The sequence below is a fragment of the Nonomuraea sp. NPDC050783 genome, assembly GCF_040802095.1.
In the GTDB taxonomy this organism is placed as follows: domain Bacteria; phylum Actinomycetota; class Actinomycetes; order Streptosporangiales; family Streptosporangiaceae; genus Nonomuraea.
The window spans coordinates 277,254-332,032 of the sequence record NZ_JBFAHK010000008.1 but is presented as its reverse complement, the minus strand read 5'-3'; the positions used below and the strand labels follow the sequence as shown (position 1 = coordinate 332,032).

54 protein-coding genes, 3 tRNA genes and 1 pseudogene (2 of these 58 cut by a window edge) are annotated in these 54,779 nt (G+C 72.7%); 39 read left to right on the top strand and 19 right to left on the bottom strand.

Features of this window, described 5'->3' with window-relative positions; all coding sequences use genetic code 11:
* A protein-coding gene (cimA, locus tag AB0H75_RS24205) for a citramalate synthase (protein ID WP_367799629.1) crosses the window boundary here: on the top strand, positions 1–675 show its final stretch. 900 nt of this gene lie to the left of the window's left edge; 675 of the gene's 1,575 nt are visible here — the last part of the coding sequence; the start codon falls outside the window, past its left edge; the stop codon is at positions 673–675.
* A 21-nt stretch (positions 676–696) separates the two neighbouring features.
* On the opposite strand, the gene AB0H75_RS24200 is transcribed toward cimA, so the two are convergent.
* The 3 genes from AB0H75_RS24200 to AB0H75_RS24190 form a co-directional block, all read right to left on the bottom strand.
* On the bottom strand, positions 697–972 hold the full coding sequence (locus AB0H75_RS24200; protein ID WP_367799627.1) for a hypothetical protein: 276 nt from the start codon (positions 970–972) through the stop codon (positions 697–699).
* Between the two features lie 67 nt (positions 973–1,039).
* Entirely contained in the window at positions 1,040–2,671 is a 1,632-nt protein-coding gene (locus AB0H75_RS24195; RefSeq protein ID WP_367799625.1) for a heparinase II/III family protein, read from the bottom strand.
* A 102-nt stretch (positions 2,672–2,773) separates the two neighbouring features.
* Positions 2,774–3,127 carry an antibiotic biosynthesis monooxygenase gene (locus AB0H75_RS24190; RefSeq protein WP_367799623.1) on the bottom strand — a complete coding sequence of 118 codons (354 nt, stop codon included), beginning with the start codon at positions 3,125–3,127 and terminating at the stop codon, positions 2,774–2,776.
* A 127-nt stretch (positions 3,128–3,254) separates the two neighbouring features.
* Between AB0H75_RS24190 and AB0H75_RS24185 the strand changes: the two genes are divergently transcribed.
* Positions 3,255–4,031 carry a fumarylacetoacetate hydrolase family protein gene (locus AB0H75_RS24185; protein WP_367799621.1) on the top strand — a complete coding sequence of 259 codons (777 nt, stop codon included), beginning with the start codon at positions 3,255–3,257 and terminating at the stop codon, positions 4,029–4,031.
* A complete protein-coding gene (gltX, locus tag AB0H75_RS24180; protein ID WP_367799619.1) occupies positions 4,024–5,397 on the top strand; it encodes a glutamate--tRNA ligase in 1,374 nt (457 codons plus the stop codon). The genes AB0H75_RS24185 and gltX overlap by 8 nt, the downstream gene beginning before the upstream one ends.
* A gap of 75 nt (positions 5,398–5,472) precedes the next feature.
* On the opposite strand, the gene AB0H75_RS24175 is transcribed toward gltX, so the two are convergent.
* Entirely contained in the window at positions 5,473–7,443 is a 1,971-nt protein-coding gene (locus AB0H75_RS24175; RefSeq protein ID WP_367799617.1) for a M3 family metallopeptidase, read from the bottom strand.
* 166 nt (positions 7,444–7,609) lie between these two features.
* Here AB0H75_RS24175 and AB0H75_RS24170 point away from each other — a divergent pair.
* Positions 7,610–7,681: transfer RNA gene (locus AB0H75_RS24170), tRNA-Gln, on the top strand.
* A gap of 50 nt (positions 7,682–7,731) precedes the next feature.
* Here AB0H75_RS24170 and AB0H75_RS24165 read toward each other — a convergent pair.
* Together AB0H75_RS24165 and AB0H75_RS24160 are read right to left on the bottom strand one after the other, a co-directional pair.
* On the bottom strand, positions 7,732–7,860 hold the full coding sequence (locus AB0H75_RS24165) for a hypothetical protein (protein ID WP_367799615.1): 129 nt from the start codon (positions 7,858–7,860) through the stop codon (positions 7,732–7,734).
* A gap of 23 nt (positions 7,861–7,883) precedes the next feature.
* Complete coding sequence (locus tag AB0H75_RS24160; RefSeq protein ID WP_367799613.1) at positions 7,884–8,036, bottom strand: hypothetical protein; 153 nt, start codon at positions 8,034–8,036, stop codon at positions 7,884–7,886.
* On the opposite strand from AB0H75_RS24160, the gene AB0H75_RS24155 reads away from it, so the two are divergent.
* From AB0H75_RS24155 to AB0H75_RS24140, 4 genes and pseudogenes are all read left to right on the top strand, one after another.
* Positions 8,035–8,874, top strand: a complete 840-nt coding sequence (locus tag AB0H75_RS24155; RefSeq protein WP_367799611.1) for a sensor histidine kinase — start codon at positions 8,035–8,037, stop codon at positions 8,872–8,874. The genes AB0H75_RS24160 and AB0H75_RS24155 overlap by 2 nt on opposite strands.
* Before the next feature lie 109 nt (positions 8,875–8,983).
* Positions 8,984–9,193, top strand: a pseudogene (locus AB0H75_RS24150) (LuxR C-terminal-related transcriptional regulator); the annotation flags it as partial.
* Between the two features lie 48 nt (positions 9,194–9,241).
* Positions 9,242–9,317: transfer RNA gene (locus AB0H75_RS24145), tRNA-Glu, on the top strand.
* Between the two features lie 18 nt (positions 9,318–9,335).
* A tRNA-Glu gene (locus tag AB0H75_RS24140) sits at positions 9,336–9,408 on the top strand.
* Between the two features lie 158 nt (positions 9,409–9,566).
* Here the strand turns inward: AB0H75_RS24140 and AB0H75_RS24135 are convergent.
* Both AB0H75_RS24135 and AB0H75_RS24130 read right to left on the bottom strand, forming a co-directional pair.
* Positions 9,567–11,282, bottom strand: coding sequence for a hypothetical protein (locus tag AB0H75_RS24135; protein ID WP_367799609.1), 1,716 nt, complete (start codon positions 11,280–11,282; stop codon positions 9,567–9,569).
* A 58-nt stretch (positions 11,283–11,340) separates the two neighbouring features.
* Entirely contained in the window at positions 11,341–12,057 is a 717-nt protein-coding gene (locus tag AB0H75_RS24130; protein ID WP_055505144.1) for an IclR family transcriptional regulator, read from the bottom strand.
* A 143-nt stretch (positions 12,058–12,200) separates the two neighbouring features.
* Here AB0H75_RS24130 and leuC point away from each other — a divergent pair, with 143 nt between their 5' ends.
* The 4 genes from leuC (at position 12,201) to AB0H75_RS24110 (ending at position 14,803) form a co-directional block, all read left to right on the top strand.
* Complete coding sequence (gene leuC / locus AB0H75_RS24125) at positions 12,201–13,586, top strand: 3-isopropylmalate dehydratase large subunit (protein ID WP_367799607.1); 1,386 nt, start codon at positions 12,201–12,203, stop codon at positions 13,584–13,586.
* Positions 13,587–13,599: 13 nt separating this feature from the next.
* Positions 13,600–14,187, top strand: a complete 588-nt coding sequence (leuD, locus tag AB0H75_RS24120; protein WP_367799605.1) for a 3-isopropylmalate dehydratase small subunit — start codon at positions 13,600–13,602, stop codon at positions 14,185–14,187.
* On the top strand, positions 14,166–14,408 hold the full coding sequence (locus AB0H75_RS24115; RefSeq protein ID WP_367799603.1) for a hypothetical protein: 243 nt from the start codon (positions 14,166–14,168) through the stop codon (positions 14,406–14,408). The genes leuD and AB0H75_RS24115 overlap by 22 nt, the downstream gene beginning before the upstream one ends.
* A gap of 98 nt (positions 14,409–14,506) precedes the next feature.
* Positions 14,507–14,803: an HU family DNA-binding protein gene (locus tag AB0H75_RS24110; RefSeq protein ID WP_367799601.1), complete on the top strand. Its 297-nt coding sequence runs from the start codon at positions 14,507–14,509 to the stop codon at positions 14,801–14,803.
* A gap of 101 nt (positions 14,804–14,904) precedes the next feature.
* On the opposite strand, the gene AB0H75_RS24105 is transcribed toward AB0H75_RS24110, so the two are convergent.
* Both AB0H75_RS24105 and cofC read right to left on the bottom strand, forming a co-directional pair.
* On the bottom strand, positions 14,905–15,105 hold the full coding sequence (locus AB0H75_RS24105) for a hypothetical protein (protein WP_367799599.1): 201 nt from the start codon (positions 15,103–15,105) through the stop codon (positions 14,905–14,907).
* Positions 15,106–15,123: 18 nt separating this feature from the next.
* Positions 15,124–15,771 carry a 2-phospho-L-lactate guanylyltransferase gene (cofC, locus tag AB0H75_RS24100; protein ID WP_367799597.1) on the bottom strand — a complete coding sequence of 216 codons (648 nt, stop codon included), beginning with the start codon at positions 15,769–15,771 and terminating at the stop codon, positions 15,124–15,126.
* Positions 15,772–15,845: 74 nt separating this feature from the next.
* Here cofC and AB0H75_RS24095 point away from each other — a divergent pair, with 74 nt between their 5' ends.
* The 3 genes from AB0H75_RS24095 (at position 15,846) to AB0H75_RS24085 (ending at position 18,743) form a co-directional block, all read left to right on the top strand.
* Entirely contained in the window at positions 15,846–16,556 is a 711-nt protein-coding gene (locus AB0H75_RS24095) for a lysophospholipid acyltransferase family protein (protein WP_367799595.1), read from the top strand.
* 4 nt (positions 16,557–16,560) lie between these two features.
* Positions 16,561–17,571, top strand: coding sequence for an NAD(P)H-dependent glycerol-3-phosphate dehydrogenase (locus tag AB0H75_RS24090; RefSeq protein ID WP_367799593.1), 1,011 nt, complete (start codon positions 16,561–16,563; stop codon positions 17,569–17,571).
* 74 nt (positions 17,572–17,645) lie between these two features.
* Entirely contained in the window at positions 17,646–18,743 is a 1,098-nt protein-coding gene (locus AB0H75_RS24085; RefSeq protein WP_367799591.1) for a D-alanine--D-alanine ligase family protein, read from the top strand.
* Between the two features lie 3 nt (positions 18,744–18,746).
* Here AB0H75_RS24085 and AB0H75_RS24080 read toward each other — a convergent pair whose 3' ends face one another.
* Both AB0H75_RS24080 and AB0H75_RS24075 read right to left on the bottom strand, forming a co-directional pair.
* Entirely contained in the window at positions 18,747–19,169 is a 423-nt protein-coding gene (locus AB0H75_RS24080) for a DUF3515 domain-containing protein (RefSeq protein WP_367799589.1), read from the bottom strand.
* A 43-nt stretch (positions 19,170–19,212) separates the two neighbouring features.
* Entirely contained in the window at positions 19,213–19,446 is a 234-nt protein-coding gene (locus AB0H75_RS24075; RefSeq protein ID WP_367799587.1) for an Lrp/AsnC family transcriptional regulator, read from the bottom strand.
* Positions 19,447–19,493: 47 nt separating this feature from the next.
* Here AB0H75_RS24075 and AB0H75_RS24070 point away from each other — a divergent pair, with 47 nt between their 5' ends.
* From AB0H75_RS24070 to thiD, 3 genes are all read left to right on the top strand, one after another.
* Positions 19,494–20,462: a thiamine-phosphate kinase gene (locus AB0H75_RS24070; RefSeq protein ID WP_367799585.1), complete on the top strand. Its 969-nt coding sequence runs from the start codon at positions 19,494–19,496 to the stop codon at positions 20,460–20,462.
* 269 nt (positions 20,463–20,731) lie between these two features.
* On the top strand, positions 20,732–22,438 hold the full coding sequence (locus tag AB0H75_RS24065; protein WP_367799583.1) for a hypothetical protein: 1,707 nt from the start codon (positions 20,732–20,734) through the stop codon (positions 22,436–22,438).
* Positions 22,439–22,464: 26 nt separating this feature from the next.
* Positions 22,465–23,268 carry a bifunctional hydroxymethylpyrimidine kinase/phosphomethylpyrimidine kinase gene (gene thiD / locus AB0H75_RS24060; protein WP_367799581.1) on the top strand — a complete coding sequence of 268 codons (804 nt, stop codon included), beginning with the start codon at positions 22,465–22,467 and terminating at the stop codon, positions 23,266–23,268.
* Positions 23,269–23,433: 165 nt separating this feature from the next.
* Here thiD and rpmB read toward each other — a convergent pair whose 3' ends face one another.
* Positions 23,434–23,619, bottom strand: a complete 186-nt coding sequence (gene rpmB, locus AB0H75_RS24055; RefSeq protein ID WP_043618345.1) for a 50S ribosomal protein L28 — start codon at positions 23,617–23,619, stop codon at positions 23,434–23,436.
* A gap of 210 nt (positions 23,620–23,829) precedes the next feature.
* Here rpmB and AB0H75_RS24050 point away from each other — a divergent pair, with 210 nt between their 5' ends.
* From AB0H75_RS24050 to mutM, 8 genes are all read left to right on the top strand, one after another.
* Positions 23,830–25,377 carry a DAK2 domain-containing protein gene (locus tag AB0H75_RS24050; protein ID WP_367799578.1) on the top strand — a complete coding sequence of 516 codons (1,548 nt, stop codon included), beginning with the start codon at positions 23,830–23,832 and terminating at the stop codon, positions 25,375–25,377.
* A gap of 66 nt (positions 25,378–25,443) precedes the next feature.
* Complete coding sequence (recG, locus tag AB0H75_RS24045) at positions 25,444–27,630, top strand: ATP-dependent DNA helicase RecG (RefSeq protein ID WP_367799576.1); 2,187 nt, start codon at positions 25,444–25,446, stop codon at positions 27,628–27,630.
* 289 nt (positions 27,631–27,919) lie between these two features.
* Complete coding sequence (gene rsmD / locus AB0H75_RS24040) at positions 27,920–28,489, top strand: 16S rRNA (guanine(966)-N(2))-methyltransferase RsmD (RefSeq protein ID WP_367799574.1); 570 nt, start codon at positions 27,920–27,922, stop codon at positions 28,487–28,489.
* Positions 28,490–28,503: 14 nt separating this feature from the next.
* Complete coding sequence (coaD, locus tag AB0H75_RS24035) at positions 28,504–28,980, top strand: pantetheine-phosphate adenylyltransferase (protein WP_367799572.1); 477 nt, start codon at positions 28,504–28,506, stop codon at positions 28,978–28,980.
* Positions 28,981–29,034: 54 nt separating this feature from the next.
* Positions 29,035–29,604: a DUF177 domain-containing protein gene (locus tag AB0H75_RS24030; protein WP_367799570.1), complete on the top strand. Its 570-nt coding sequence runs from the start codon at positions 29,035–29,037 to the stop codon at positions 29,602–29,604.
* A 1-nt stretch (position 29,605) separates the two neighbouring features.
* Positions 29,606–29,785: a 50S ribosomal protein L32 gene (gene rpmF, locus AB0H75_RS24025; RefSeq protein ID WP_033409409.1), complete on the top strand. Its 180-nt coding sequence runs from the start codon at positions 29,606–29,608 to the stop codon at positions 29,783–29,785.
* A 311-nt stretch (positions 29,786–30,096) separates the two neighbouring features.
* The gene (rnc, locus tag AB0H75_RS24020) at positions 30,097–30,831 is read left to right on the top strand and encodes a ribonuclease III (RefSeq protein WP_367799730.1); all 735 of its coding nucleotides are present in this window, start codon (positions 30,097–30,099) and stop codon (positions 30,829–30,831) included.
* A gap of 150 nt (positions 30,832–30,981) precedes the next feature.
* The gene (gene mutM, locus AB0H75_RS24015; RefSeq protein ID WP_367799567.1) at positions 30,982–31,842 is read left to right on the top strand and encodes a bifunctional DNA-formamidopyrimidine glycosylase/DNA-(apurinic or apyrimidinic site) lyase; all 861 of its coding nucleotides are present in this window, start codon (positions 30,982–30,984) and stop codon (positions 31,840–31,842) included.
* On the opposite strand, the gene AB0H75_RS24010 is transcribed toward mutM, so the two are convergent.
* The gene (locus AB0H75_RS24010; RefSeq protein WP_367799565.1) at positions 31,775–32,941 is read right to left on the bottom strand and encodes an MFS transporter; all 1,167 of its coding nucleotides are present in this window, start codon (positions 32,939–32,941) and stop codon (positions 31,775–31,777) included. The genes mutM and AB0H75_RS24010 overlap by 68 nt on opposite strands.
* A gap of 93 nt (positions 32,942–33,034) precedes the next feature.
* On the opposite strand from AB0H75_RS24010, the gene AB0H75_RS24005 reads away from it, so the two are divergent.
* The 8 genes from AB0H75_RS24005 to AB0H75_RS23970 all read left to right on the top strand — a co-directional run bounded on the left by AB0H75_RS24005 (position 33,035) and on the right by AB0H75_RS23970 (position 43,811).
* Entirely contained in the window at positions 33,035–33,949 is a 915-nt protein-coding gene (locus tag AB0H75_RS24005) for a LysR family transcriptional regulator (RefSeq protein ID WP_367799563.1), read from the top strand.
* A gap of 31 nt (positions 33,950–33,980) precedes the next feature.
* Entirely contained in the window at positions 33,981–34,256 is a 276-nt protein-coding gene (locus AB0H75_RS24000) for an acylphosphatase (RefSeq protein WP_367799561.1), read from the top strand.
* Positions 34,257–34,447: 191 nt separating this feature from the next.
* Positions 34,448–34,645: a hypothetical protein gene (locus AB0H75_RS23995; protein WP_367799559.1), complete on the top strand. Its 198-nt coding sequence runs from the start codon at positions 34,448–34,450 to the stop codon at positions 34,643–34,645.
* Between the two features lie 142 nt (positions 34,646–34,787).
* Positions 34,788–38,516 carry a chromosome segregation protein SMC gene (gene smc, locus AB0H75_RS23990; protein ID WP_367799557.1) on the top strand — a complete coding sequence of 1,243 codons (3,729 nt, stop codon included), beginning with the start codon at positions 34,788–34,790 and terminating at the stop codon, positions 38,514–38,516.
* A gap of 53 nt (positions 38,517–38,569) precedes the next feature.
* Positions 38,570–39,745 carry a signal recognition particle-docking protein FtsY gene (gene ftsY, locus AB0H75_RS23985; protein ID WP_367799555.1) on the top strand — a complete coding sequence of 392 codons (1,176 nt, stop codon included), beginning with the start codon at positions 38,570–38,572 and terminating at the stop codon, positions 39,743–39,745.
* Positions 39,746–40,008: 263 nt separating this feature from the next.
* Complete coding sequence (locus tag AB0H75_RS23980) at positions 40,009–41,685, top strand: tetratricopeptide repeat protein (protein ID WP_367799553.1); 1,677 nt, start codon at positions 40,009–40,011, stop codon at positions 41,683–41,685.
* A gap of 4 nt (positions 41,686–41,689) precedes the next feature.
* A complete protein-coding gene (locus AB0H75_RS23975; protein WP_367799551.1) occupies positions 41,690–42,904 on the top strand; it encodes an MFS transporter in 1,215 nt (404 codons plus the stop codon).
* A gap of 31 nt (positions 42,905–42,935) precedes the next feature.
* Positions 42,936–43,811, top strand: coding sequence for a DUF72 domain-containing protein (locus AB0H75_RS23970; protein WP_367799549.1), 876 nt, complete (start codon positions 42,936–42,938; stop codon positions 43,809–43,811).
* Between the two features lie 21 nt (positions 43,812–43,832).
* Here AB0H75_RS23970 and AB0H75_RS23965 read toward each other — a convergent pair whose 3' ends face one another.
* The gene (locus AB0H75_RS23965) at positions 43,833–44,906 is read right to left on the bottom strand and encodes a PLP-dependent cysteine synthase family protein (protein ID WP_367799547.1); all 1,074 of its coding nucleotides are present in this window, start codon (positions 44,904–44,906) and stop codon (positions 43,833–43,835) included.
* Between the two features lie 265 nt (positions 44,907–45,171).
* Between AB0H75_RS23965 and AB0H75_RS23960 the strand changes: the two genes are divergently transcribed.
* A complete protein-coding gene (locus AB0H75_RS23960; RefSeq protein ID WP_367799545.1) occupies positions 45,172–45,756 on the top strand; it encodes a sigma-70 family RNA polymerase sigma factor in 585 nt (194 codons plus the stop codon).
* A gap of 5 nt (positions 45,757–45,761) precedes the next feature.
* Here AB0H75_RS23960 and AB0H75_RS23955 read toward each other — a convergent pair whose 3' ends face one another.
* Together AB0H75_RS23955 and AB0H75_RS23950 are read right to left on the bottom strand one after the other, a co-directional pair.
* Positions 45,762–46,655, bottom strand: coding sequence for an anti-sigma factor RsbA family regulatory protein (locus AB0H75_RS23955; RefSeq protein WP_367799543.1), 894 nt, complete (start codon positions 46,653–46,655; stop codon positions 45,762–45,764).
* A gap of 79 nt (positions 46,656–46,734) precedes the next feature.
* On the bottom strand, positions 46,735–47,568 hold the full coding sequence (locus AB0H75_RS23950; RefSeq protein ID WP_367799541.1) for an EamA family transporter: 834 nt from the start codon (positions 47,566–47,568) through the stop codon (positions 46,735–46,737).
* Between the two features lie 89 nt (positions 47,569–47,657).
* Here AB0H75_RS23950 and AB0H75_RS23945 point away from each other — a divergent pair, with 89 nt between their 5' ends.
* From AB0H75_RS23945 to AB0H75_RS23930, 4 genes are all read left to right on the top strand, one after another.
* Positions 47,658–48,233, top strand: coding sequence for a helix-turn-helix domain-containing protein (locus tag AB0H75_RS23945; protein WP_367799539.1), 576 nt, complete (start codon positions 47,658–47,660; stop codon positions 48,231–48,233).
* 119 nt (positions 48,234–48,352) lie between these two features.
* Positions 48,353–48,658, top strand: coding sequence for a hypothetical protein (locus AB0H75_RS23940; protein ID WP_367799537.1), 306 nt, complete (start codon positions 48,353–48,355; stop codon positions 48,656–48,658).
* Positions 48,659–48,693: 35 nt separating this feature from the next.
* Positions 48,694–49,497, top strand: coding sequence for a polysaccharide deacetylase family protein (locus AB0H75_RS23935; protein ID WP_367799535.1), 804 nt, complete (start codon positions 48,694–48,696; stop codon positions 49,495–49,497).
* A gap of 49 nt (positions 49,498–49,546) precedes the next feature.
* Positions 49,547–50,197, top strand: a complete 651-nt coding sequence (locus tag AB0H75_RS23930) for a DUF2461 domain-containing protein (protein WP_367799533.1) — start codon at positions 49,547–49,549, stop codon at positions 50,195–50,197.
* A 22-nt stretch (positions 50,198–50,219) separates the two neighbouring features.
* Here the strand turns inward: AB0H75_RS23930 and AB0H75_RS23925 are convergent, their stop codons facing one another.
* Entirely contained in the window at positions 50,220–52,730 is a 2,511-nt protein-coding gene (locus AB0H75_RS23925) for a hypothetical protein (RefSeq protein ID WP_367799531.1), read from the bottom strand.
* 236 nt (positions 52,731–52,966) lie between these two features.
* A protein-coding gene (typA, locus tag AB0H75_RS23920) for a translational GTPase TypA (protein ID WP_367799529.1) crosses the window boundary here: on the bottom strand, positions 52,967–54,779 show its 3' portion. Its footprint extends 38 nt past the window's final position; the window shows 1,813 of its 1,851 coding nt (coding positions 39–1,851); its start codon lies off the right edge, out of view; its stop codon occupies positions 52,967–52,969.

The window sequence follows — 54,779 nt, the reverse complement described above, 5'->3', positions numbered from 1 at the left end:
GCCGGACTGCACGCCAGCGCCATCAAGGTGGACCCCAACCTCTACCAGCACATCGACCCCGCCCAGGTGGGCAACGACATGCGGATGCTGGTCTCCGACATGGCCGGCCGCGCCTCGGTCGAGCTCAAGGGCCGCGAGCTGGGCTACGACCTGACCCCCGAGCACACCAAGGCGCTGGTCGAGCGGGTCAAGGACCTGGAGTCGCGCGGCTTCACCTTCGAGGCCGCCGACGCCTCGTTCGAGCTGCTGCTGCGCGACACCGTGCACGGCACCCGCAAGCGCCACTTCGAGGTGGAGTCCTGGCGGGTCATCGTCGAGCGCACCAAGGGCGGCGAGCTGGTCAGCGAGGCCACGGTCAAGCTGCACGCCAAGGGCGAGCGCATCGTGGCCACCGGCGAGGGCAACGGCCCCGTCAACGCCCTCGACAGGGCCGTCCGGCTGGCGCTGGAGCAGCTCTACCCCGAGCTGGCCAAGCTGGAGCTGGTCGACTTCAAGGTCCGCATCCTGGAGGACACCCACGGCACCGACGCCGTCACCCGGGTGCTCGTCACCTCCAGCGACGACACGGGCGAGTGGGCCACGGTCGGCGTCGCCGAGAACATCATCGACGCCTCCTGGCAGGCGCTGGAGCAGGCGGTCACCTACGGCCTGCTGCGCGCCGGCCGCGACTGCTGACCACCCGAGCCCGGCTGCCGGTCACGCGGGCGCGCAGCCGTAGGCTCCCAGGGTGCCGTTCCAGGGGAAGACGTAGCGGCAGCGGTGGACGCCCGCGGCGGTGCCGCCGAGGACGGTGACCACGACGTCGCCGTAGCCGGTGCCGTCGCAGCCGTTCGCGGCGAAGTCGTAGCCGTCGGCGTCCTGGGCGGTCAGGTCGCCGAAGAAGCAGTGGTGGGCGCCGTCCGCGAGGGCGGGCGGCGCCGTCAGGAGCACGGCCGCCGACGCGGCCACCATGAGGAGCGCGAGACGTTTCACGCCCTCCACGTTAGGAAGGCCGCCGCGCCCCGCCCAGAGGCACCCGTCACTGCCGGAGGTGGATTCCTCACACCAGCCCGGCGGGGAAGGAGACGCCCTCGACCGTGACCCTGCCGCCCGAGCAGGACACCTTCGGGGAGTCGGTGCCCGGCACGATCACCGTGAGCAGCGACTTCGCCGCCGGCGACACCACCACGTTCGCCGGCAGCCTCGACAGGTAGGCCGGCGACACCCAGCCGAGCCTGCCGCCGCGCTCCACCTTCTGGCCGCCGACCGGCCGGCACGACGGCCCGAGCTGCACCAGCGTGACCTTGAACTTGCCGTCGCCGAGCACGACCCGGCCGCCGTCGTTCGAGACCAGCTTGAGCGACGGGTCGAAGCGCCACAGGTTCGTCACCCGCTTGCCGCCGGAGGCGGTGTCCAGCACCGCCATCAGGTCCTGGCCGTGGTTGACCAGCACCGACCTGGTGCGGGCGGTCCCGTACGCCTTGTCGGTCAGCCGGAACGCCTGCCGGTCGGCCCCGATCGACGACGTGGTGAGCCGCGAGGCCGTGCGCGGCCGGAACCTCGCCCCGGCCACCGTGGGCACGTTGTGCGCCTCGGGGGAGAGCGTCCAGTAGCGGTAGGCGCTCTTCTCGTAGGAGTGGAACCCGGCGTCCACGAGGAGGTTGCGGCCCTGCGCGTAGTAGGTGACGCCCAGGTGGTCCTCGTGGCCGTGGAACTTCATGCCCGGCCCGAACCGGAGCGAGTAGTACGCCGAGTCGGGCTTGCCCCACGCCGTGCGGCCGAAGACGTAGCCCGCCCGGTAGACCTTGACCTCCTGCTTGGGCGTGCCCGTCTCCATCTTCGGCTCGGTCTCGGCGCTGCCGTCGCCGAGCGGCGCCATGTAGCCGTCGGGCATGGTCGCGTGCGCGATGAAGTCCTTCAGCGCCTCGGCGCGCCGGGCGATCTCGCCGGGAACCTTGCGGCCGCAGGACTTCATGTTGGCGATCGCGACCTGGAGGCGGCCGTAGACGTAGACCGCGTAGCGGGGGGCCTGCTCCATCAGCGCGCCCTGGGCGTCCACGTCGAGCTTGACGGTGCCGGTCAGGCGCCTGACCGCCAGGTCGGACCAGTCCTTGCGGCCGTAGCGGCAGCCGATGCCCATGAGCGCGATGTCCTGGTCGATGCCGTGGTTGTGGCCCTTCTTGTACAGGGCCGGGTTCGACAGGAGCTTGGCGTGCACGGCCAGGCTGTCCTTCAGCCAGGCGTCCTTGACGTGCTCGCTCAGGCACAGCAGCGGCTGGGTGCGCAGCGAGACCGGATGGTCCTGCCAGACGTAGGACCTGGTGCCGGGCGCGCGGTACTTGTTGTGCGCCACCCAGTCCTTGGCGATCTCCGTGGCGCGGTCCAGGTAGCGCCGCTCGCCGGTGTTCTCGTACTCGACGACCAGCGCGCCCATCCAGCGCAGCGACTGGAAGACGAACTCCCACGAGCGGTTCTTGTATGGGCTCGCGGTCCAGTCGATCTTCTCGCCCAGCTTGTGGACCGGCAGCCCGACCAGCGAGATCTCGCCCCGCATGACGTCGTCGGCGGTGGGGGTGCCCGGCAGCCAGTCGCCCTGGCAGGCCGCGGTACGCGCCACCTTGTCCGCGTGCGCCGGGCCCGCCAGGCCGCCGAGCGCGAGCATGAGGGCAAGAGGTATCGCGAGGCGGCGCACGCCAGGTCCTTTCATGACAGAAGATGCAGGCGGGACATGCTTTCGGAACCGGATCACCTGGTCAAGCGGAATGCCCGATTCGTTAGCCGCCCGGCCCTCCGGTCACCTCTTGGGAGCGGCGGTCTCGGCCACCTCGAACGTCCACACCTCGGACCCGCTGGCAGCCGGGCCCTGCCCGTGCCCGTGCCCCTGCCCCTCGCCGCGCCCGGCGTCGGCGGCGGCCTGCGCGTGGCCGCGGGCGAACGCCTGGCTCTGCTGCCACTTCTGGAAGTCCTCCTCGCTGCGCCAGCGGGTGTAGACGAGGTAGCGCTCGGTCCCCTCCACCGGCCGCAGCAGCTCGAACCACTCGAACCCGTCCGCGGACTCGACCATCCCGGCCCGGTTGGAGAAGCGCCGTTCGAGCTCCTCCCGCATCTCGGCGGGCACGGTCAGCACGTTGATCTTCACGACGGACAACGGGAACCCCTCTCGTGTGCGCAGGTGAGGCCACCAGGCTAAGCCATGCCCCCTCCGCCCCCGGGGGCCCCCGTGACCCGCCGCGCCGGTGACCGGACCCCTCCGGGGTCGGCGCTAGCCTTGACGGGTGCGTATAGCGAGGTTCTCCACAGGCGAAGGCGTCTCGTTCGGCGTGGTCGAGGGCGGCCCCGGCGAGGAGTTCGTCTCCACGGTCGCCGGCCACCCGTTCAACCAGGTGCAGTTCACCGGCGAGCGCCACCCGCTCAGCCAGGTGAAGCTGCTGGCCCCGATGCTGCCGAGCAAGGTCGTCGCCATCGGCAGGAACTACGCCGAGCACGCCCGCGAGATGGGCAACGAGGTCCCCGACGAGCCGCTCATCTTCATCAAGCCGTCCACCTCGGTGATCGGTCACGGCGAGAACATCGCCTACCCCACGTCGCTGTCCGACCGCGTCGACTACGAGGGCGAGCTGGCCGTGGTGATCGGCCGGCTGTGCCGCGAGGTCCCGGTCGAGCGGGTCAAGGACGTCATCTTCGGCTACACCTGCGCCAACGACGTCACCGCCCGCGACCTGCAGAAGAAGGACGTGCAGTTCACCCGGGCCAAGGGGTTCGACACCTTCTGCCCGCTCGGGCCGTGGATCCAGACCGACCTCGACGCCGGTGACTTGGCCCTGACCACCACGGTCAACGGCGAGATCCGGCAGAGCGGGCGTACCAACCAGCTCATCCACGACATCCCCGCGCTGGTGGCCTACGTCAGCGCGGTCATGACGCTGATCCCCGGCGACGTCATCCTGACCGGCACCCCGGCGGGCGTCGGCCCGCTCCAGATCGGCGACGAGGTCAGCGTCGGCATCGAAGGCATCGGCACACTCACGAACAAGGTGGTCTCCCGTGACTGACGTACGGGTCAGGTTCGCCCCGTCCCCCACCGGCATGTTCCACGTCGGCGGCGCCCGCACGGCGCTGTTCAACTGGGCGCTGGCCGAGCAGTCCGGCGGCCGGTTCGTGCTGCGCATCGAGGACACCGACGCCTCGCGCAACCGTCCCGAGTGGACCGAGGGCATCATCTCCGCGCTCGACTGGATCGGCGTCAACGGCACCCACCCGGCCTTCGAGGGCCCCTACTTCCAGTCCGCGTACGAGCCGCAGCACCGCGAGGCCGTCGCCAAGCTGCTGGCCGACGGCCGCGCCTACTACTGCGACTGCACCCGCGAGGCGCTGGTCGCCCGCACCGGCTCCGAGCACCGCGGCTACGACGGCCACTGCCGCGAGCGCGGCCTGAGCGCGGGCGCGGTCCGCTTCCGCACCCCCGACGAGGGCGTGACCGTCGTCCCCGACCTCATCAGGGGCGACGTCGAGTTCCCCAACGAGGCCCAGGAGGACTTCGTCATCGCCCGCACCGACGGCTCGCCGCTCTACGTGCTGGCCAACGCGGTCGACGACATCACCCAGAACATCACCCACGTCGTACGCGGCGAGGAGCACCTGGGCAACGCGGCCAAGCAGATGTTGCTCTGGCCCGCCCTGGGCGCCAACCCGCCGGTCTGGGCCCACCTGCCGGTGATCGTCAACGAGCAGCGCAAGAAGCTGTCCAAGCGCCGCGACAAGGTGGCGCTGGAGGACTACCGGGCCGAGGGCTACCTCGCCGAGGCCATGGTCAACTACCTCATGCTGCTCGGCTGGGGCCCCGGCGAGGACCGCGAGATCATGCCGTGGTCGGAGATGGTGCCGCTGTTCCGCCTGGAGGACGTCAACTCCTCCAGCGCCTTCTTCGACGAGAAGAAGCTGCGGGCCTTCAACGGCGAGTACCTCCGGGCGCTGCCGCTGGAGACCTTCGAGGAGCGCTGCTCGCCCTACCTGGAGGAGTCCTGGGACCGCGAGCTGTTCAGCAAGCTCGCGCCGCTGGCCCAGACCCGCATCGGGGTGCTGTCGGAGATCCGGCAGAACGTCGACTTCCTCTTCCTGGACGAGCCGGTGTTCGACGCGGCGTCCTGGGACAAGGCGATGAAGAACTCCCCGGCGGAGATCATCTCCGGCTACCTGGAGCGGCTGGAGCTGGTGAGCTGGGACCCCGAGTCGCTCAAGCAGGCCTTGGAGGAGGTCGGCGCGGCCCACGGGCTCAAGCTGGGCAAGGCCCAGGCGCCGGTCCGGGTGGCGGTCACCGGCCGCACGGTGGGCCTGCCGCTGTTCGAGTCGATCGAGGTGCTGGGCCGCGAGCGCACCCGGCACCGCCTGCGCGCCGCCCTGGACCGCCTCGGCGCCTGACGTCGTCCCGGTGGACGCGTGCGGCTCACTCCGGCGTGGGCCGCACGCACACCGCGGGTGGTGCTCCTGTGGATGTCAGTCCAGGCCGCGCCGCTTGAGCAGCGGGTCGATGCGCGGCTCGCGCCCCCGGAAGTTGCGGAAGGCCGTCAGCGGGTCGAGGCTGCCGCCCTTCGACAGCAGCTCGCGGCGGAAGTGGTCGCCGTTGGCCCGGGTGAGCCCGCCGTTCTCCTTGAACCACTCCACGCTCTCGGCGTCCAGCACCTCGCTCCAGATGTAGGAGTAGTAGCCGGCGCTGTAGCCGCCCGAGAAGATGTGCGCGAAGTAGTTGGTGCGGTAACGCGGCCGCACCTGCGGGACGGCGATCCCGGCCGCCTCCAGGGCCGCCGCCTCGAACGCCTCGGCGTCGGCCACGCTCTCGCCGGGCTTGAGCCGGTGCCAGGCCCAGTCGAGCAGCGTGGCGGCCAGGTACTCGACGGTCTTGAAGCCCTGGTTGAACGTCTCGGCCGCGGTCAGCTTCTCCACCAGCTCGGCTGGCATCGGCTCGCCCGTCTCGTGGTGCCTGGCGTAGTTGGCCAGCACCTCGGGCCAGGTCACCCACATCTCGTTGACCTGCGACGGGTACTCGACGAAGTCGCGCGGCACGCGGGTGCCGGACACCCGCGGGAAGCGCACCCGCGAGAACAGCCCGTGCAGCGCGTGGCCGAACTCGTGGAAGGCCGTGTTGACCTCGTCGTAGGTCAGCAGCGTGGGCCCAGAGGCGGGCTTGGTGACGTTGAGGTTGTTCATGACCACCGGCCGCCGCCCGAACAGCAGCGACTGGTCGACCAGGTTGTTCATCCACGCCCCGCCGCGCTTGTTGGGCCGGGCGTACGGGTCCAGCAGGAACAGCCCGAGCGGGCTGCCGTCCTCCTCGAACACCTCGAACACCGTCATGTCGGGGTGGTAGCCGGCCAGGTCGGGCCGCTCGGTGAAGGTGATGCCGTAGAGCCTGCCGGCCGCGAAGAAGATGCCGTCGCGGTAGACGCGCTCCAGCTCGAAGTACGGCCGCATCGCGTCGGCGTCGAAGTCGTAGCGGGCCTCGCGCACCCGCTCGGAGTAGAACGGCCAGTCCCACGGCTCGATCGGGAAGCCGGCCTGCTCGGCCAGCTCCGCGGCCTCCCTGGCGGCGTTGCGCACGGCCGGGCCGACGAGCTGGCCGAGCATCTCCTCGACCGCCTCGACGGTCTTGGCCGTCTGGTCGGCCACCACGTAGGAGGCGTGGTCGGGGAAGCCGAGCAGCGCCGCCCGCTCCGCGCGCAGCGCCGCCATCCTGGCCGCGATCGCGAAGTTGCCCGGGGCGCGGCCGATGCTCAGCTCATACAGCCGGCGGCGGGTGTCGCGGTCGGTGAGCTGGGCCAGGGCGGGCTGGGCGGTGAAGTTGAGCAGCGGCAGCGCGTACGTGCCGTCGTCCCGGCGCAGCGAGGCGATCCTGGCCTCGTCGAGGCCGGCCAGCGCCGCCGGGTCCTCGACGGCCAGCGCGGACTCGGTGGCCGCCCTGAGCAGCGTCTGGGCGAAGTCGGTGGAGAGCTTCGACAGCTCCTCGTTGAGCTCGCGCAGCCGGCCCTGCTCGCCCTCCGACAGGTCGGCGCCGGCCCTGATGAAGTCCTCGCGGTACTTCTCCAGCAGCCAGGACTCCTCCGGGTCGGCGGTGGTGACCTGCTTGATGCGGGCCCAGAGCGCGCGGTTGAGCCGGATGGCGTCGCTGTGCCTGGTCAGCTCCGGCGAGATCTCCTTCTCGATCTCCATGATGCCGTCGCTGGAGTTGGAGGAGGCGATGCTGAAGAAGACCGTGGCCGTGCGGTCGAGCACGGCGCCCGACCGTTCGAGCGCGGCGATCGTGTTGTCGAAGGTCGGCGGCTCGGCGCTGCCGGCGATCGCCTCGACCTCCGCCAGCTGCTCCGCCATGCCGCGCCGGAAGGCGGGCAGGTAGTGCTCCTCGCGGATCTCGGCGAAGGGCGGCAGCTCGTACGGCAGTGCGCTGGGGGCGAAGAAGGGATTCTCTGCCAAAGCTCGGGCTCCTCCACGTGGTGTTTTGTCCCTGCACAGCTTGGCACGGCCCGGTCGCCGCCGTGCGCCGCGGTGGCTCCTCGGGCAATCGTTTTGGTCTTACCCCCGGAGCTGGGCTATTCTTTCGGACGTCGCCAAGCGCGCTCCACGGAGCTCGCGACAGCGGTGGGGTATGGTGTAATTGGCAGCACGACTGATTCTGGTTCAGTTAGTCTAGGTTCGAGTCCTGGTACCCCAGCAGATGAGCGGATGTCCTCCCCGAGGGCGTCCGTTTTTTCATGTCACCGGTCATGCCGCGAGCCGGTCGAGGATGTCGGTGATCCGCCGGTAGTCCGCCGGAGGGGGCGCGTGCGAGGTGTCCACCGTGAAGACCCCGAACCTGTTGCCCGGCGTGGCCGCGTCCGCCTCCCTGATCATGCGATCCTGCGGGGCGAGCGGTATCACCCGGTCGCGGGCGTGGCGGATGTAGCCGCGCCGGACGCGGCCCGGGCGTCCGGGTGGCCCCGGGCGTCGGCGGCCGACACCCGCAGGCTCTCGTCCGGCAGCAGGGTGTCGAGCATGGCCAGCAGCTCGCCCTCGGTGCCGCCGGCCATGAACGCCGCCCTCGCGGCCTCCAGGAACGCCGGGTCGTTCGTGCGCCAGTTGGCCGTCGCCGGCTGGTACGTCTCTGCCGAGCACGACAAGCGCGTGCCTGGCCTGGTCGAGCGCCTGCGCGCCGCGATGGACGACAACGCCGGCCTGCACGCCAGGCTCCTCGACCAGGCCAGGCACGCGGGCGTGCGCGACGAGCGGCACCGCGTCGCGGGCGAGCTGCACGACACGGTGGCGCAGGACCTCGTCGCGCTGATCCGCCGGCTCGACGCCGCCGCCCGCACCACCGGGCACGACGCCCGCCGCCACCTCGGCCAGGCCGCCGAGCTGGCCCGCCGCGGCCTCGCCGAGGCCCGCAGGTCGGTACGCGGGCTGCGTCCCGAGCCGCTGGAGCGGGCGGCCCTGCCGGAGGCGCTGCGCGGCATGGCCGACTCCTGGTCGCGGGCCCCGGGCGTGCCGCTCGCCTGCGAGGTCACCGGGCCGCCCGTCGCGTTCTCCGCCGACGTGGAGCCGCCCTGTTCCGTCCTGTTCCGTGTCGCCCAGGAGGCCCTGGCCAACGTCGCCAAGCACGCCGGCGCCCCCCGCGTGGCCCTGACCCTGTCGTACACGGACGAACTCATCCTTCTCGACATCCGAGACGACGGCGCCGGGTTCGACCCGCAGCGGCCCGCTGACGGCTTCGGCCTGGACGGGACGCGGCAGCGCGTCCGCGCGGCCGGCGGCACCCTGCGGATCGAGTCCGAGCCGGGCGCCGGCACCGCGGTCGCCGCCGCCGTCCCGCCCCTGCCCCGGACCCGGAGGGCACGGCAGATGAGCACAGCGGACGAGCACAGGGGATGAGCGCGGGGGATGAGACGATGGCCGGGAGGGAGGACGCATGACGGTGCGGGTGCTGGTCGCCGACGACCATCCGATCGTGCGCGACGGCCTGCACGCGGCCCTCGGCCCGGCCTCGGGGGCGACCAGCAAGGAGGCGGCCGCCGCGCTGTTCATCAGCGAGGCCAGCGTCAAGACGCACCTGCTGCACCTGTACGCCGAGCTCGACGTCCGCGACCGCGCCGCCGCCGTGAGCGAGGGTTACCGGCGCGGCCTGCTCACCCCGTGGGCGGGGCCGGGGGCGCCGCTGAGCGGTTTGGTTGTGGTCTGCGGGGTGCGGTAGAGTTACCTGCGTCGCCGGGGAGATCCGGCGACGAAAGCTTGTGGACAGGGTCCCGTCGTCTAGTGGCCCAGGACGCCGCCCTCTCAAGGCGGTAGCGCCGGTTCGAATCCGGTCGGGACTACCACTGTCACAAGCTCGCGAAGGTCCCGTCGTCTAGTGGCCCAGGACGCCGCCCTCTCAAGGCGGTAGCGCCGGTTCGAATCCGGTCGGGACTACGTCTGCTCGCATCATCCGCTCCGGCGCCTCCACGGCCCGGAGCGTTTTCGCGTTCCGGGCCCGTGCCGCCGGCCACCGTGACCCTCACCGTGACCCTCACCGTGACCCTCACCGTGGCCCCCGCCGCGCGAACGACGGCGGGGGCCGCGGCGGGACGTCACGCCGAGCGGGCCTTGAACAGCGCCCGCCGCGCCGCCTTGGCGACCTGCTTGTCCGGGTGGACCTGGGAGATGAGGTCGAGCAGCTCCTCCACGTGCGCGTGCGGGATGCGCCAGATCACCTCCAGCAGCTCGTTGACCATCTCGGGGCCGATGTCCTGGAGGCTGCTGACGAACTCCGAGCGGCCGAGCCCGGCCGAGATCGTCCACATGTCGAGGATCAGCCAGTGGGTGTCGTCCTGCGTCGGCTCGGGAGCGCCCTCCACGCCGAGCTGGCTCAGGTGCGTGGCCGCGTACGGGCGCAGCGACGGCTGCTTGAGCGCCGCCTGCCAGGCCGGGATCGCGGCCTCGCCCAGCGTGCCGACGACGCTGGCCGCCTGCACCCGGATGAGCGCGTCGCTCTCGTCCTCGGCCGCCGCCTCCAGCAGCTCCTCGGCGGCCCGGCCCGGCTCGCGCAGCCGCATCCAGGCGGCGAACTCGGCGTCGGCCTCCTCCTCGGGCAGCTCGGCGCTGAGCGCCAGCAGCTCGTGGGCGCTCATCGACTCGATCGCGGGGCGCGCGTCCACCTCGATGTCGGCGTCGTCCACCAGGTGGACCACGCCCTCGGTGCCGAGCGCGGTGAGCCTGAGCGTGCGGCCCTCGACCTCGGCCATGCCGTAGCCGACCAGCCAGTCGATCGCGGGCACGAGCGGGTCGCCGGCCGCCTCCCAGGCGTCGGCGCCCAGCTCCTCGTCCAGCTCGGCGGCGGCCTCGGCCAGCTCGGCCGCCAGCTCGTCGAGGTCGCGCGAGCCGCCGGCCAGCAGCAGCCGCACCAGCACGCCGCGGGTCAGGCCGGTCAGCGCCATGGTCAGGTCGTCGTCGGGCAGCTCGGGATCGCCGTAGTCGACCGAGTGCAGGCCGAGCATCCAGGCGTCGAGGACGTCCTCGTCGTCGTCGAACGGCCACTCGGCGGTGTCGTCCTGGACCGCGACCGTGTTGCCCTCGCCCGGCTCCAGGAACTCCAGGTCCACGGCGAGGTTCCAGATGTTCCACAGGTACGGCACCGACTCGGCGATCGGGCCGTCGGTGTCGGGCCTCGGCAGGCCGACCGCGGCCAGCGCCTCCTCCACCTCGGCGTCGCTGAGCAGGGTGTCCTCGCCCACGCGGCGGCCGGAGCCGACCCACAGGGCCAGGTCGCGGGCCTTGGCGATGAGCGGGGCCTGCCGGGCGGCGGCGGCCAGCTCGGAGTCGGGCCGCAGCCGGATCGTGTCGAGCTCGGCGAGCTCGTCGGCGAACGGCTCGAAGTCGCCGAGGTTGCCGGCCTCCTCCTCCTCGTCGCCCTCGCCCTCGCCGTCCTCGATGAGCTCCTCCATGAGGTCGACGAACTCGTCCTCGATGTCGTCGAGCTCGGACTGCAGATCGGCGAGGGTGTCGGAGCGCTCCGTCAGCCTGCCGGTCCGCGAGAGGAACGTGAGGTAGGCGTCCACGGCCGAGAGCATGCCGTCGGCGGCGGCGTCAGGGTCCTCGACGACCTTGGGCATGCGGTCGAGCAGCAGGTTGCGCAGGTCGGCACGCTTCCACGTGCCGAGGTCCTGCGAGAAGGCGAGACGGTGCCACAGGGCGGCGGGCCCCACGAGCTCGGGGTCGCTGTCGGGCGCGTTGGCCCGCGCCCACATGATGAACTCTTCGAGCAGGGGTCGCAGCTCAGTGGCGGCTACCTCGATGCGATCTGTCACGCACTCAGGCTAGTGCGCCCGCGAGGCTGGCGGCTCCCGAAATACATCCTTTTGCTGATCATGACGTGCGGCGCATCGCCTCGGTGATGCGCTCGGCGGCGGCCATGACGGGCACCGCGTGCAGCCGCCCGGGGGCCCGCGTCAGCCGTTCGATGGGGCCCGAGACCGACACCGCGGCGATCACCTTCCCGCCGCTGCCCCTGATGGGGGCCGAGACGCTGGCCACGCCCTGCTCGCGCTCGCCGACGCTGTGGGCCCAGCCGCGCCGCCGCACCGAGGCGAGCGTCGCCGCGGTGAACTTGGCGCCGCGCAGGCCGCGGTGCAGCCGGTCGGGCTCCTCCCACGCCAGCAGGATCTGCGCCGCCGAGCCGGCCGTCATGGGCAGCGCCGAGCCCACGGGCACGGTGTCGCGCAGACCGCTGGCCCGCTCGGCCGCGGCCACGCAGACCCGCTCGTCGCCCTGGCGGCGGTAGAGCTGCGCGCTCTCCCCGGTCAGGTCCCTGAGCTGGGTGAGCACCGGGGCGGCCACCGCCAGCAGCCGGTCCTCGCCGGCCGCCGTGGACAACTCCGACAGCCGCGGGCCCAGCACGAACCGGCCCTGCGTGTCACGGCTGACGATGCGGTGGTGCTCAAGAGCGACGGCCAGCCGGTGGGCCGTGGGCCGGGCCAGGCCGGTGGCCTGGACGAGCTGCGCCAGTGAAGCGGGTCCCGCTTCGAGGGCATTGAGTACAAGAACGGCCTTGTCGAGTACTCCGACTCCGCTAGAGTTGTCCATGTACCGATACTGCAGTCTCGACATATGAGAAAGCAAGTCGGAGGCGAACTCCCGCGAAGCAGCGCCGGCGCCCTGGGCGCCGGGCGGGGGCGGGCCCCAACCGGGCGGTGCGACGGTGCACCGCGAGGACACAGGAGGAGATCATGGGCCGCACACTGGCCGAGAAGGTCTGGGAGCAACACGTCGTCCGGCGTGCCGAGGGCGAACCTGACCTGCTCTACATCGACCTGCACCTCATCCACGAGGTGACCAGCCCGCAGGCGTTCGACGGGCTCAGGCTCGCCGGCCGCAAGGTGCGCCGCCCCGACCTCACGATCGCCACCGAGGACCACAACGTGCCGACCGTGCTCGGGCCGATCTCCGACCCCGTGTCCAGGACGCAGGTCGAGACGCTGCGCAAGAACGCCGCCGAGTTCGGCATCCGGCTGCATCCCATGGGCGACGCCGGGCAGGGCGTGGTCCACATCATCGGCCCGCAGTTCGGCCTGACCCAGCCGGGCATGACGATCGTCTGCGGCGACTCCCACACCTCGACGCACGGCGCGTTCGGCGGCATCGCGTTCGGCATCGGCACCTCCGAGGTCGAGCACGTGCTCGCCACCCAGACGCTGCCCGCCTACCGGCCGAAGACCATGGCCATCGAGGTCAGCGGCGAGCTGCCCGTCGGCGTCACCGCGAAGGACCTGATCCTGGCCATCATCGCCAAGATCGGCACCGGCGGCGGCCAGGGCCACATCATCGAGTACCGCGGCGAGGCCGTGCGCAAGCTCTCGATGGAGGGCCGCATGACCGTCTGCAACATGTCGATCGAGGCCGGCGCGCGGGCGGGCATGATCGCCCCGGACGAGACCACGTTCGCCTACCTCAAGGGCCGCCAGCACGCCCCCCAGGGCGAGGCGTGGGACCAGGCCGTCGCGTACTGGAAGTCGCTGCGCACCGACGACGACGCCGTGTTCGACAAGGTCGTGGAGATCGACGCCACGACGCTGACCCCGTACGTCACGTGGGGCACCAACCCGGGCCAGGGCCTGCCGCTGGGCGAGGCCGTCCCCGCCCCCGGCTCCTTCGCCGACCCGGTCGAGCGGGCCGCCGCCGAGCGGGCGCTGGAGTACATGGGCCTGACCGCCGGCACGCCGCTGCGCGAGATCGAGGTCGACACGGTCTTCGTCGGCTCGTGCACCAACGGCCGCATCGAGGACCTGCGCTCGGCCGCCGAGATCCTCAAGGGCCGCCAGGTCAAGACCCGCACGCTCATCGTGCCCGGCTCGATGCTGGTCAAGCTCCAGGCCGAGCAGGAGGGCCTGCACGAGGTGTTCAGGGCCGCCGGCGCCGAGTGGCGCGAGGCCGGCTGCTCGATGTGCCTCGGCATGAACCCCGACACGCTCCAGCCGGGCGAGCGCAGCGCCTCGACCTCCAACCGCAACTTCGAGGGCCGCCAGGGCAAGGGTGGCCGCACCCACCTGGTGTCGCCGCAGGTCGCCGCCGCGACCGCCGTCACCGGCCGCCTGACCGCCCCCGCCGACCTGTAAGGAGCCAGGACCGATGGAAGCCTTCACCACCCACACCGGTACGGCGGTGCCGCTGCGCCGCAGCAACGTCGACACCGACCAGATCATCCCGGCCGTATGGCTCAAGCAGGTCAGCCGCACCGGCTTCGAGAAGGGCCTGTTCGCCGCCTGGCGCGAGGACCCGACGTTCGTCCTGAACGACCCCTCCTACGAGGGCGGCTCGATCCTCGTCTCCGGCCCCGACTTCGGCACCGGCTCCTCCCGCGAGCACGCGGTCTGGGCCCTGCAGCAGTACGGGTTCCGCGTCGTGATCGCCGCCCGCTTCGGCGACATCTTCCGCAACAACTCCACCAAGATGGGCCTGCTGCCGGTCGTCCTGCCCGGCGACAAGGTCGAGGAGCTGCAGGCGGCCGTCGAGGCCGACCCCAAGCTGGAGATCACCGTCGACCTGGCCGGACGCCAGGTCCGCTGGGCGGGCGAGGCCGTGCCGTTCGAGATCGACGACTACACCCGCTGGCGGCTCATGGAGGGCCTGGACGACATCGGCCTGACCCTGCGTCACGCCGAGGACATCGCGACGTACGAGAATGGTCGGCAGCCATGGCTGCCGACGACCGTCTAGAGCACGAGCACGACGAGCTGGCGCGGCGGTTGCGCGAGGCGCACCGCCGCGTCCGCGCGCTGTCCGCCGACCCGGCGGTGGACAGGGAGCGGCTGGCCCGCCGCTACCTCGCCATCTGCGACCTCGCCAAGCACGATCCGCGACGGGCGGCGGCCCGCCTGGACGCCTTCCTGTCCGCGCTCGACACGCCACGCGACGACGAAAACACGCTCGGTGATTGAGTTCCCCCGCGATCCCGCCTACTTTCGACCGCGTAAGGGGTTTCTACGTCGGACTCGTGTGCTGGAACCCTGACCATAACTGGGGGAGCAGGACTTTCATGAACAAGCGAGAACTCGTCGAGGCCATCACGGACCGGGTGGGCGACAAGAGGACGGCCACCGAGGCCGTGAACGCGGTCATCGACACCATCCAGAAGGCCGTGGCGAGCGGCGACAAGGTCTCGATCACCGGCTTCGGCGCGTTCGAGATGGTCAACAAGCCGGCGCGCACGGCCAGGAACCCGTCGACGGGCGCGGAGATCAACGTCGCGGAGAGCTGGGCTCCCAAGTTCCGGCCCGGGTCGGAGTTCAAGGACCTGGTGAACGAGGGCGGCAAGAAGAGCGGCAAGAAGTAGCCGCAGCCGATCGAGCCGATCGCCGCGCCCGGGCTTCTCGGCCCGGGCGTCGCGCGTTTCCGGGGCCCCCTCCTGGGCGGCGGGCCCTAAGGCAGCGGGCCCTAAGGCAGTGGGAACGTCGAGAGCGTCACGTAGGTGACGCGCCCCCCGGACATCGCCAGGTTGACCCGCTGACCGGGGCGCAGCAGCCGCAGCGGGCCCGCGTCGAAGGCGGGCGCGTCGAACTCCAGCACGGTCCCGTCGTCGAGGAAGACCGTGCCCGACCTGGTGGCCTCGTCGAAGCCGCGTACCGTGCCCTGCACGCCCACCAGCGTAATCGCTCAGGCCGGGGGCTTGAAGCCCGGCCACAGCTCGGCGACGACCGCCGCCGTGTGCCGGCCCAGGCCCAGCGCGACGGCCGCGCGCAGGTCGTCGGGGGTGTCCACGTCGCGCCGCACCGAGTCGATGCCCGGCACGCACAGCTCCTTCGCCCCGCCCGCCAGGTGCCTGGCCCGCGACTCCCCGCCGAAGCGCGGCGCGAACGGGATGCCCGGCCGCACTCCGTAGAAGGTGGTGCCGACGTCCAGCGCGTCCGGCACGAACGCCTGGTCGAACTCGGCCGCCGCGCCCAGCGCCGTCGCCAGCTCGGCCGGCCGCAGCGCGGGCAGGTCGGCCTGCAACGCGCCCACCGCGTCGCCCGGCGCGACCCGTACCGCGTGGGCGGCGCCCGTGCGCAGCGCGGTGTTCAGCCCGCGGTCGGGGTCGTGCACCACCTCCGCGCCCAGCGCCGCCAGCGGCCCCGCCGCCGCGGGGTCGGACGTCACCACGATCACCCGGGCCACCGCCGGGCAGGACAGCGCCGCCGCCACGGTGTCGCTCGCCACCGCCACGGCGAACCTCGTGCGGTGCGGCCCCGTGGCGTCGGCCAGCCGGGTCTTCGCCGCGACCAGCGTCTTGACCGGAATGACCAGGGACCACCGGAAGCTCATACCCTTAAGCATCGCGCCTCGACATCCTCAAGGGGCAACCGGGAGACTTGGGGCGCATACCCGAGGAGGAGTCCATGAGCCGCCCCACGCGACCGTCGCGTTTCTGGGAGTCCCTGGCAGTCGTTGTCGTCAAACCGCTGTCCCGGCTCCTGGTCAGGCGGGACTGGCGGCACGGCGAGCGCGTCCCCCGCACCGGCGGCGTCATCATCGCGGCCAACCACCTCTCCTGGACGGACCCCGTCCTGCTGTCGCACTTCCTCTACAACCACGGGCGCTGGCCGGTCATCCTGGCCAAGTCCGGGTTGTTCCGCGTGCCTCTGCTCGGCAGGGCGGTGACCGGGCTGCTGGCCATCCCCGTCGAGCGCGGCAGCAGCGAGGCCGCCAGGTCGTTGCGGATCTCCTCCCAGCGGCTCCAGGACGGTTGCGCGATCCTGTTCTACCCCGAGGGCACCTGCACCCGTGACCCGGACCTGTGGCCGATGGTGGGCAAGACGGGCGTGGCCCGGCTGGCGCTGGAGAGCGGCGCCCCGGTCATCCCCGTGGCCCACTGGGGCGCGCAGGAGCTGCTGCCCTACGGCGAGAAGAAGCCGCGGCTGTTCCCGCGCAAGACCTTCCACGTGTCCGTGGGCCCGCCGGTCGATTTGTCCAAGTATGCGGGCAAGTCGCCGCACGCCGAGGTCCTGCGTGACGCCACCGCCGACATCATGGCGGCCGTCACCGCGCAGCTCGCCGAGCTGCGCGGCGAGAAGGCGCCCGAGACCCCCTACGACCCCGCCCGGCGGTGACGGCATGACGAAGGTGGCCGTGTTCGGAGCGGGCTCGTGGGGCACCACGTTCGCGATGCTCCTGGCCGAGGCGGGCGGCGAGGTCACGCTCTGGGGGCGCAGGCCCGAGCAGATGGAGGCGATCGAGCGCACCCACGTCAACGCCGACTACCTGCCCGGCATCCCGTTGCCCGCCTCGCTGCGCGCCACGACCGACCCCGAGCGGGCGCTGAAGGGCGCCGAGTTCGTGGTGCTGGCCGTGCCCTCGCAGCACCTGCGGCCCAACCTGGCCGCCTGGCGCGAGCACATCGCGCCGGGCGCGGTCCTGGTCAGCCTCATGAAGGGCATCGAGCTGGGCACCACCAAGCGCATGAGCGAGGTGATCCGCGAGGTCGCCGAGGTGCCGGAGGAGCGGGTGGCCGTCGTCTCCGGGCCCAACCTGGCCCAGGAGATCGCCCAGCGCCAGCCCGCCGCCACCGTCGTGGCCTGCACCGACGAGTCCGTCGCCGAGAAGCTGCAGGCCATCTGCCACCTGCCGCCGTGGTTCCGGCCCTACACCAACCCCGACGTGGTGGGCGTCGAGCTGGGCGGCGCCGTCAAGAACGTCATCGCGCTGGCCGTCGGCGTCTCGGCGGGCATGGGCATGGGCGACAACGTCAGCGCCATGCTCATCACCCGCGGGCTGGCCGAGATGCAGCGGCTCGGCGCGGCGCTCGGGGCCGACCCGCACACCTTCGCCGGGCTGGCCGGCATGGGCGACCTGGTGGCCACCTGCACCTCGCCGCTGTCGCGCAACCGCACCTTCGGCGAGAACCTCGGGCGCGGCATGACGCTGGCCGAGGTGGTCGCCGCCACCAAGCAGACGGCCGAGGGCGTCAAGTCCTGCGAGTCGGTGCTGGCCCTGGCCAGGAAGCACGACGTGGAGATGCCGATCACGGAGGTCGTGGTCGGCGTGGTCCACGACGGCATGTCGCCGGCCGAGGCGGGCATGCTGCTGATGTCGCGCTCGCCCAAGCCGGAGCGGTACGGCGTGTAGGGCATGACGGGCTGGCACGCCGTCCCGCGTGCTTGGCTCGCTGCGCGGGGGACACCCCGGTAGATTCGGACACCATGAGCAAGCCACGCGTCGCCGTCGTTTTCGGGGGTCGCAATTCCGAGCACGCCGTGTCCCTGATGGGGGCGGGCAGCGTGCTGGATGTGATCGACAGGAGCAAGTACGAGGTGATCCCGATCGGGATCGCCCAGGACGGCAGGTGGGTGCTCGCCGCGTCCGACCAGCGGTTCGCCATCGAGGAGGGCGAGCTGCCGGTGGTCGACACCTCCGGCGCCGCCCTCGCGCTGCCCTCCGGCGGCGGCTCCCTGGTCGCCTACGACCCCGGCGCCATCCCCGTCGAGCTCGGCTCGGTGGACGTGGTCTTCCCGGTGATGCACGGGCCCTTCGCCGAGGACGGCACCATCCAGGGCCTGCTGGAGATGGCCGGCGTGCGCTACGTCGGCTCCGGCGTGCTGGCCAGCGCCGTCGGCATGGACAAGGCGCACATGAAGACCGTGATGGCCGCCGCCGGGCTGCCGACCGGCAGGTTCGTGACCGTCCGCGACCGCGACTGGCGGCTCAACCGCGAGCTGGTGCTGAAGGAGGCCGAGGAGCAGCTCGGCTACCCGGTCTTCGTCAAGCCCGCCAGGGCCGGCTCCTCCCAGGGCATCTCCAAGGCGCACGACCGGGCGCGGCTGGAGGAGGCCGTGGAGTTCGCCCGGCAGCACGACCCCAAGGTGCTCATCGAGGCCGCCATCGCCGGCCGCGAGATCGAGTGCGCGGTGCTGGAGTCGCCCGGCGACGAGCCGGCCGCCGCGTCGCTGCCCGGCGAGGTCAGGGTCGAGGGCGGGCAGGAGTTCTTCGACTTCGAGGCCAAGTACTACCCCGACCAGATGTCGCTGACCGTGCCCGCCGACATCCCCGCGGAGACGGCCGGGGAGCTGCGGGCGATGGCGGTGCGCGCGTTCGAGGCGCTCGACTGCGAGGGCCTGGCGCGGGTCGACTTCTTCTACACGCCCGAGGGCAGGCTGGTCCTCAACGAGATCAACACCATGCCGGGCTTCACCTCGCTGTCGGTGGCGCCGCAGCTCTGGGCGGCCACCGGGGTGCCGTACGCGGAGCTGGTGGAACGGCTCATCCAGCTCGCGCTCAACCGGCCGGCCGGGCTGCGGTGACCGCTACCCGGCCATCCGCCCGACCGGGCCCGACAGCTCCGCGAGCACGTCGCCGGGCGTGTGCCCGCCGCCGACCGTGACCTCCACGTACGCGGCGTCGGTCACGGCGGTGAACAGCGCGGGCTTGCCGGGGTCGGGGAACCAGCCCACGCCGTTGATCTCCTGGAGCTGGTCGGTCGGCGCCATGCGGGCGGGCCGGGGCACGCCGCAGCGCAGCGCGACGGCCCCCTCGCCCCAGACGGCCACGTACGGCGACGGCGGCTCGGACGTGCCACGCTCGGCCCCGTCCAGCGAGCGGGGCAACACCGTGGCGAGCTTGTCGCAGGCGGCGACCGCCGGGCCCTGGGGCACCGGCGGCTCCACCTGGACGGTGCCACCGCACCCGGCGAGCGCGAGGAGAACGAGCAGGACGGCGGCGGCACGCATGCGACGACTACCTCTGACTATGGACGACCCAGCCGTGAACGGCTCAGATATGGACGATCGGACACGTCAGCGTACGCGTGATCCCCTCCACCGCCTGAATCTGGGCCACGACGAGCTTGCCCAGCTCGTCCACATTGTGGGCCTCCGCGCGAACGATCACGTCGTACGGCCCCGTCACGTCCTCCGCCTGCGTCACGCCGGGGATCCCGGAGATCTCACCGGCCACGGCGGCGGCCTTGCCGACCTCGGTCTGAATAAGGATGTAGGCCTGCACCATCACGTCCTCCCGGGCGATTGGATCACGCCGAAGGGCCACCGTACCCTGTGTGCGTCAGGAGGTGCGTCATCACAGTCGGAGAACTCGGCGAATTCGGCGTGGTAAATCGTATTACCGGTCGTCTGCCCCAGAGTGCGGCGGTCATGCTGGGGCCGGGTGACGACGCCGCGCTGGTCGCCGCCCCCGACGGGCGGGTCGTGGTCACCACCGACCTCCTGCTGGAGGGCAGGCACTTCCGGCGCGACTGGTCCGGCCCGTACGACGTGGGCCGCAAGGCCGCCGCCCAGAACCTCGCCGACGTGGCCGCCATGGGCGCCGCGCCCACCGCGCTCGTGATCGGCCTCGGCATCCCCGCCGACCTGCCCCTGACCTGGCTGGACGAGCTGACCGACGGCTTCCGCGAGGAGTGCGAGGCGGCCGGGGCGAGCGTGGCGGGGGGCGACGTCACCCGGTGCGACCTGGTGGTGCTGGGCGTGACCGCGCTGGGCGACCTCGGCGGGCGGGCGCCGGTCCGGCGCGACGGCGCCCGGCCGGGGCAGGTCGTGGCGGTGACCGGGCGGCTCGGGCACGCGGCGGCCGGATGGGCGCTGCTGGAGGCCGGTGTGACGGCGGGCTCGCCGGTGCTGGAGCGGGCGGTCGCGGCGCACCGGCGGCCCCGGCCGCCGTACGAGGAGGGGCCGCGCGCCGCCGAGCTGGGCGCGAGCGCCATGCTCGACGTGAGCGACGGGCTGCTGCAGGACCTCGGGCACGTCGCGGCGGCGAGCGGGGTGCGCGTCGAGCTGGATCCGCAGGCGTTCGAGGTGGGCGAGCCGGTGGCGGCGGCGGCCAAGGAGCTGGGGGCCGATCCGCTGGAGTGGGTGCTCACGGGTGGCGAGGATCACGCGCTCGCGGCGGTCTTCCCGGCCGGGACGCGGCTGCCGGAGGCGTGGCGGGTCGTCGGGCGGGTGGTCGAGGGCGAGGGCGTCCTGGTGTACGGCCGCGAGATGGGGCCCGGCGGATGGGATCACTTTCGGTAGTGACGTGTCCCAATTTTTGGGATATTTTCCCGGTTTGGGGTATGACTAGTGGGATTGCTGTGACAAGGGCGTAGCAAAGGTGTTATGAAGATTGGCGGCCACTGTACCCGGAAGAAAGGGCAGCCATGGGCCGCCACGGCACAGGTGGATCCGACGACGGGGAAGAACGGGGGAGCAGCAGCGCATTCTGGGGTCCTGACGAGCAGGCCGAGCCGCCGGGCTGGCCGTCGCTGCCGGACCGGCCCGAGGTCACGGGGCAATGGGCCCCGATGCCGCGCCGCGAGAGCGAGCCGCCACCGGGCGGGCCGCGGCCCGAGCCGTTCGAGACCACCGGAGCCTTCGCGCTGCCCACCGACTCCGCCGGAGGCCCGCCACCGGCCGGCGGCTCCGCGAGCACCTTCCCGCCGCCGCCCGCGCCCTACGGCGAGCAGGCCCGCCCGTTCGAGGTGACGGGCGCCTTCGCCCGCCCGGCCGACTGGGACGCCCCTTCCGGCGCCCCGGGTGACCGGGCCCCAGGCGACCGGGCTCCCGGTGACCGGGCTCCGGGCGACCGGGCCCCGGGCGGCTCCGGCCCGTTCAACGGGCCCGCCACCGGCGACTTCGAGGTCCCGGGCGCCCCCCAGGACATCCCCGGTCGCGGCACCGGCCCCTTCGACCGCCCGTCCGGCCCCTTCGACCAGGCCCCCGGCCGGCCCACCGGCCCGTTCGACCGGCCTGCGGACCCCTTCGGCCAGCAGGCTGGCAGGTCCACCGGGCCCTTCGACCAGCCGGGCGGGCCTTTCGGGCAGCCCGGGGGTCACCCCGGCCAGCCGGCCGGTCCCTTCGAGCGGCCCGGCCGCGGGGAGGGTTTCTTCGGCGAGCCGGACCCCTTCGACGGGCCCGCCGACCGTACGGCCAGGTTCGACGCGCCCCCCGCGGGCCCGCCGATGCCGGGCGACATCAAGGTGGCCGGCGAGCCGACGGCCGTCCAGGCCCCGGCATGGGCCGAGGCCGAGACCGGTTTCCTGGACTCCGGCTGGTCCGCCGACTCCGGCCTGGACGAGCCGGACGAGCCCAAAGGCCGCCGCGGCCGCCGCAGGGCCGGCCGGGACGGCGGGAACGGCGGCGACGGTGACGACGGCCTCCTGGCCGGCCCGCCGCCGGGCGACGGCAAGGGCGGCGGCAAGGGCAAGATGGCGCTGCTGTCCGTGGCGGCCGTGGCCGTGGTCCTCGGCGGCACGGTGGCCGGCGTCAAGCTGATGGGCTCCGGCGACCCCGCCAAGTGCGAGGGCGCGACCTGCGCGGCCGTGCAGAAGAGCCCCAACCAGCCCGGTCCCGCCGTCTCGGACCCGGCGGCCGAGGAGACGGAGCCGGACCCGGCGGAGGAGGAGCCGACCCCGGACGAGGAGAAGAGCACGGCCTCCGAGCGGCCGACGCCCACCGCCTCGTACGTCGCCCGCGCCCCGCGCCGCACCCCCTCGCCCACGCCGAAGCCCACGAAGACCAGGGTGAAGGCGTCCGCGCAGCCGACCCGGCCGCCGGCGGAGGAGCCGGAGCCCGTCGAGGAGAGCGACACGCTCACCCCCAACCCCAACGTCTCGTCGCCCGCAGGCGGCGGCGCCACGGCCACCTCCGAGCCGGTTCCCGAGGACACCGGCGGCGGCCAGGGGCCGTTCGGGCAGAGCGGCGGCAGCGCCGGCGGCTCGGTGAACGTCCGGCAGACGATCAGGCAGCGCGCCGGCGGCTACTCGGCCAGCCTCATGGTCGCCAACACCTCCGAGCGCACGCTCGACGAGCCCACGGTCTCGGTGCCGGTCGAGGGCCGCGTGCTCAGCGTCAGCGGTGCCGACTGGACGCAGGACGGCGACCTGCTGATCCTGGACGTGCGCACGTCCCTGGCGGCCGGTGGCAGGGCCAAGGTCTCCTTCACCGCCACCGGCAGGGGCGAGCAGGCCGAGACCTGCGGCATGGTCAGCGGGGAGTGCTCAGTGGCCTGAACGGGCCGTACGGCATGGATGATTGGATGGGGGACATGACGGCTTCGACCCCTCCACGCGTGCTCACCGTCGCCGGCTCCGACTCCGGGGGCGGCGCCGGCATCCAGGCCGACCTGAAGACCATGATGGCCATGGGCGTCCACGGCATGAGCGTCATCGCGGCGGTGACCGCGCAGAACTCGCTCGGCGTCCAGGGCTACTGGGAGCTGCCGCCCGAGGCCGTGCGGGCGCAGCTCGACTCGGTGCTCGGCGACATCGGCGCCCAGGCGGTCAAGACCGGGATGCTGGCCTCGCCCGCCCTGGTCGAGGTGGTCGCCGACGCCCTGGGCGGCTACGGGGCACCGGTCGTGGTCGATCCGGTCGGGGTGTCCAAGCACGGCGACCCGCTGCTCGCGCCCGAGGCCGTCGAGACGATCCGCACCCGGCTGCTGCCGGTGGCGACCGTGGCCACGCCGAACCTGTGGGAGGTGGAGCAGCTCACCTCGGTCAAGGTCGAGGACGAGGACGACCTGCGCCGCGCCGCGGACGCTGTCCTGGAGCTGGGCCCGAGATGGGCGCTGATCAAGGGCGGCCACCTGCCGGGCGCGCCGGTGGACCTGCTGACGGACGGCACGAGCGAGCACCGCTTCACCGGCGAGCGCCACGACAACCGCCACACCCACGGCACGGGCTGCACCCTGGCCTCCGCCATCGCCTCCCGCCTCGCGCTGGGCGACGAGGTGCCGGCGGCGGTGCGGGCGGCCAAGGAGTACGTGACGGGCGCCATCGCCCGCGGCTTCCCGCTGGGCGCGGGCATCGGCCCGGTGGACCACGCCTGGCGCCTGCGCTGAGCGCCCGGCGGGGCACCCGCCGAGCGCACGCCGAGCATCCGCCGAGCGCACGCCGAGCATCCGACGAGCGCACGCCGAGCATCCGCCGAGCGCCCGGCGGAGCGCATGACGAAGGCCCGCTGCTCCCCGTCAGGGGAGGCGGGCCTTCGTCGTACGCGCGGGAACCTAGCGGGTGACCTTGCCCGCCTTGATGCACGAGGTGCACACGTTCAGCTTCTTCGGCGTGCCGCCGACGACCGCGCGCACCGTCTGGATGTTGGGGTTCCAACGACGGCGGGTGCGGCGGTGGGAGTGGGACACGTTGTTACCGAAGGTCGGCCCCTTGCGGCAGACATCGCAGACGGAAGCCACGGTATCGCTCCTTAAAACAGTCGATGTAGCCCTGTCCGCTGATGCTTACCGGGCGGAGGGCATGCCGGGACAACCGGCCAGCCAGACGAGAATATCCGATCCACACCGTTGGGCGCGAACTGGAGCACTGGCCGGAGCGCTCACTCGGCCCCGGCACGGAGATATTCTCCTTCGACAACAGTAGCGCACCTGGGAGGTCTGAGAGCGCGGATGAAGATCCTCGACCCGCCCGCGGTGCGCCGCTGGGTGCGGCTGGCCGCCGACGCCCTCGGCCGCGCCAGGACGGAGATCGACGCGCTCAACGTGTTCCCGGTGGCCGACGGCGACACCGGCACCAACCTGCACCTGACCCTGCTGTCCGCGGCCGAGGCCGTCGAGTCCCTGCCCGACGAGGTGGACGTGGCCGTGGTGTGGCAGACCCTCTCGTACGGCGCCCTGGTCGGCGCGCGCGGCAACTCCGGCGTGATCGTCAGCCAGGCCCTGCGCGGCCTGGCCGAGGTGCTGAAGGACGGCCACGACCTGCGGGCCGCGCTGCACCGGGCCGCCGTGCTGGCCAGGGAGGCGGTGGCCCGGCCGGTGGACGGCACGGTGCTGAGCGTGCTGGAGTCCGCCGCGCGGGCCGTCCAGGGGCTGGAGGCCGACCCGCGCGAGGTGGCCAGGCGGGCGGCGGGCGAGGCCCGCGCGGCGCTGGGGCGCACCCCGTCCCAGCTCGACGTGCTGGCCCGCAGCGGCGTCGTGGACGCGGGCGGCGCCGGGGCGGCGATCGTGCTGGAGACCCTGGCCGCGGTGGTCACCGGCTCCTACGACGGCCACTACGAGGTGCCCGCCCCGGCCGCCCGCCTCGCGCCCATGACCGAGGCCGGGGCGGGCTACGAGGTGATGTACCTGCTGGACGCCGACGACGACGGGGCCGTGGCGCGGCTGCGCGCCGAGCTGGACGCCATGGGCGACTCGCTCGTCGTGGTCGGCGGCGACGGGCTGTGGAACGTGCACGTCCACGTGCCGGAGGCCGGTCCGGCCGTCGAGGCCGGGCTGCGGGCGGGGCGGCCGCACCGCATCAGGATCACGTACCTGGCCGAGCGCGTCCACCGCGCCGGGGCGGGCCGCGGCGTGGTGGCGGTCGCCGCGGGCGACGGGATCGCCGCGCTGTTCGAGGAGTGCGGGGCCGTCGTGGTGCGCCGCGAGCCGGGCGGCCGGCCGGCCCTGCCCGCCCTGCTGGCGGCGATCCGGCAGGCCGGCGGCGAGGTCGCGGTCCTGCCCAACGACGAGGACGCCGGCGCCGTGGCCGCCGCGGCGGCGGAGATCGCCCGCCAGGACGGGCTGGTGGTCAGCGTGCTGCCGACGCGGGCGAGCGTCCAGGGCCTGGCGGCGCTGGCCGTGCACGACCCGCTGCGCCGCTTCGACGACGACGTGGTGGCGATGGCGGACGCGGCCGGCCAGACCCGCTACGGCCACGTGACGGTGGCCGACGGGGAGGCGTTCACCAGCGCCGGGGTGTGCCGGCCCGGCGACGTGCTGGGCCTCATCGAGGGCGACGTGGCGGTGATCGGCGGTTCGCTGGAGGGGGTGGCCGCGCTGGTGGTGGACCGGATGGTGGCCGGCGGCGGCGAGCTGGTCACCCTGGTGACCGGCGCGGCGGCCCCGCCGGGGCTGGCCGGCGGCCTGGCGGCCCACCTGCGGGCCACCCGGCCGGACGTGGACCTGGTGGTCTACGAGGGCGGCCAGGACGGCCACCCGCTGCTGATCGGCGTCGAGTGACGCGCCGGGGCGCCGGCCGGGGGATCAGGGGATTCCTGTCGGCGGCAGGCGGTACAACTTAATGCCGTGAGCCGTTTCGACGAGCCTCTGACGAAGGCGCTCGACCCGAAGACCGCCAAGCTGCTGCACAGCGTGCTCGGCCTGGAGACGGTCGGCGACCTGCTGCGCCACTACCCGCGCCGCTACGCCGAGCGGGGCGAGCTGACCTCGCTCGACGCCTTGGAGGTCGACGAGCACGTCACGGTGGCGGGCGAGGTGACCCGGCTCATGCGCAAGCCGATGCGCAACCGCGGCGGCACCTGGCTGGAGGTCGAGGTCGTCGACGGCACCGGCAACAAGATCTACCTGTCGTTCTTCGGCAAGGGCTCGCATGCGGCCGAGTCGCGGCTCAAGCCGGGGCGGCGCGGCATGTTCGCCGGCAAGGTCGGGCTGTTCGGGGCGCGGGCCCGGCCGCGCTGGCAGCTCGCGCACCCGGAGTTCGAGCTGTTCGAGGAGGACGACGAGGGCGGCGCCGCGGAGTTCGCCACCGCGCCGGTGCCGATCTACCCGGCGGGCAAGGACGTCACGCCGTGGGCCATCAGGCGCGCGATCGGCGTCGTGCTCGACACGCTCGGCCCGCTCGACGACCCGCTCCCCGCCGACCTGCGGGTGCGCCACAAGTTGCAGCCGCTGGGCGAGGCGCTGGAGGCCATCCACCGGCCCAAGGACTTCGCCGAGGTGGGGCGGGCGCGGCAGCGGCTGAAGTTCGACGAGGCGTTCGTGCTCCAGTCCGTGCTGCTGCAGCGCCGCCAGGCGGCCACGGCCTGGCCCGCCCGGCCCCGGCCGCGCCGCGACGACGGCCTGCTGGCCGACTTCGACGGGCGGCTGCCGTTCGCGCTGACCGAGGGGCAGGCCGCGGTGGGCGAGGAGATCGCCGCCGACCTCGCGCGCGAGCACCCGATGCACCGCCTGCTGCAGGGCGAGGTCGGCGCGGGCAAGACCGTGGTGGCGCTGCGCGCGATGCTCCAGGTGGTCGACGCGGGGGGCCAGGCCGCGCTGCTCGCCCCGACCGAGGTGCTGGCCCAGCAGCACCACCGCTCGATCACCACCATGCTGGGCGACCTCGCGCAGGGCGGCATGTTCGGCGGCACGGCGGTCACGCTGCTGACCGGCTCGATGGGCGCCGCCGCCCGGCGCGTGGCCCTGCTCGACGCGGCCTCAGGCAACGCCGGCATCGTGGTCGGCACGCACGCGCTGCTGCAGGAGCACGTACAGTTCGCCGACCTGGGGCTGGTGGTGGTCGACGAGCAGCACCGCTTCGGCGTCGAGCAGCGCGACGCGCTGCGCGAGAAGGCCGGCGACACCCGGCCGCACGTGCTGGTGATGACCGCCACGCCGATCCCGCGCACGGTCGCCATGACGGTCTTCGGCGACCTGGAGGTCTCCACGCTGTCGCAGCTCCCGTCCGGCCGCGCGCCCATCACCACGCACGTCGTGCCGGCCGCCGAGAAGCCCCACTACCTGGACCGCACCTGGGAGCGGGTGCGGGAGGAGGTGGCGCTGGGCCGGCAGGCCTACATCGTGTGCCCGCGCATCGGCGACCTGGAGGGCGACGAGGGCGACCTGCAGGTGGTGGCGGCCACGGGCGACGACGACCGCCGCCCGCCGCTGGCCGTGCTCGACGTGGCCGAGCTGCTGACCCAGGGCCCCTTCCACGACCTGCGGGTGGGGGTCCTGCACGGCAAGCTGCCGCCGGAGGAGAAGGACGCGGTCATGCGCTCGTTCTCGCGCGGCGAGCTCGACGTGCTCATCGCCACCACGGTCATCGAGGTCGGCGTGGACGTCCCCAACAGCTCCGTCATGATCATCATGGACGCCGACCGCTTCGGCGTCTCCCAGCTCCACCAGCTCCGCGGCCGCGTGGGCCGGGGCGGCCTGCCGGGCCTGTGCCTGCTGGTCTCCGACTTCCCCGAGGGCACCCCGGCGCGGGCCCGCCTCGACGCGGTCGCCGCCACCCTCGACGGCTTCGAGCTGTCCCGGGTCGACCTGGAGCAGCGCCGCGAGGGTGACGTCCTGGGCGCGGCGCAGTCCGGCAAGCGCTCGTCGCTGAAGCTGCTGCAGCTCCTGCGCGACGAGGACGTGATCGCCGCGGCCCGCGAGGAGGCCGCCGCGCTCCTGGCCACCGATCCCGACCTGTCCGGCCACCCGTTCCTGCGTGCCGAGATCGAGCGCCTGCTGCAGGACGAGCGCGCCGAATACCTGGAGAAGACCTGAGGCCGGCGGCACGGCGGCACGGCACGCCGTGAGCGGAACATCGGAGCCCCCGCCGGGGACGGCCTCCCCCCGAATGCCGTCCCCGGCTGGGCCCACCCTCGGGTCAGGTGCCGAGGGAACCGGCGTGCGGAAGGGCTCACGATCACGCCGGTCGGCCTTCATGTGGGTCACCTTGAAGGCCGCGGATTCATCATGCGTGCCCCCGGTCGCGAAACCAATGACCCTTGCTCGAACGAGGCCGACACTTGTCCACTCTTGACCTGGGGGAACATGCGAAAGAATGGGGCACATGACTCGGATCATCGCGGGGAGCGCGGGTGGCAGGCGGCTGGCGGTGCCGCCGGGGCGCGGCACCAGGCCGACCAGTGACAGGGCCAGGGAAGGGATCTTCTTGACGCTCGACTCCCTGTACGGCCTGCGCGAGGCCCGCCTCCTCGACCTGTACGCCGGCTCGGGCGCGATCGGCCTGGAGGCGCTCTCGCGCGGCGCGGCCGAGGCGGTGCTGGTCGAGTCCGATCCGAAGGCGGTCAGGACGATCAGGGAGAACGTGCGCTCGCTGGGCCTGGCGGGGGCGCGCGTGGTCGCCGACAAGGTCGGGCGGGCGCTGGCCGGGCCGCCGGAGGGCGGGCCGTTCGACATCGTCTTCGCCGACCCGCCGTACGCGGTGCCCGACGCCGAGGTGACGGCGGTGCTGGAGCTGCTGCGCGACAACGGCTGGCTGGCCGATGAGGCTTTGGTGGCGTTCGAGCGGGAAAGCAGGGGAAAAGCACTGGTGTGGCCGGAAGGGTACGTTGAGGAGAGGGTCCGTCGCTATGGCGAAGCGTCCGTTTGGTACGGTCGCGCCGCCGGGAACCCGTAGACCTGGGAGGCGTCTTGCGCCGCGTAGTCTGCCCGGGGTCGTTCGACCCCATCACCAATGGCCACCTCGACATCATCGGCCGTTCGGCCCGCCTGTACGACGAGGTGACGGTGGCCGTGCTCATCAACGTCGAGAAAAGCAGCCTGTTCACGGTCGACGAACGCATCGACATCCTGCAGACCGTGACCAAGCAGTTCGCCAACGTCAAGGTCAGGAAGTTCCACGGCCTGCTGGTGGACTTCTGCAAGCAGAACGACATCCCCGCCATCGTCAAGGGCATCCGGGTGGTCAGCGACTTCGACTACGAGTTGCAGATGGCCCAGCTCAACTACCGCCTGTCGGGCGTCGAGACGCTGTTCATGCCGACCAACCCCGAGTACTCGTTCCTGTCCTCCAGCCGCGTGAAGGAGATCGCCCGGTATGGTGGAGATGTGTCGGGCCTCGTGCCCGATCTCGTGCACAAGCTGCTCGTCGAGCGGCTCAGGGGCTGAGCTCGACCTGCTATCCTTTCATTTCGGCCTTGTACGACGGCGATCGTTTTCGCCATGCCTAGCGAGATCAGGATGACTCAGCACCTCGACCCCCGCTCCCCGTGGGTGATCTCCACTCATGACCTGGGCAAGCGGCCGGGCACGATGCGGCAGATGACCCTGACGCTCCCGGCACCGGCTGACCTCGGCGTCGACATGATCGGAGTCCCCAAAGACTCCGAAGTCGAGCTGGACCTCCGGCTCGAAGCAGTGATGGAAGGCGTGCTCGTGTCCGGCACGGCGCGCGCCCCGCTCGCGGGGGAGTGCGCCCGCTGCCTCGACCCCGTGTCCTCGGACATCGAGGTCGACCTGCAGGAGCTCTACTTCTACTCCGACGAGGACGCCTCGGAGGAGGATTCACTGCTCGACGGCGAGCTGCTCGACCTCGAGCCGGTGTTCCGCGACGCGGTGGTGCTCGCACTGCCGCTGAGCCCCGTGTGCCGCGAGGACTGCGAGGGGCTCTGCACGGAGTGCGGGGTCAAGCTGGCCGAGGCCGGCGACGACCACCGGCACGAGAAGATCGACGCCCGCTGGGCGTCGTTGCAAGGTCTGATTACCGACAAAGATAACGATCAGGAGAAGTGACGTGGCCGTCCCGAAGCGAAAGATGTCGCGGAGCAACACCCGCGCCCGTCGCTCCCAGTGGAAGACGACTGCCGTCGCCCTGGTGAGCTGCCCGCAGTGCCGTTCGCCGAAGCAGCCGCACATCGCGTGCCCCACCTGCGGCACCTACAACCGCCGTCAGGTCATCGAGCCGTCCGCCTGATCCGCCGGCACCACTCGATCTGCCGATTGGACCGCCGCCCCCTCCGTGTGCTTGGTTGGAAGGCGTGGCGGCAGTCACATCGCAGGTCTCTCGTCAGCAGTTGACGTGATGCCGGCCGGGTGCCATTGTGCCTCGGTCGGCGTTACCGTCTTAGATGCGTGCGGCGGCGGTTCGCCCGCGGCCGTGGTGGACGCCGGGGCTAACGCGTTACCCCGACGCCCACCACGTTTTCGGGCATCTTCCGCAGTCGGCGCGCCATCGCCAATGGAAGATGTCCGAGGAGGAAACAGGTGGGCGCAGGTCCTAAGCCGGTGGCCGTCGAGGTCGCCGGGGACGAGCTGGAGCGGGTTCTGTCGGTCGGTCTCGACCTCGACATCCTGGAACGGGCGCTGACGCACCGCTCGTACGCGTACGAGAACGGCGGCCTGCCGACCAACGAGCGCCTGGAGTTCCTGGGCGACTCGGTGCTCGGCCTGGTCGTCACCGACACGCTCTACCGCAACCACCCCGACCTGCCCGAGGGCCAGCTGGCCAAGCTGCGGGCGGCCGTGGTCAACATGCGCGCGCTGGCCGACGTGGCCCGCAACCTCGGGCTGGGCCGGTTCCTGCGGCTCGGCCGCGGCGAGGAGGGCACCGGCGGGCGCGACAAGTCGTCGATCCTGGCCGACACGCTGGAGGCCCTGATCGGCGCGATCTACGTCGACAAGGGGCTCGACGAGGCGTTCCGGGTCGTGCACCTGCTGTTCGACCCGCTGATCGTGCGCTCGGCGTCGCTGGGCGCCGGGCTCGACTGGAAGACCTCGTTGCAGGAGCTGACCGCCTCCGAGGCGCTCGGGGTGCCCGAATACCACGTCGAGGAGAGCGGCCCCGACCACGCCAAGTCGTTCACGGCGATGGTGCGGGTGGGCGGCGAGTCGTACGGGTCGGGCACCGGGCGCAGCAAGAAGGAGGCCGAGCAGCAGGCGGCCGAGGCGGCGTGGACCCGCATCCGGGCCCGCCGCGAGGAGCGGGAGAAGCAGCGCGAGAGCCAGCCCGCCGCGGGCTGAGCCCGCTTATGGGCGCGCGGGCTGAGCCCGCCTATGGGCGCGCGGGCTGATCCCGCGCACGGGCGCGCGGGCTGATCCCGCGCACACGGGCACGCCGGCGAACGGGTTCGCCGATCGGGTGTGCCCGCCTGGACAGGGGGGCGAGGTCCAATGCCGGAGTTGCCGGAGGTCGAGGTCGTCAGGCGCGGCCTCGCGCAGTGGGTCACCGGCCGGGAGATCGCCGCGGCCGAGGTGCTGCACCCGCGCGCCGTCAGGCGGCACGTGCCGGGCGCCGACGAGTTCGCCGCGCGGCTGAAGGGCCGCACGCTGCTGTCGGCCGAGCGCCGCGGCAAGTACCTGTGGCTGCCGCTGTCGGGGGCCGAGGAGTCGCTGCTGGCGCACCTGGGGATGAGCGGCCAGCTCCTGGTCGTGGACCCGCAGGCGCCGCCGGAGCGGCACCTGCGGGTCCGCCTGCGCTTCGAGGACGGCGGCCCCGACCTGCGCTTCGTCGATCAGCGCACGTTCGGCCACGTCATGCTCACCGCCCTGGCGGGCGGGGTGCCCGAGCCCATCGCGCACATCGCGCCGGACCCGTTCGAGGCGGCCTTCGACGACGACGAGTTCGCCCGGCGGCTGCGGGCCAGGCGCACCGAGGTCAAGCGGGCCCTGCTGGACCAGTCGCTGATCAGCGGCGTCGGCAACATCTACGCCGACGAGGCGCTGTGGATCGCCCGGCTGCACTGGGCCCGCCCGACGCAGACGCTCACCCGGCCCAAGATCGCCGAGCTGCTGGCCGGGGTCCGTGCGGTCATGAGCGCCGCGCTGCGGCAGGGCGGCACGTCGTTCGACAGCCTGTACGTCAACGTCAACGGCGAGAGCGGCTACTTCGAGCGCTCGCTGGAGGTGTACGGCCGGCGCGACCTGCCCTGCTCCCGCTGCGGCACGGCGATCAGGCGGGAGGCGTTCATGAACCGCTCGTCCTACTCCTGCCCCACGTGCCAGCAGCGGCCACGGCCGCGGCCAGCAGGCTGAGCACGCAGGCCGGCCACATCGCGGCGGTCACCGACACCTCGTCCGTCACCCGGCCGCCCACCAGGGAGCCGAGCGCGATGGAGACGTTGAACGCGCTCACGAACAGCGCCGTCCCCCACTCGCCGCCGCCCGACCGCATGATCCACAGTTGCAGGGCCACGCCGACGCCGCCGTAGCCCAGGCCCCACAGGACGAGCGCCGCGAGCGGCAGGCCGGTGAGCGACAGGGCCGCCGTGCCCAGGGCGATGAGCAGCGCCAGGACCACGAGGACGGCGCCGGGGCTCCTGGCCGCGCGGGCTCCGGCGGCGAAGTTGCCGAGGACGCCGGCGGCGCCGTACGCGAGGAGGGCGACGCCGACGAGGCCGGGACCGGCCTGCGCGACCTGTTCCAGGAACGGCCGGACGTAGGTGTAGGCGGCGAAGTGCCCGGCGATGATGAGCACGGTCAGCACGAGGACCAGCGCGAGCGGCCCGGACAGCCGCGGGCCGCGACCGGCCGGGCGCGCGGCGGCCTCGCCGGGCAGGGGCGGCAGCGTGGTGGCCAGCAGCGCGAGCACGGCCAGGGCCAGCACGCCCATCGCGGCGAAGGCCGCCCGCCACCCCGCGTACGAGGAGACGAACGTCGCCGCCGGCACCCCCAGCACCGACGCCACCGACACCCCGCCCAGGATGATCGAGGTGGCCCGGCCGACGTGCCGCTCGGGCGCCAGCCGCGCTCCCAGCCCCGCCGCGAACGCCCAGAACCCGCCGATGCTCACCCCGGTCACCACCCGGGCCGCCAGCATCACCGCCAGCCCGGGCGCCAGCGCCGCCGCCAGGTCGGCGAGCGCCAGCAACGCCATCAGGGCGAGCAACAGGATCCGCCGATCGGCCCGGCGCGCGGCCACGGCGAGCAGCGGCGCGCAGACGGCGGCGACCAGCCCGGGGGCGGACATCGTCAGGCCCGCCGTCCCGGGGCTCACCCCCAGGTCCGAGGCGATCGAGGTCAGCAGCCCGACGGGGAGCATCTCGCTGGTCACCAGCGTGAAGGTGCCGAGGGCGAGCACGGACACGGCGAGCCACCGCGCCCGTGACAGAGTGGGGACAAGGGTTTCCGTCATGCCCTCCAGCCTTCTTCCGACCGCCCGGCGGGAACAACGGCGAACCGTGAAGGCTTGGTTCAGTCAGGCTGAACGATCGCGCGGAGGCATGGGATGGACTTCCGGGAGCTGGAGTGCTTCGTGGTGCTGAGCGAGGAGCTGCACTTCGCCCGCACGGCCGATCGGCTCTACCTGTCGCCGGCCCGGGTCAGCCAGCTCCTGCGCTCGCTGGAGAGCAGGATCGGCGGCAGGCTGTTCGACCGGACGAGCCGCCGCGTCCGCCTCACCCCGCTCGGCGAGCGCTTCCTGACCGACCTGAGGCCCGCCTACGACGGGCTGAGGGGCGCGGTGAGCCGCGCCAGGGCCGCCGCGCGGGAGGTGGCGGGGACGCTGCGGGTGGGCTTCCTGGCGACGCCCACCGACGCCGTCACGGCCAGCGTCCGGGCCTTCGAGCGCGGCCATCCCGGTTGCGCCACCGAGCTGGTCGAGATCCCGATGTCCGACCCCTTCGGCAAGCTGCGGGCGGGCCAGGTGGACGTGGCCTTCACCCTGCTGCCCGTGGAGGAGCCCGACCTGGCCACCGGGCCGGCGCTGAACCGGGTCTCCCACCGGCTCGGCGTGTCCGTGGGCCATCCGCTGGCGGGCCGGCCCGGCATCGGGGCGGAGGAGCTGGCCGGCGTCCCGCTGATCGGGTTCGAGGGGCCCGCGCCGCGGTGGTGGAAGGAGCGGACGGCACCCTCCGTGACCCCTTGCGGACGTCCGATACCCCGGGCGGGGGCGGTCGCGACCGCGCAGGAGGGCTTGACTCAGGTGGCGCTGGGGCGGGGCGGCATGTTGTTCTGCACCCCCACCGCGGAGCATCACCGGCGGCCCGACGTAAGCTTCGTGCCGGTCAGCGGGCTGCCTCCGTCGATCCTGGGCCTGACCTGGGTGAGGGCGGCGGAGACCGCCGTGGTCAGGGCGTTCGTGGAGGCGGCGGGCCGGGAGGCGGCGGCTCGGGAGGCGTCAGGGGCGGCCCTGGTGGCCTGATCGGCGAGGGCGGGGAAAGATGTCGGAAAATTTGGATAACGCCAGGTTGACGGCCTGGGTCCGGGGAAAGGTCCAGGGTGTCGGCTTCCGGTGGTGGACCCGCGCCAGGGCGCTGGAGCTGGGTCTCGTAGGATGGGCGCGCAACACCGATGACGGCCGGGTCGAGGTCGTCGCCGAGGGCCCGCGCGCCGGCTGCGTCAAGCTGCTGGAGCTGCTCAGAGGTTGCGACACGCCGGGCAGGGTCGATGGAGTAGTGGAACGATGGAGTGAACCCCGAGGTAGTTTGGGTGGTTTTGTGGAGAGGTAGCCGCTTTCGTTAAACCGCCCAAATAGGGTATAGTTGTATGTCGGGAGTGCCCATCAGTAGGACGCAGCGGTCTGTTCGACTTGACCGCCCACACTGCCGGTGCGACTCTTGTTAGGTACCACGCGCACCCCTCCCGCGGAATAAGAAGTGCGCGAACCAGTCTGGTCACTCAGCGTGGAGGACCCTTTACCATGGCGAAGGCTCTACTCGGCCACGTCGGCGGTCCTGACCCTCGTATGGTCTCGGAGATGCGCCGCCTACAGCAGCGAATCCGTGACTTGGAGGCAGAACTCATCCGACTTCAGGCCACCAATGACGCTCTTGCGGCGCAAACCCGCGACGAGGCGGCGCTAAGCCGCATGCAGGAGCGCGAGCCGGCACTCACCTGAGAGTGATCGGAGCGCAGGACCCAGGGACGTCTCGGAGAGGCGTCCCTTGCTATTTGCCCTCTTCCCACCCGGCGCGGACTGCGCCGGGTGGCCGGGACCAGTAGGCTTTCCCGAGGTCCGGTCAGGGAGAAGGGGGTCGCGCTTGTATCTGAAGACCCTCACCCTGCGCGGCTTCAAGTCCTTCGCCTCCGCCACCGCCCTGCGCTTCGAGCCCGGCATCACCTGCGTGGTCGGCCCCAACGGCTCCGGCAAGTCCAACGTCGTCGACGCCCTCGCCTGGGTCATGGGCGAGCACAGCGCCAAGTCGCTGCGCGGCGGCAAGATGGAGGACGTCATCTTCGCCGGCACCTCCTCCCGGCCCCCGCTCGGGCGCGCCGAGGTGACGCTGACCATCGACAACTCCGACGGCGCCCTGCCGATCGACTACACCGAGGTCACCATCAGCCGGCTGATGTTCCGGTCGGGGCAGAGCGAATACGCCATCAACGGCGACACCTGCCGCCTGCTGGACATCCAGGAGCTGCTGTCCGACTCGGGCATCGGCCGCGAGATGCACGTCATCGTCGGCCAGGGCCAGCTCGACGCCGTGCTGCACGCGGGCCCCGAGGACCGCCGCGCCTTCATCGAGGAGGCCGCGGGCGTGCTCAAGCACCGCAAGCGCAAGGAGAAGGCGCTGCGCAAGCTGGACGCCATGCAGGCCAACCTGACCCGCGTCCAAGACCTCGCCACCGAGCTGCGCCGCCAGCTCAAGCCCCTCGGCCGGCAGGCCGAGATCGCCCGCAAGGCCGCCGTCATCCAGGCCGACCTGCGCGACGCCCGGCTGCGGCTGCTCGCCGACGACGTCGGCACGCTGCGCGCCACGCTGGAGCGCGAGGCCGCCGACGAGGCCGCGATCATGGCCAGGCGGGCCCAGGTGGAGGCCGAGCTGGCCGAGGCCCAGCAGCGCGAGGGCGCGCTGGAGGCCGCCGAGGCCGAGGCCCAGCCGCGCCTGGCGGCCGCCCAGGAGACCTACTTCCGCCTCTCCTCGCTGCGCGAGCGCATCACCGGCCTGGAGCAGCTCGCCGCCGAACGCCACCGCCACGCGCTCGACGCCGCCGCCATCGAGCGGCGCGGCCGCGACCCCGAAGACCTCGAACGCGAGGCGGCCGAGGTGCGCGAGCGCGAGCTGGTGCTCAAGGCCCAGCTGGAGCAGGCGCGCGAGCTGCTGGAGGAGGCCGTCCGGGCACGCGCCGGCCGCGAGGCCGAGCTGAGCGCCGAGGAGCGGCGGCTGTCCCTGGCCGCGCGGGCCGCCGCCGACCGCCGCGAGGGCCTGGCCCGGCTGCGCGGCCAGGTCGACTCCGTACGCAGCCGCGCCCGCGCCGCCGAGGAGGAGATCGGCCGGCTCCAGCAGGCCGTGGCCGACGCCGCCGAGCGCGCGCGGCAGGCCGGCGAGGAGCTGGAGGCGCGGCGGCTGGAGGAGCCCGCGGCCGATCCCGCGCTGGCCGAGGAGCTGGCGGCGGCGCAGGCCCTGGTCGAGGAGGCCAGGGCGGTCGCCGACGCGGCCAGGACGGCGGCGGAGGAGGCCAGCTCCGCCCTCGACGGGCCGCGTGCGGCGCTCCAGGCCGCCCGCTCGGCGGTCGCCACCGCGCGGGCCGCCGACCAGGAGGCGCAGCGCTCCGTGGCCGCGCTGGCCGCCCGGCGCGACGCGCTGGAGCTGGGCCTGGCCAAGGGCGACGGCGGCGCGGCGCTGCTGGAGGCCGACCTGGCCGGGGTGCTCGGCCCGCTGGCCGCCGCCCTGCGGGTCACCCCGGGCGCCGAGGCGGCGGTCGCCGCCGTGCTCGGCCCGGTCGCCGAGGCGATCGCCGTCCAGGGCCTCGACACGGCCGTGGAGGCCCTGGGCCTGCTGCGCGAGCGCGGCTCCGGCCAAGCGACCCTCCTGGTCGCCAACGGCACGCAGGGTGCCAACGGCGCGAACGACGCCAACGGCGCGAACGGCGCCAACGGCGCCAACGGCGCGGTGCGGGAAGCCGCGCCCCGAGGGGGGCGGTGGGTGGCCGAGCTGGTCGCCGTGCCCGGGGAGCTGCGGCCCGCGCTCGACCATGTCCTGCGCGACGTCGTCGTCGTCGACGACCTGGAGGCGGCGCGGGCGCTGGTCGAGCGGCACCCGCACCTCAGGGCCGTCACGGCAGCGGGAGACGTCGTGGGCGCCCGGCTAGCCAGCGGCGGGGCCGAGGGCGGCACGTCCGTGCTCCAGGTCAGGGCCGCCTTCGACGAGGCCGGGAAGGACCTGGAGGAGGCGCGGGCCAGGGCCGCGGAGACCGCGGTGGCCCTGGAGGAGGCCGTCGCCCGGGAGCAGCACGCCCAGGCCGCCCTGGAGGCCGCGCAGGCCCGGGCCGGCGAGGCCCAGAGCGCCGCCGGCGCCGCCCAGGCCGGCGTGAGCGCCGCCCAGGGCACCCTCGACCAGGTCAGGGGCCGCCAGCGCGAGGCCGACCAGCGCGTGGCCGCCGCCGCCCGGCGGCTGGCCCAGCTCGAAGCCGCCGCCGGCGCCGCCCGCGCCGAGGCCGAGCGCCTGTCCGCGAGCGTGGCCAGGGCCGAGGAGGCCCGCGCCGAGGGCTTGGAGGAGCTGGCCGAGCTGGAGATCCGCCTGGCCGAGGCCGAATACGCCCAGGAGCTGGAGTCCGAGCCCACCACCGACCTGCGCGACGAGCTGGCGGGCGCCTGCGAGGCGGCCCGGCAGCGCGAGATGGAGACCCGCCTCCAGGTGCGCACCGCCGAAGAGCGCGTCAAGGGCATCGACGGCCGCGCCGACGCCCTGCTGCGGGCCGCCCGCCGCGAGCGCGAGGAGCGCGCCCAGGCGGCCGCGCAGCGCGCCCGGCGGCGGCGCCAGGCGGCGCTGGCCGAGGCGGTCAGCAAGGGCGCCAGGCAGGTGCTCCAGAGGCTCGCGGCCTCCGTCGAGCTCGCCGCGCGGGAGCGCGACGAGGCCGACCTCGCCAGGGTCGCGGTGGACGCCGAGCTGAAGCAGGTGCGCCTGCGGGTGCGCGAGCTGGGCCAGGAGCTCGACCGGCTGGTCAACCGGGTGCACGGCAGCGAGATGGCCCGCACCGAGCAGCGCCTGCGGCTGGAGCAGCTGGAGCAGCGGGCGCTGGAGGAGTTCGGCGTCGAGACCGAGGCGCTGGTCGCCGAGTACGGCCCCGACGTCCCGGTCCCCGGCGAGCCGCCCGTCCCGTACGTCCGGGAGGAGCAGGAGAAGCGGGCCAGGGCCGCCGAGCGGCAGATGAACCAGCTCGGCAAGGTCAACCCGCTCGCGCTGGAGGAGTTCGCGGCGCTGGAGGAGCGGCACGCGTTCCTGACCTCGCAGCTCGAAGACCTGAAGAAGACCCGGCGCGACCTGCTGACCGTGGTCAAGGAGGTCGACGACCGGGTGGAGCAGATGTTCGCCTCCGCCTACGAGGACGTCGCCCGCGAGTTCGAGCAGATCTTCACCCGGGTCTTCCCCGGCGGTGAGGGCCGCCTGGTGCTGACCGACCCGGCCGACATGCTGACCACCGGCATCGAGGTCGAGGCCCGGCCGCCGGGCAAGAAGGTCAAGCGGCTGTCGCTGCTGTCGGGCGGCGAGCGCTCGCTGACGGCGGTGGCGTTCCTGATCTCGATCTTCAAGGCGCGGCCGTCGCCGTTCTACGTCATGGACGAGGTCGAGGCGGCCCTCGACGACACCAACACGCAGCGGCTGCTGACGCTCTTCGAGGAGTTGCGGCAGAGCTCGCAGCTCATCGTCATCACCCACAACAAGCGCACGATGGAGATCGCCGACGCGCTCTACGGCGTGTCGATGCGCGGCGACGGGGTCACCCAGGTGGTCAGCCAGCGCCTCAGGGAGCGCGAGTCGGCCTGATCGGTGTGGCCTTGGGCGTGACCATGACAGTCGATCTGGAAAACTGACATCTTGTGGAGAGTTACCTCGGCGTCATCGTGATCGTGGCCGTCGTCGCCCTGCTGGCGGCCGGCGGTCTCTTCCTGCTGTTCAGGCCGGGCCGCAAGGCCCCGCCGGTCAAGCCGCCCGAGACCCTCCCGATCCCGGAGGAGACGGAGAAGCCGCCGGCCGCCGCGGGCGAGGAGCGGGAGGGCGCGACCACCACGCTGCCGCCGCCCGCCCCGCCGGCCGAGCCGATGGTGGTCAAGCCCGCGATCGAGGTGCCGCCGCCGTCCGCGGGCCGGATGGTGCGGCTGCGCTCGCGGCTGGCCCGCTCCCAGAACGCGCTCGGCCGCGGCCTGCTGGAGCTGCTGTCCCGCGACCGGCTCGACGACGAGGTCTGGGACGAGATCGAGGAGAGCCTGATCACCGCCGACGTCGGCGTCGCGCCGACCCAGGTGATGGTCGAGGAGCTGCGCACCCGGGTCAAGGTGCTGGGCAGCCGTACGCCCGCGGAGGTGCGCGCGCTGCTGCGCGAGCAGCTGCTCGCGCAGATCGATCCCGAGCTCGACCGCACCCTGCACGTCCAGAAGCACGGCGAGCGGCCCGCGGTGGTGCTGGTGGTCGGCGTCAACGGCACCGGCAAGACCACCACCACCGGCAAGCTCGCCCGCTCGCTCGTCGGCGACGGCAAGAAGGTCGTGCTCGGCGCGGCCGACACCTTCCGCGCCGCCGCGGCCGACCAGCTCCAGACGTGGGGCGAGCGCGTGGGGGCCGACACCGTGCGCGGTCCCGAGGGCGCCGACCCGGCCTCGGTGGCCTTCGACGCCGTCGCCAGGGGCATGGAGGAGAAGGCCGACGCGGTCATCGTCGACACCGCCGGCCGCCTGCACACCAAGACCGGTCTCATGGACGAGCTGGGCAAGGTCAAGCGGGTCATCGAGAAGAAGGCCACGGTGGACGAGGTGCTGCTCGTCCTCGACGCCACCACGGGCCAGAACGGCATGCGCCAGGCCCGGGTGTTCGCCGAGGTGGTCAACATCACCGGCATCGCGCTGACCAAGCTCGACGGCACCGCCAAGGGCGGCATCGTGATCTCGGTGCAGCGGGAGCTGGGCGTGCCGGTCAAGCTGGTGGGGCTCGGCGAGGGGCCGGACGACCTGGCGCCGTTCGATCCCGAGGTGTTCGTGGACGCCATCCTCGGCGACTGAGGCATTTCGGGCATGCCGTAAACAAGGGTGAAATGGCCCTTACCAGAAAGAATCTTGTTCGGCGACTTTCCGCCGTGCTGACATGTACCGGTCATCAATGATCGTCGCGACAGGCACGCACGCGAAAGGGCGCTCCATGAAGAAGATCGTCGTTCACCGGCCGGGAACCGTGAAGCTCACCGCCGCTGCCGCACCGAGGCACGTCGGCTGAGCCGACCGGGCCGGCGCCTCGCCCGAGGTGCCGGCCGCACGGGGGAGATCACGTGAACACGATCGTCATCGACGCCGACCGCCGCGGTGGCGGGCCGTACACCTTCGCCGCCGCGCTCCTCGGCCGTCTCGTCCCGGAGGCGCTGGAGTCCTGGCCGGGCCTGGTCGCCGCGCACGACATCGAGATCCGGGCGGCGGCGCCGGGCCTGCGCCCGCTCGTGCCGGCCCGCAGGCGTACGCTCGCCGACGAGCTGCCCCGGCCCCAGCGGGTGCTGGTCCCCGGGGCGCGGCGGACGCTCAGGCTGGCCAACGGGCTGGCCGAGTTCGTCCGCGACCACCTGGAGCGGGCGGGCGCGCTCGCGGTCACCGTGACGAACCTGGACGAGGCCGACCCCACCGACGCCGAGCTGGTCGCCGTGCTGCGCCGCCGGCTCGACCCGGGCCTGCTGCGCCTGGAGGAGGGCCCGTCGGCGCCGTCGGCGGGGCCGCTGCCCGAGGACTTCGACCGCTACCGCGACGAGGGCTTCCACCACGCCATGACCGAGTCGGGGCTGGCCAGGCTGCGCGCGACGGCGTACGAGGACGACCCCGCGGGCTGGGAGCGGCTGCTCCAGCGGGTCGCGAACGCCCTGGAGGCGATCGGGCGCGAGGACGAGGCCCGCGAGCTCTACGACGAGGCCCGCCGCCGGGTCACCGACCCCAAGCACCGCGCCACCACGGCCTACGCCACGGCCATGATCCTGGTCCGCCACCACGACCCCGCCCGGCGTGACCCGGAGGAGGCGCTGGCCTGGATCAACGAGGCCGTCACCATCACCTCGCTGCTGCCCGACCCCCGCGAGCGCGCCTTCCACCTGGGTTTCGACCTCAACGGCAAGGCCCTCGTCGAGGTCCGCAGGGGCCGCCCCGCGGCCGCGCTGGAGCTCGTACGGCAGGCCCTCGACCTGGCCGAGACCGTCCTGGCCGGCGAGCACCCGATCCACCGGCTGGTCCTGTACGCCAACCGCGCCCAGCTCCTGGCCCTGACCGGCCGCCCCGAGGAGGCGCTGGCCGACTACGGCCGCGCCGTCGCCGCCGACCCCGGCTACCCCGACTACTACCTCGACCGGGGCAACCTGCTGCACGGGCTCGGCCGCCCGGAGGAGGCGCTGGCCGACTACGAGGCCGTCATGCGGCTGAGCCCGCCCTTCCCCGAGGCGTACTACAACCGCTCCGAGCTGCGCTTCGAGGCGGGCGACCTGGCGGGCGCCCGCGCCGACCTGGACCACACGCTGGAGCTGGACCCGGGCTTCGCCCCCGCCTACGTCAACCGCGCCGGGCTCCACGCGGCGACCGGCGCGTACGACCTGGCCAGGAAGGACGTGGAGGCCGGGCTGGCGGCCGCGCCGGGCGACCCCCACCTGCTGTGCGTGCTCGGCCAGGTCGAGCAGGCCGCGCGGCGCCCTGAGCGGGCCCGGGCCGCCTACGACCGGGCGCTGGAGCTGGACCCGCACCTGGCGCCGGCCTGGGCCGGCCGGGCCGAGCTGGCCTTCGAGCACGGCGACCACGAGGGCGCGCTGGCCGACCTGGACCGCGCGCTCACCGTGGAGGAGAGCGCGGAGCTGCTGTTCAACCGGGCGATGGTGTACCGGGCGGCCGGCCTGCCCGAGCGGGCCCGGCGGGACCTGCTGCGCGCGGCCGAGCTGGCTCCGGGCGACGAGGACGTCGGGCGAGCGCTGACCGAGGCGTGATCCGGTGGGCGCCCGGTACTGGCTCCTGCTGAGCGCGTTCCTCGGCTCGTCGCTCGGCACCTGGATCTACCGGCTGGCCCTGCCCCTGCTGGTGTACGACCTGACCGGCTCCGCCCTCGGCACCGGCCTGGTCTACGTCATGGAGTACCTGCCGTACCTGGCGCTCGGCATGGTCGGCGGCGTGCTCGCGGACCGGCTGGACCGGCGGCGGCTGCTCGTGGCGGGCGACCTGGCCGCCGGTGCGATCACCGTGCTGCTGGGGGTCCTGGTCACGGCCGGGGTGGGGCGGCTGTGGCCGCTGTACGCGGTGGCGTTCCTGCTGGCCTGCGTGGAGCCGCTCTACCAGCCCGCGTTCCGCTCGATCGTGCCCGCCCTGGTGCCCGTGGAACGGCTGCCGCAGGCCAACGCCCGGCTGCACGTCGGCGAGCACGCGGTCAACCTGGTCGGACCGGTGGCGGGCGGCGCGATCGTGGTCGGCCTCGGCTACCAGGCGGCGGTCTACGCCGACGCCGCGACGTTCCTGGTGTCGGCGCTGCTGATCGCGCTGATCAGGACGGCTCCCCAGCCGCCGGGCCCGCGCGCCAGGATCGTGGCGGACGTGCGCGAGGGCCTGGCCTTCCTGGCGTGCGGCGACAGGATCGTGCTGACCACCGCGCTGTACGCGCTGGCCTGCAACTTCGGCGTCTGGCTGCTGCTGGCCGGGCTGGTGTACTACCTCAGCTCCTACCACGGGTTCACGCCGGGCGAGATCGGCGTCGTCTACGCCTTCCAGGGCGCGGGGGCGGTGCTCGGGGCGTGGCTGGGCAGCCGGCTGATCCGTACGGTCGCGCCCGTGCGGCTGATCTGCTGGGCCATCGCGGCCGGCGGGGTGTCGATGCTGGCGATGGTGGCCGCGCGCGGCCCGGTGGCGATCGGGCTGGCCTGGATGGGGCAGTTCGCGGCGGCCGGGACCTCCGTCGTGGCGACCGCGACCGTGCGCCAGCGCCTCATCCCCGATCACCTGCTGGGCAGGGTGCTGGGCACGGCCCGGATGATCGCGTTCCTGTCCATCCCGCTCGCCTCGATCGCGGCCGGGGCGTTCGAGTCACGGGTGCGTGACGCGTACGCGCTGATGGCCGCCGCCGGGGTGAGCTGGCTGGCCGTCGCGGCGGCGGTGGCGCGCTCGCCGTTGCGCCGGGTCCGGCTGCCGGAGCTGGGCCGGAGCGGGAGCCCGAGGTGAGAGCGCGCGCTCGCGGGGTACGGGGCGCGGCATGGGCAAGATCCTCGTCGGCACCGCGTCGTGGACGGACAAGTCGCTGCTCGACTCCGGCTGGTACCCGCCGGAGGCGCGCACCCCCGAGACCAGGCTGGCCTACTACGCGAGCCGGTTCCCGCTGGTCGAGGTGGACGCGACGTACTACCATCCGCCGGCGCGGCGCACCGCCGAGCTGTGGTGCGCCCGCACGCCCGCCGGGTTCACCTTCAACGTCAAGGCGTTCTCCCTGCTCACCCAGCACCCGACCCGGCCGGCCGCGCTCCACAAGGACTTACGGGAGGCGCTCGGCGGCGACCCGAAACGCCCCCGCTACCAGCGGGACCTGCCGCCGGAGATCGTCGAGGAGGTGTGGGACCGGTTCCTGAGCGCGCTGGCGCCGCTGCACGAGGCGGGCAAGCTGGGCGCGCTGCTGTTCCAGTTCCCGCCCTGGTTCCCGCCGGGGGAGGGCAGCCGCCGCTACCTGGTGCGCTGCCGGGACCGGTGCCGGCCGATGCGGATCTGCGTCGAGTTCCGCAACGCCGCCTGGATGGACGCCGAGCACCGCGCCGGCACGCTGGACTTCCTCGCCGCGCACGACCTGCCGTACGTGTGCGTGGACATGCCGCAGGGGCACCCGTCCTCCGTGCCGCCCGTGCTCGCCGCCACCTCCGACCTCGCCGTCGTCCGGCTGCACGGCCACTCGGAGAAGTGGACGAGCCGGATCATCGAGGAGCGGTTCGGCTACCTGTACGACGAGGAGGAGCTGCGCTCGTGGGCGACGCGGATCGCGGAGCTGTCCGGCCGGGCGGAGACCACGCACGTGATCACCAACAACTGCTGCGCCGACAACTCCCAGCGCAACGCCGCCCGGCTGGCGGAGCTACTGGCGTAGCCGAGCCACCGGCCCGGCGCGCTACTGGGCCAGCCAGGCACGCAGCTCGGCGAGGTGGGGCCGGAGGTCGAGCGACTGCGCGGCGAGCCAGGCCGGGTCGCCGTAGGTGCCCTTGTAGCGGTCGCCGCTGTCGCAGATGAGGGTGACGACGCTGCCGCGCTCGCCCGCCCGGCGCATCTCGTCGATGAGCTGCACGCAGGCGGCCATGTTGGTGCCCGTGGAGCCGCCGACGTCCAGGCCGGTGACCTCGCGGGTCCAGTGCATGGCGGCGATGGAGCGGGCGTCGGGCACCGCGATCATGCGGTCGATGACGGACGGCTGGAACGACGGCTCCACGCGCGGCCGGCCGATGCCCTCGATGCGGGAGCCGGGCGCGGTGACCGTGCTGTCGCCGGTGGTCCAGCTCCGGTAGAAGGCCGAGCCCTCGGGGTCGGCCACGGCCAGGCGCGTGGGGTGGCGGCGGTAGCGGATGTAGCGGCCGATGGTCGAGGACGTGCCGCCGGTGCCGGCGCCCACGACGATCCAGGCCGGCTCGGGGTGGGGCTCCATCGCCATCTGGGAATAGATGGACTCGGCGATGTTGTTGTTCCCACGCCAGTCGGTCGCCCGCTCCGCGTAGGTGAACTGGTCCATGAAGTGGCCCCCGGTCTCGGCGGCCAGCCGGTGAGATTCGTCATAGATCGCGGCGGGATCGGCCACGAGATGACACTTGCCGCCGTAGAACTCGATGAGGTGGATCTTCTCCGGCGAGGTGGCGGCGGGCATCACCGCGATGAAGGGCAGCCCGAGCAGCCTGGCGAAATAGGCCTCGCTCACCGCCGTGGAGCCGCTGGACGCCTCGACGATCGTGGTGGTGGGCCCGATCCAGCCGTTGGCCAGCCCGTAGAGGAACAACGAGCGGGCGAGCCGATGTTTGAGTGAACCCGTGGGGTGCACGGACTCGTCTTTCAAGTAGAGGTTTACTCCCCAGTGCGAGGGCAGCGGAAAGACGTGAAGGTGTGTATCGCAACTCCGGTTGGCGTCGGCCTCCACCTTGAGTATGGCCTCCGCCACCCACCGGCGCGTCCCCAGGTCGGAACGGTCTTCGAAGAACATGTACCTACGCTATCGCCTGTGACTCTTACCACTATTCGTGCGATATCGGGTAGGTAGTGTTATGATATCGAGACTTGTCCGGCCGTGGACGTGACCACGCACGCCGCGAGCAGATGGACGGAAACCCCTTATGACCAATGCGGTTCTGACCAGAGCGGATCCTCGCTAACGCGTCCCTTAACCGGGACTTGCCAAGATAGGACCGTCGGCAGGCGGCCATTGCCGAAACGGGGGAAAGCGCAAGGGGGAATGAATTTTGATCACTATGACCGATGAGCAACGCCAGGATTGGTTCGAGCGCGACGTCGTGCCCGTGACGTCGCAGCTGTTCGCCTCCGCCATGCGCTTGACCCGCAACACCGCCGACGCGGAGGACCTGGTGCAGGAGACGGTGGCCAAGGCGTACACGTCCTACCACCAGTTCCGCGAGGGCACCAACCTCAAGGCCTGGCTGCACCGCATCCTCACCAACAACTTCATCAACGACTACCGCAAGAAGCAGCGCTCGCCCAAGCTCTCCGCCGCCGACGAGATCGAGGACTGGCAGCTGCACGCGGCCGAGTCGCACAGCTCCACCGGGCTGCGTTCGGCCGAGACCGAGGCGCTCGACCAGCTGCCCGACAGCGTCGTGATGAACGCCCTGCGATCCCTGCCCGAGGACTTCCGGGTGGCCGTCTACCTGGCCGACGTGGAGGGCTTCGCCTACAAGGAGATCGCCGAGCGCATGGGCACGCCCATCGGCACCGTGATGTCCCGCCTGCACCGGGGCCGCCGCCAGCTCCGCGGCATGCTGGAGGACTACGCCCGCGAGGAGGGCGCGATCCGCGTCCCCGACCAGCGCGCGGCCTGAGCGGCCTAAGCGGGCCTCAGGCCCAGGTGGAGGCGGACGCGCAGCACGCCGCCCTCCGCGCGCAGCTCCACCAGGTCGCAGAGCTGCCTGCTGATCCAGAGCCCGTATCCCCTGGGGGACTCGGGCTCGGGTGGTATGTAGCCGGGTAAGGGGTCGTCCAGCGCGCCGCCGGAGTCGGCGATCTCGCAGACCAGCTCCCCGCCGGCGTTCCACATGGTGATCGTGCCGTGCCCGGCACCGTGCTCGACGCTGTTCGCGGCGATCTCCGAGACGCTGATGACCAGCGAGGTGACCAGGCTGTGGTCCATGCCGGCCGCGCGGGCCCACTCGCCCACGCGCCGGCGCAGCGGCTTCAGCTCGCGGGCGGTGAAGTCGATGGTCAGCGCGCCGGGCCCCGGCGCCGGCAGCGGCGCGCGGTCGCCGTTCAGCACCAGGTCCTGGGGCTGGACGAACCGGGTGCTCGGCGCCTCGCCGGTGCCGCCGAGCAGCAGCGGATGGCTGATCTCGCTGTAGTCCAGGACGGCGGGCGGGACGACGCGCAGGTCGTACGGGCAGAGCATGACCACCGAGCAGCGCAGGAGCGCCGCGTTGAGCACCGACTCGTAGCGGATCAGCTCCCTGAGCTCGCGCTCGCTGCGGCCCTGCCAGACGGGCTCGCCGACGACCAGCGTGCGGCGGTCGTGGGCGTACTCGTGGTAGGCGGCCAGCGCCCGGTAGGGGTGCCCGTACCAGGAGGCCGGGCGGCAGTCGAGGCGCGCGGCGTCGCGGCCGAGCGCGTCGGTCAGCAGGCCCAGCTTGGCCTCGCAGATGACGGCCAGCACCCGCCGGCCCTCGGTGAGCGCGGCCCGTACGCGCGGCACGATGAGACGGACAAAGGCGTCATCAGAGTCGTACGGCACGCCGACGTGCCTCAGACCCTCGCCATTGATCCGTGCCCGGTCGGGCCGCACGGGCGAAACGTAACAAGCCCCGCCGGGACTACGCAACGGCTATCAGGGCGACCGCGCCGAGCGCGCATGCCACGCCCGCCACCTGGACGCCGTTGAGCCGCTCGCCGAGCACCTGCCTCGCCAGCAGCAGCGTGCTGGCCGGGTAGAGCGAGACGAGCACGGCCACCAGACTGAGCAGCCCCTGCCGCTGCGCCAGCAGGTAGAGGACGTTGGCCACCATGTCGAGCACGCCCGCCGCCACGATCACCCGCAGCGTGCCCGCCCGCGGCCGCAGTGCCCGCCCGGTGGCGAGGGCCACCGCCGTGACCGCCGCCACCGACGACAGGCGGGCCCCGACCAGCGGCCACAGGCCCGCGTCCCGCGGGGCCAGGGCGAGCAGGATGAAGAAGCCGCCGAACCCGGCCCCGGCGAGCAGCGCCGCCGCCAGCCCGCCGGACGCGCCGCGCCCGCCGGCCGAGCGGTCCTGGCTGACCAGCAGCACCGAGCCCAGCGCCAGCACCACGCCCACCAGCGCCCAGAACTGCGGCCGCTCGCCCGTGGCCAGCCCGAACAACACCGGCAGCGCCGCCGAGGTCACCGCCGTGGCCGGCGCGACCACCGACATGACGCCCGTGGCGAGGGCCCGGTAGAACAGCGCCAGCCCGGCCGCGCCCGACAGCCCGGCGGCGAGCCCCCACAGCAGCGCGGGGCCGCCGGGCGCGCCCGGCAGCGCCGGCATCAGGACGAGGACCAGCGCCAGCCCGGCGAGCTGCGAGAGCACGACGACCGAGAGGACCTGGGTGCGCCGGGTGGCCAGGCCGCCGAAGAAGTCCGCCGTTCCGTACACCACCGCGCACGCGGTCGCCAGGATCACCGCGGTCATCGCCGCTCCTTCCGGTTCACTGCATTGCACATCTAGTACAACATATTGGGTGCAATGGAGTGTAACCACTTGTCACTAGACTGCACCACATGGAAGATCCCGAGCTCATCAACCAGGCCATCGCCAACAACGTCCGCTACCAGCGCTCCCATCGGGGCCTGACGCTGGACCAGCTGGCGGCCCGGTCGGGCGTGAGCCGGGGGATGCTCGTCCAGGTCGAGCAGGGCCGGACGAACCCGAGCGTGTCCACCCTCACCCGCATCGCCTCCGCGCTCGGCGTCACCGTGGCCCGGCTGGTCGAGGTCGCCGACGTGCCGATGGTGCGCATCGTGGAGAAGGCCGACGTGGTCACCTTCACCCAGGACGAGGTCCGGGCCCGGCTGCTCGTCGGCGCCGACTCGCCGATGATCCTGGAGCTGTGGGACTGGCACATCGGCCCCGGCCGGCACCACGACGGCGACGCCCACCCGCCCGGCACCCGCGAGATGGTGACCGTCCTGGAGGGCGAGCTGACCCTCACCGTGTACGGCAGGACCCACGTGATCGGCAAGGACGACGCCGTGCTGTTCACCGCCGACCGCCCCCACCGCTACGCCAACCGCGGCCCCGGTGAGCTGCGCATCATCATGGTCGTCGCCGAGCCGCGCGCGCCGCATGACCAATAACGTCGAACGCCTTCCTTATCACGCGACGGAGTTTCATGATTACTCCATGTCTTGGACGGCGGTTGCCCCTTGCTGGGTACATCCCTGGGTGTGCGGCGAGACGTCGGCGGGGGTGGCGTGTGAGTGAAGCCCGAGCGGCTACGGAGAAGCTGCACCTGGAGCTTCATGGTCTGGGCGTCACCAGCGCGTACGAACTGGGCGACGGCGAGACCGTCTGCGTATGGATCGGGCTGGTCGTCCGTTACCGGGATGGTTTTTACCGATGGCAGGAAGGACTGGTGAAACGTCGGCATCTGGGTACGGATCCGGTCGGATGTGCCATACGCGTGGCGCGCCGCCACAAGGAACTGCAGGCCGATGTCCCACTCTGGTGGGACGACCTGGTCAGGGAGCTGCGGGGGACGCCGGCCCAGGACTATCCATGATGTGAGCCCCCCGTTCGCGGCCTATGGGGGGAATCATGCGCGTCTGGGTCATGCCGCTGGCCCTGCTCGCCCTGGCGGTCTGCGTCACCCAGTCGGTGGCGCAGCGGCACGCGGCCAGGGCGCCGCAGGTCGTGCCGATGCGGGCGGCGCAGGTCGATCCCGGCCAGCTCGCCAGGCGGCTGGCGGACCAGCAGCCCGGCTGGCCCCGTAGCCGCAGGTTCGACTGCGCGCGGATCAAGTGCGTGGCCCTGACCTTCGACGACGGGCCCGGCGAGCACACCGGCCGGCTGCTGGACCTGCTCGCGCAGCGGCACGTCCGGGCGACCTTCTTCGTCATCGGCGAGATGGTGGCCGCCGACCGGGACGGGCGGCTCGTGCGGCGCATCGCCCAGGAGGGCCACGAGCTCGGCAACCACTCCTGGAGCCATCCGGCGCTGGCCGCGCTGTCGGAGGAGGGGGTCCGGCGCGAGCTGCGGCAGACCGGCGACCTCGTGCAGCGGCTCACCGGGGTGCGGATGCGGCTCATGCGGCCGCCGTACGGGGCCACCGACGCCCAGGTGGCGGCGGAGGCCCGCCGCGAGGGGCTGGCGCAGATCCTCTGGAGCCTCGACACCCTGGACTGGCGCGACCGCGTCACCGCGACCGTGGCCCGGCGGGCCGAGACGGCCACGCCCGGCGCGATCGTCCTCATGCACGACGTCCACCGCACGACCGTGGACGCCGTGCCCCAGGTGCTCGACACGCTGGCCCGCAAGGGGTTCACCTTCGTCACGGTCTCCGAGCTGTACGGCCGCGCGCTCGTGCCGGGCCGGGAGTACCTGGAACGCGACCCCCGCTGAACGAGGGCCGGAGCGCCGTCCTGTCGGTGCCGCGTGGCACTCTTGCGGCATGGGTTTCACCGGCTTCCCCGACGAGGCGTTCCTGTTCTACGAGGGCCTCGAGGCGGACAACTCCAAGTCCTACTTCGCCCACCACAAGCGGTTCTACGAGGACGCCGTCCGGGCGCCCATGCTGGCGCTCACCGACGAGCTGGCCGCCGAGTTCGGGCCCGCCCACCTGTTCCGGCCGCACCGGGACGTGCGCTTCGCCAGGGACAAGTCGCCTTACAAGACGCACCAGGGGGCCTTCGCCGAGCGCCTGCCCGGCATCGGGCTCTACGTCGAGATCAGCGCGCGGGGCCTGTTCGTCGCGGGCGGCTGCTACACCCAGGCCGCCGACCAGGTGGCCCGCTACCGCGCCGCGGTCGACGAAGACCTGTCGGGCAAGCCCCTGGCGGCGGTCACCGAGGCGCTGGCCGCCGCCGGCTACACGCTGGGGGGCGAGCGGCTGAAGACCCGCCCGCGCGGCTTCGACGACGACCATCCCCGCATCGAGCTGCTGCGCCACAAGTCCCTGCACGCGGGCGCGCGCTTCGACCCCGAGCCCTGGCTGTCCACCCCCGAGGTCCGCCCCCGGGTGGCGCGCGCCTGGCGCGACTTCGCCCCGCTGGTCGACTGGCTCTGCGCCCACGTGCGGGGCAGCGAGCTGCCGCGCCGGTGACGCCGGCCGGGCGCCGCCGGGGTCAGGGCTGGCCGCTCGACACCTGGTCGCCCTTGAGGATGTGGTCCACGGTGGTGCCGGCCGCCGACGTCACCGCCGTCGTGCCCACCGCCAGCGCCAGGGCCAGGGTCGGTGCCGCCAGGCTGCGGACGCTGCGCAGGTTGCGCACCCGGGCCCACGGCTCGTCGGCCAGGTGCATGATCCGCCACTCCCAGAACAACCCGAGGCCGATGCACACCAGCGTCCCCTGGCCCACCACGATGCCGAGCACCTGGGCCTTGTCCCACGCGCCGATGTCGGGCTCGGCCAGCGTCGACAGATAGCCCGACAGCTCGGTGAGCAGGGCGGCGGCGGTCAGGTGCAGGGCCTTGGTCATCGGCTGCGTGCCGCGTACGCGCGGGTAGAAGTAGCCGAACAGGAAGCCGAAGGCGGGCAGGGTGAGCAGGTAGCGGGCGTCGAAGAGCCAGGTGGTCAGGTCCACGCCCTCCGGCAGGCCGTACACGATGGTGAAGGGCAGGCTCAGCAGCAGGCCGACGGTGAAGGCGTGCACGCCGTTGTGCCAGGGCGTGCAGCCGGCCGCCGTGGCGAAGGCCGTCTCCGGATGGCGGCCGTGCTGGTGCAGCGCCGCCTCCAGGGCGTGGCGCCGCTGGTCGAACTCGGCCATCGACATGTCGCCCGAGCCGAGCCGCAGGCGCCCGACCCTGTACAACTCCTGCTCGGCCACCAGCAGCAGCCGCTTGTGGATGGCCGCCCTGACGAGCTGGCGGTGCTGCTCCTGGGTGGTGGGCTCGACGACCGCCACGTGCGGCCCGGTGAGCAGCCAGCGGGCGGTGGCCCAGGCCACGATCGAGGTGATCGCCAGCAGCGGCAGCGGCACGTTGATGTCGGCCAGCGTCGTGATGCCGCTCGGCGTGATGTAGAGCACCATCAGCACGGCGATCATGGTGGACTCGGCGACCGGGCTGTCCACCGCCGCGAGCTGCCCGCCGAGCCGCCGCAGCCGCAGCACCAGCATCACGAACCCGAGCAGCAGCAGCCCCAGCACCCCGCGCACGATCGGGTCCAGCCGCAGGAAGCCGACCGACGGCACCGCCTGCGGCACGGCCAGGCTCCACGAGCCCGTGTCCAGCCACTCGGTCGGCCAGCCCTGCACCAGCAGGCTGACCAGCACCGCGACCACCACCGCGCCGCGGCTCCACTGCTTGGTCGCCACCGCCACGGCGCCGATCGGGATCATGGCCCAGCCCAGGGCCAGCACCAGGCGGGTGCTGTCGGGCGGGTAGACCCCGGCCAGCAGCGCCCGCAGCCACAGCGCCAGCGCCAGCAGCCCGATCGCGGCCTCGGCCGACAGCACGGCCAGCCGCACGATCACCGGCCTGACGCCGAGGTCCACGCTGAACCCCACCGCCGCCCCGGCCGCCGCCAGCGCCGCCACCGCCCCGCCGGCCAGCAGCACCGGGCCGGCCAGCTCCTGGTGCAGCCACGACCAGATGAGCATGCCGAGACCGACCACCACGCCGAGCCCGGTCACCACGAGCAGGTCGCGGGTGTTCCACGGCGGGCTGGTGGGCAGCACGCGGCCGGCGTAGCGCAGGACGAGCGCGGGCACGGCCACGAAGAGCACCACGTACGTCACCGCCGACCAGTCGTCGGCCACCAGCGGGATCACCAGCGTGGGCGCGGTCAGCGCCAGTCCGATCACCAGCTCCTTGTTGGGCAGCCGGCGCCACCAGCCGCGGCCCAGCGAGCGCAGCAGGAAGACCAGCAGCACGACCGCGGTCAGCACGCCGAGCGCGGTGGCCCAGGAGAAGTCCTTCTCCCGCGCCACGTCGGGGAAGCCGTAGGACTCCGGTGCCAGCGTCAGGGCCACCGGGTACGCGCCGATGGCGAACTGCAGCCAGTCCGCCTGCTCCCGCATCGGCGTGATGCCCTCCTGGCTCAGCACGGTCCACGCGCCGGGCAGCACGGCGATCGTGCGGCGTTCCACGATCAGCGGGAAGGCGTTCGGGGCCTCGAAGCCGAGCGTGAGCAGCGCGTCCTTGCCGACCTGGCGCAGCAGCGTGACGGTGAAGACGGCCGTGGTGCCCGTGGCGTCGGTGTCGAGGATCGGCGCCAGGCGCGTGGTGGGGGCCAGGCCGGGCCCGTCCACCTTGACCGCGCCGAAGACCGCGTCGGTGACCTGCTGGAGCGTGCCGGGGAACCCGCCGCCCTGGCGCAGCGCCCCGAGCAGCGGGTCCGTGGGCGCCATCCGCAGGGTGTGGACGACGGTCACCTTGATCTGGCGCTGCCGGGGGTCGAGCCGCCCGGCGGGCACCGACGTCAGGTCGGCGTCAACGGCGCGGGAGAGCAGCACCTCCGTGCTCGCCTTGCGGGCCGAGTTCGCGGCCGCGTCGGCGCGGCCGGCGGCGCTCACCCACGGGTTGGGCGCCGCCGTGTCGGGCGGCACCACGGGCGCCGCCACCGGCCGGGCCGCGACGGTGCACCAGACGATCGCCCCCAACGACACCAGCGCCAGCCCGAATGCGATTGCCATCCGGAGCTTTCCCACAAATTGGATACTTCTCCGGCAAAACGCCTTGTTCTATCTCGAAAAGCGTCACGGTGTGATTACAGCTATTCCCATGACAACGTTTCTTTACAACGTGACACGGGAGATCCCACGGGCCGCACCCAGGCGGGCCGTGGGATCCTTACTCGCGATGATTACCGGAATTCGGCGCTTTGTTGGGGCAGGGCGAAGGCCGATTCACCGGCGGGCCGGAGGCCGGCTCAGGCGCGCTTGGCGCGGGCCGCGGCGCGCCCGCGGGCGGCCGCGTCGAGCACGACCTTGCGGATGCGCACGGCCTCGGGGGTGATCTCCACGCACTCGTCCTCGCGGATGAACTCCAGGGCCTGCTCCAGCGACAACACGCGCGGCGGGATCAGCTTCTCCGTCTCCTCGGAGGTCGAGGAGCGCATGTTGGTGAGCTTCTTCTCCTTGGTGATGTTGACGTCCATGTCGTCGGAGCGGGAGTTCTCGCCGACGATCATGCCTTCGTAGACCTCGGTGCCGGGGGAGACGAACAGCGTGCCGCGCTCCTGCAGGTTGAGCATCGCGAACGCGGTGACCGGGCCGGAGCGGTCGGCCACCAGCGAGCCGCTGGCGCGGGTGCGCAGCTCGCCGAACCACGGCTCGTAGGAGTCGAACACGTGGTGGACCAGGCCGGTGCCGCGGGTCTCGGTCAGGAACTCGGTGCGGAAGCCGATCAGGCCGCGCGCCGGCACCACGAACTCCATGCGGATCCAGCCGGTGCCGTGGTTGGTCATGTGCTCCATGCGGCCCTTGCGCACCGCCAGGAGCTGCGTGACCGCGCCGAGGTAGTCCTCCGGGCAGTCGACCGTCAGCCGCTCGACCGGCTCGTGCACCTTGCCGTCGATCTCCTTGGTGACCACCTGCGGCTTGCCGACGGTCAGCTCATAGCCCTCGCGGCGCATCTGCTCGACCAGGACGGCCAGCGCCAGCTCGCCGCGGCCCTGCACCTCCCAGGCGTCGGGCCGGTCGGTCGGCAGCACCCGCAGCGAGACGTTGCCGATCAGCTCGCGCTCCAGGCGGTCCTTCACCATGCGGGCGGTGACCTTGGAGCCCTTGGCCTTGCCCACCAGGGGCGAGGTGTTGGTGCCGATGGTCATCGAGATGGCCGGCTCGTCCACCGTGATCAGCGGCAGCGGGCGCGGGTCCTCGGGGTCGGCCAGCGTCTCGCCGATCATGATGTCGGGGATGCCGGCGATGGCGATGATGTCGCCGGGGCCCGCCTCCTCGGCCGGCTTGCGCTCCAGCGCCTCCGTCATCAGCAGCTCGGTGATCTTGACGCGCTGGATCGAGCCGTCGGTGCGGCACCAGGCCACCTGCTGGCCCTTGCGCATGCGGCCCTGGTGGATCCGGCACAGCGCGATGCGGCCGAGGTAGGAGGAGGCGTCGAGGTTGGTGACGTGGGCCTGCAGCGGGGCGCTCGGGTCGTACGTGGGCGCCGGGATGGTCGACTTGATGATGTCGAACAGCGGCTCCAGGTCCTCGGAGTCGGGCATGCCGCCGTCCTCGGGACGGTTCATCGAGGCCCGGCCGGCCTTCGCCGAGGCGTAGACGATCGGGAAGTCGATCTGCTCCTCGGTCGCGTCGAGGTCCATGAACAGCTCGTAGACCTCGTCGACGACCTCCCTGATGCGGGCGTCGGGGCGGTCGACCTTGTTGATGCAGAGGATGACCGGCATCTTCGCGGCCAGGGCCTTGCGCAGCACGAAGCGGGTCTGCGGCAGCGGACCCTCCGAGGCGTCGACCAGCAGGACCACGCCGTCGACCATCGACAGGCCGCGCTCGACCTCGCCGCCGAAGTCGGCGTGGCCCGGCGTGTCGATGATGTTGATGGTCATGCCGCCGTGCTGGACGGCGGTGTTCTTCGCGAGAATGGTGATGCCCTTCTCGCGCTCCAGATCGTTGGAGTCCATGACGCGGTCGTCGACGTCCTGGTTGGCGCGGAATGCCCCGGACTGCCAGAGCATGGCGTCGACCAGCGTGGTCTTGCCATGGTCGACGTGCGCGATGATC

What these genes read in the sequence shown, in the direction of transcription:
- AB0H75_RS24165 (WP_367799615.1), bottom strand. Translation starts at nt 7,860, where the DNA reads ATGATCAGGGAGGCGGACGCGGCCACGCCGGGCAACAGGTTCGGGGTC.
- AB0H75_RS24155 (WP_367799611.1), top strand. Translation starts at nt 8,035, where the DNA reads ATGAACGCCGCCCTCGCGGCCTCCAGGAACGCCGGGTCGTTCGTGCGC.
- AB0H75_RS24160 (WP_367799613.1), bottom strand. Translation starts at nt 8,036, where the DNA reads ATGGCCGGCGGCACCGAGGGCGAGCTGCTGGCCATGCTCGACACCCTG.
- AB0H75_RS24130 (WP_055505144.1), bottom strand. Translation starts at nt 12,057, where the DNA reads ATGGACAACTCTAGCGGAGTCGGAGTACTCGACAAGGCCGTTCTTGTA.
- leuC (WP_367799607.1), top strand. Translation starts at nt 12,201, where the DNA reads ATGGGCCGCACACTGGCCGAGAAGGTCTGGGAGCAACACGTCGTCCGG.
- leuD (WP_367799605.1), top strand. Translation starts at nt 13,600, where the DNA reads ATGGAAGCCTTCACCACCCACACCGGTACGGCGGTGCCGCTGCGCCGC.
- AB0H75_RS24115 (WP_367799603.1), top strand. Translation starts at nt 14,166, where the DNA reads ATGGCTGCCGACGACCGTCTAGAGCACGAGCACGACGAGCTGGCGCGG.
- AB0H75_RS24110 (WP_367799601.1), top strand. Translation starts at nt 14,507, where the DNA reads ATGAACAAGCGAGAACTCGTCGAGGCCATCACGGACCGGGTGGGCGAC.
- cofC (WP_367799597.1), bottom strand. Translation starts at nt 15,771, where the DNA reads ATGAGCTTCCGGTGGTCCCTGGTCATTCCGGTCAAGACGCTGGTCGCG.
- AB0H75_RS24095 (WP_367799595.1), top strand. Translation starts at nt 15,846, where the DNA reads ATGAGCCGCCCCACGCGACCGTCGCGTTTCTGGGAGTCCCTGGCAGTC.
- AB0H75_RS24090 (WP_367799593.1), top strand. Translation starts at nt 16,561, where the DNA reads ATGACGAAGGTGGCCGTGTTCGGAGCGGGCTCGTGGGGCACCACGTTC.
- AB0H75_RS24085 (WP_367799591.1), top strand. Translation starts at nt 17,646, where the DNA reads ATGAGCAAGCCACGCGTCGCCGTCGTTTTCGGGGGTCGCAATTCCGAG.
- AB0H75_RS24080 (WP_367799589.1), bottom strand. Translation starts at nt 19,169, where the DNA reads ATGCGTGCCGCCGCCGTCCTGCTCGTTCTCCTCGCGCTCGCCGGGTGC.
- AB0H75_RS24075 (WP_367799587.1), bottom strand. Translation starts at nt 19,446, where the DNA reads ATGGTGCAGGCCTACATCCTTATTCAGACCGAGGTCGGCAAGGCCGCC.
- AB0H75_RS24065 (WP_367799583.1), top strand. Translation starts at nt 20,732, where the DNA reads ATGCCGCGCCGCGAGAGCGAGCCGCCACCGGGCGGGCCGCGGCCCGAG.
- thiD (WP_367799581.1), top strand. Translation starts at nt 22,465, where the DNA reads ATGGGGGACATGACGGCTTCGACCCCTCCACGCGTGCTCACCGTCGCC.
- AB0H75_RS24050 (WP_367799578.1), top strand. Translation starts at nt 23,830, where the DNA reads ATGAAGATCCTCGACCCGCCCGCGGTGCGCCGCTGGGTGCGGCTGGCC.
- rsmD (WP_367799574.1), top strand. Translation starts at nt 27,920, where the DNA reads ATGACTCGGATCATCGCGGGGAGCGCGGGTGGCAGGCGGCTGGCGGTG.
- AB0H75_RS24030 (WP_367799570.1), top strand. Translation starts at nt 29,035, where the DNA reads ATGCCTAGCGAGATCAGGATGACTCAGCACCTCGACCCCCGCTCCCCG.
- mutM (WP_367799567.1), top strand. Translation starts at nt 30,982, where the DNA reads ATGCCGGAGTTGCCGGAGGTCGAGGTCGTCAGGCGCGGCCTCGCGCAG.
- AB0H75_RS24010 (WP_367799565.1), bottom strand. Translation starts at nt 32,941, where the DNA reads ATGACGGAAACCCTTGTCCCCACTCTGTCACGGGCGCGGTGGCTCGCC.
- AB0H75_RS24005 (WP_367799563.1), top strand. Translation starts at nt 33,035, where the DNA reads ATGGACTTCCGGGAGCTGGAGTGCTTCGTGGTGCTGAGCGAGGAGCTG.
- AB0H75_RS23995 (WP_367799559.1), top strand. Translation starts at nt 34,448, where the DNA reads ATGGCGAAGGCTCTACTCGGCCACGTCGGCGGTCCTGACCCTCGTATG.
- AB0H75_RS23970 (WP_367799549.1), top strand. Translation starts at nt 42,936, where the DNA reads ATGGGCAAGATCCTCGTCGGCACCGCGTCGTGGACGGACAAGTCGCTG.
- AB0H75_RS23965 (WP_367799547.1), bottom strand. Translation starts at nt 44,906, where the DNA reads ATGTTCTTCGAAGACCGTTCCGACCTGGGGACGCGCCGGTGGGTGGCG.
- AB0H75_RS23960 (WP_367799545.1), top strand. Translation starts at nt 45,172, where the DNA reads ATGACCGATGAGCAACGCCAGGATTGGTTCGAGCGCGACGTCGTGCCC.
- AB0H75_RS23950 (WP_367799541.1), bottom strand. Translation starts at nt 47,568, where the DNA reads ATGACCGCGGTGATCCTGGCGACCGCGTGCGCGGTGGTGTACGGAACG.
- AB0H75_RS23945 (WP_367799539.1), top strand. Translation starts at nt 47,658, where the DNA reads ATGGAAGATCCCGAGCTCATCAACCAGGCCATCGCCAACAACGTCCGC.
- AB0H75_RS23935 (WP_367799535.1), top strand. Translation starts at nt 48,694, where the DNA reads ATGCGCGTCTGGGTCATGCCGCTGGCCCTGCTCGCCCTGGCGGTCTGC.
- AB0H75_RS23930 (WP_367799533.1), top strand. Translation starts at nt 49,547, where the DNA reads ATGGGTTTCACCGGCTTCCCCGACGAGGCGTTCCTGTTCTACGAGGGC.
- AB0H75_RS23925 (WP_367799531.1), bottom strand. Translation starts at nt 52,730, where the DNA reads ATGGCAATCGCATTCGGGCTGGCGCTGGTGTCGTTGGGGGCGATCGTC.